The 57,671-nt window shown below is 59.7% G+C and carries 45 protein-coding genes (2 of these 45 cut by a window edge); 22 read left to right on the forward strand and 23 right to left on the reverse strand.

From position 1 onward, the window contains the following. From CRD13_RS05975 to CRD13_RS05995, 5 genes are all read left to right on the forward strand, one after another. Positions 1–880, forward strand: the 3' portion of a protein-coding gene (locus CRD13_RS05975) for a PLP-dependent cysteine synthase family protein (protein WP_076772192.1). It extends 182 nt beyond the left edge of the window; 880 of the gene's 1,062 nt are visible here — the last part of the coding sequence; the start codon falls outside the window, past its left edge; the stop codon is at positions 878–880. After that, positions 862–2,316: an MATE family efflux transporter gene (locus CRD13_RS05980; RefSeq protein WP_187401412.1), complete on the forward strand. Its 1,455-nt coding sequence runs from the start codon at positions 862–864 to the stop codon at positions 2,314–2,316. Before CRD13_RS05975 ends, CRD13_RS05980 begins: the two co-directional genes overlap by 19 nt. Before the next feature lie 74 nt (positions 2,317–2,390). Beyond that, the gene (locus CRD13_RS05985) at positions 2,391–4,424 is read left to right on the forward strand and encodes a galactan 5-O-arabinofuranosyltransferase (RefSeq protein ID WP_187401413.1); all 2,034 of its coding nucleotides are present in this window, start codon (positions 2,391–2,393) and stop codon (positions 4,422–4,424) included. Positions 4,425–4,556: 132 nt separating this feature from the next. Then, on the forward strand, positions 4,557–7,955 hold the full coding sequence (locus tag CRD13_RS05990) for an arabinosyltransferase domain-containing protein (protein WP_088611827.1): 3,399 nt from the start codon (positions 4,557–4,559) through the stop codon (positions 7,953–7,955). A gap of 167 nt (positions 7,956–8,122) precedes the next feature. Next, entirely contained in the window at positions 8,123–9,025 is a 903-nt protein-coding gene (locus CRD13_RS05995; RefSeq protein WP_187401414.1) for a TIGR00730 family Rossman fold protein, read from the forward strand. A 27-nt stretch (positions 9,026–9,052) separates the two neighbouring features. On the opposite strand, the gene CRD13_RS06000 is transcribed toward CRD13_RS05995, so the two are convergent. After that, positions 9,053–10,018 carry a glycoside hydrolase family 25 protein gene (locus tag CRD13_RS06000; protein WP_187401415.1) on the reverse strand — a complete coding sequence of 322 codons (966 nt, stop codon included), beginning with the start codon at positions 10,016–10,018 and terminating at the stop codon, positions 9,053–9,055. Positions 10,019–10,124: 106 nt separating this feature from the next. Between CRD13_RS06000 and CRD13_RS06005 the strand changes: the two genes are divergently transcribed. The 3 genes from CRD13_RS06005 to CRD13_RS06015 all read left to right on the forward strand — a co-directional run bounded on the left by CRD13_RS06005 (position 10,125) and on the right by CRD13_RS06015 (position 14,686). Then, entirely contained in the window at positions 10,125–12,158 is a 2,034-nt protein-coding gene (locus CRD13_RS06005) for a M13 family metallopeptidase (RefSeq protein WP_187401416.1), read from the forward strand. Positions 12,159–12,416: 258 nt separating this feature from the next. Then, entirely contained in the window at positions 12,417–13,445 is a 1,029-nt protein-coding gene (locus tag CRD13_RS06010; RefSeq protein WP_187401428.1) for a sugar-binding transcriptional regulator, read from the forward strand. A 143-nt stretch (positions 13,446–13,588) separates the two neighbouring features. Then, on the forward strand, positions 13,589–14,686 hold the full coding sequence (locus tag CRD13_RS06015) for a YihY/virulence factor BrkB family protein (RefSeq protein ID WP_070851603.1): 1,098 nt from the start codon (positions 13,589–13,591) through the stop codon (positions 14,684–14,686). On the opposite strand, the gene CRD13_RS06020 is transcribed toward CRD13_RS06015, so the two are convergent. Further along, positions 14,681–15,898, reverse strand: coding sequence for a NupC/NupG family nucleoside CNT transporter (locus tag CRD13_RS06020; RefSeq protein WP_049189791.1), 1,218 nt, complete (start codon positions 15,896–15,898; stop codon positions 14,681–14,683). The genes CRD13_RS06015 and CRD13_RS06020 overlap by 6 nt on opposite strands. A 45-nt stretch (positions 15,899–15,943) precedes the next feature. Next, positions 15,944–16,363, reverse strand: coding sequence for a cytidine deaminase (locus CRD13_RS06025; protein WP_049189792.1), 420 nt, complete (start codon positions 16,361–16,363; stop codon positions 15,944–15,946). 169 nt (positions 16,364–16,532) lie between these two features. On the opposite strand from CRD13_RS06025, the gene CRD13_RS06030 reads away from it, so the two are divergent. The 4 genes from CRD13_RS06030 to CRD13_RS06045 all read left to right on the forward strand — a co-directional run bounded on the left by CRD13_RS06030 (position 16,533) and on the right by CRD13_RS06045 (position 21,475). Next, a complete protein-coding gene (locus CRD13_RS06030; RefSeq protein WP_187401417.1) occupies positions 16,533–17,819 on the forward strand; it encodes a thymidine phosphorylase in 1,287 nt (428 codons plus the stop codon). 104 nt (positions 17,820–17,923) lie between these two features. After that, a complete protein-coding gene (gene deoC, locus CRD13_RS06035) occupies positions 17,924–18,574 on the forward strand; it encodes a deoxyribose-phosphate aldolase (RefSeq protein WP_187401418.1) in 651 nt (216 codons plus the stop codon). A 10-nt stretch (positions 18,575–18,584) separates the two neighbouring features. Then, positions 18,585–20,348: a phospho-sugar mutase gene (locus CRD13_RS06040; RefSeq protein ID WP_049172496.1), complete on the forward strand. Its 1,764-nt coding sequence runs from the start codon at positions 18,585–18,587 to the stop codon at positions 20,346–20,348. A 446-nt stretch (positions 20,349–20,794) separates the two neighbouring features. Beyond that, positions 20,795–21,475: a hypothetical protein gene (locus CRD13_RS06045; protein WP_049172498.1), complete on the forward strand. Its 681-nt coding sequence runs from the start codon at positions 20,795–20,797 to the stop codon at positions 21,473–21,475. A 44-nt stretch (positions 21,476–21,519) separates the two neighbouring features. Here the strand turns inward: CRD13_RS06045 and CRD13_RS06050 are convergent, their stop codons facing one another. The 4 genes from CRD13_RS06050 to CRD13_RS06065 are packed head-to-tail and all read right to left on the reverse strand — an operon-like array spanning position 21,520 to position 25,187. Beyond that, positions 21,520–22,206: a heme oxygenase (biliverdin-producing) gene (locus tag CRD13_RS06050; RefSeq protein ID WP_070642739.1), complete on the reverse strand. Its 687-nt coding sequence runs from the start codon at positions 22,204–22,206 to the stop codon at positions 21,520–21,522. Further along, a complete protein-coding gene (locus CRD13_RS06055; protein WP_049172502.1) occupies positions 22,199–23,023 on the reverse strand; it encodes a heme ABC transporter ATP-binding protein in 825 nt (274 codons plus the stop codon). Before CRD13_RS06055 ends, CRD13_RS06050 begins: the two co-directional genes overlap by 8 nt. After that, the gene (locus tag CRD13_RS06060) at positions 23,023–24,102 is read right to left on the reverse strand and encodes an iron ABC transporter permease (RefSeq protein WP_049172506.1); all 1,080 of its coding nucleotides are present in this window, start codon (positions 24,100–24,102) and stop codon (positions 23,023–23,025) included. The genes CRD13_RS06055 and CRD13_RS06060 overlap by 1 nt, the downstream gene beginning before the upstream one ends. A gap of 11 nt (positions 24,103–24,113) precedes the next feature. Next, on the reverse strand, positions 24,114–25,187 hold the full coding sequence (locus tag CRD13_RS06065) for a hemin ABC transporter substrate-binding protein (RefSeq protein ID WP_187401419.1): 1,074 nt from the start codon (positions 25,185–25,187) through the stop codon (positions 24,114–24,116). A gap of 203 nt (positions 25,188–25,390) precedes the next feature. Here CRD13_RS06065 and CRD13_RS06070 point away from each other — a divergent pair, with 203 nt between their 5' ends. The 3 genes from CRD13_RS06070 (at position 25,391) to CRD13_RS06080 (ending at position 27,636) form a co-directional block, all read left to right on the forward strand. Beyond that, positions 25,391–25,939, forward strand: coding sequence for a neocarzinostatin apoprotein domain-containing protein (locus CRD13_RS06070; RefSeq protein WP_049172509.1), 549 nt, complete (start codon positions 25,391–25,393; stop codon positions 25,937–25,939). Between the two features lie 45 nt (positions 25,940–25,984). Next, positions 25,985–27,169 carry an isocitrate/isopropylmalate dehydrogenase family protein gene (locus tag CRD13_RS06075; RefSeq protein ID WP_187401420.1) on the forward strand — a complete coding sequence of 395 codons (1,185 nt, stop codon included), beginning with the start codon at positions 25,985–25,987 and terminating at the stop codon, positions 27,167–27,169. A 119-nt stretch (positions 27,170–27,288) separates the two neighbouring features. Continuing rightward, positions 27,289–27,636, forward strand: a complete 348-nt coding sequence (locus CRD13_RS06080) for a hypothetical protein (RefSeq protein WP_176719133.1) — start codon at positions 27,289–27,291, stop codon at positions 27,634–27,636. Positions 27,637–27,685: 49 nt separating this feature from the next. Here CRD13_RS06080 and CRD13_RS06085 read toward each other — a convergent pair whose 3' ends face one another. Continuing rightward, on the reverse strand, positions 27,686–28,567 hold the full coding sequence (locus CRD13_RS06085; protein ID WP_049172516.1) for a VOC family protein: 882 nt from the start codon (positions 28,565–28,567) through the stop codon (positions 27,686–27,688). 3 nt (positions 28,568–28,570) lie between these two features. Continuing rightward, entirely contained in the window at positions 28,571–28,864 is a 294-nt protein-coding gene (locus tag CRD13_RS06090; protein ID WP_005510922.1) for an RNA-binding S4 domain-containing protein, read from the reverse strand. 164 nt (positions 28,865–29,028) lie between these two features. On the opposite strand from CRD13_RS06090, the gene CRD13_RS06095 reads away from it, so the two are divergent. Both CRD13_RS06095 and CRD13_RS06100 read left to right on the forward strand, forming a co-directional pair. Beyond that, a complete protein-coding gene (locus CRD13_RS06095; RefSeq protein WP_049193366.1) occupies positions 29,029–29,556 on the forward strand; it encodes an HPP family protein in 528 nt (175 codons plus the stop codon). Positions 29,557–29,614: 58 nt separating this feature from the next. Then, the gene (locus CRD13_RS06100; RefSeq protein ID WP_187401421.1) at positions 29,615–30,310 is read left to right on the forward strand and encodes a NeuD/PglB/VioB family sugar acetyltransferase; all 696 of its coding nucleotides are present in this window, start codon (positions 29,615–29,617) and stop codon (positions 30,308–30,310) included. On the opposite strand, the gene CRD13_RS06105 is transcribed toward CRD13_RS06100, so the two are convergent. From CRD13_RS06105 to CRD13_RS06130, 6 genes are read right to left on the reverse strand one after another with little or no spacing between them, the layout of a single operon-like run. Next, complete coding sequence (locus tag CRD13_RS06105; protein WP_222866671.1) at positions 30,294–30,944, reverse strand: sugar transferase; 651 nt, start codon at positions 30,942–30,944, stop codon at positions 30,294–30,296. The two genes, CRD13_RS06100 and CRD13_RS06105, sit on opposite strands and share 17 nt — an antisense overlap. A gap of 10 nt (positions 30,945–30,954) precedes the next feature. Next, complete coding sequence (locus tag CRD13_RS06110; RefSeq protein WP_147719270.1) at positions 30,955–32,517, reverse strand: O-antigen ligase family protein; 1,563 nt, start codon at positions 32,515–32,517, stop codon at positions 30,955–30,957. Then, a complete protein-coding gene (locus tag CRD13_RS06115; protein ID WP_049172526.1) occupies positions 32,514–33,692 on the reverse strand; it encodes a DegT/DnrJ/EryC1/StrS aminotransferase family protein in 1,179 nt (392 codons plus the stop codon). Before CRD13_RS06115 ends, CRD13_RS06110 begins: the two co-directional genes overlap by 4 nt. Beyond that, on the reverse strand, positions 33,692–34,882 hold the full coding sequence (locus CRD13_RS06120) for a glycosyltransferase family 4 protein (RefSeq protein WP_070856942.1): 1,191 nt from the start codon (positions 34,880–34,882) through the stop codon (positions 33,692–33,694). Before CRD13_RS06120 ends, CRD13_RS06115 begins: the two co-directional genes overlap by 1 nt. A 3-nt stretch (positions 34,883–34,885) precedes the next feature. Then, positions 34,886–36,130: a hypothetical protein gene (locus tag CRD13_RS06125; protein WP_187401422.1), complete on the reverse strand. Its 1,245-nt coding sequence runs from the start codon at positions 36,128–36,130 to the stop codon at positions 34,886–34,888. Between the two features lie 18 nt (positions 36,131–36,148). Next, on the reverse strand, positions 36,149–38,026 hold the full coding sequence (locus CRD13_RS06130; protein ID WP_070601367.1) for a polysaccharide biosynthesis protein: 1,878 nt from the start codon (positions 38,024–38,026) through the stop codon (positions 36,149–36,151). Positions 38,027–38,391: 365 nt separating this feature from the next. Between CRD13_RS06130 and CRD13_RS06135 the strand changes: the two genes are divergently transcribed. Next, positions 38,392–38,544: a hypothetical protein gene (locus CRD13_RS06135; protein WP_180802981.1), complete on the forward strand. Its 153-nt coding sequence runs from the start codon at positions 38,392–38,394 to the stop codon at positions 38,542–38,544. Between the two features lie 132 nt (positions 38,545–38,676). Beyond that, the gene (locus CRD13_RS06140; RefSeq protein WP_255467805.1) at positions 38,677–41,244 is read left to right on the forward strand and encodes a multicopper oxidase domain-containing protein; all 2,568 of its coding nucleotides are present in this window, start codon (positions 38,677–38,679) and stop codon (positions 41,242–41,244) included. 8 nt (positions 41,245–41,252) lie between these two features. Here the strand turns inward: CRD13_RS06140 and CRD13_RS06145 are convergent, their stop codons facing one another. Further along, positions 41,253–42,794 (reverse strand): glutamate synthase subunit beta, encoded by a 1,542-nt coding sequence (locus tag CRD13_RS06145; protein ID WP_049172536.1) that lies wholly within the window; start codon positions 42,792–42,794, stop codon positions 41,253–41,255. Continuing rightward, complete coding sequence (gltB, locus tag CRD13_RS06150) at positions 42,787–47,409, reverse strand: glutamate synthase large subunit (RefSeq protein WP_187401430.1); 4,623 nt, start codon at positions 47,407–47,409, stop codon at positions 42,787–42,789. Before gltB ends, CRD13_RS06145 begins: the two co-directional genes overlap by 8 nt. Positions 47,410–47,723: 314 nt before the next feature. Here gltB and CRD13_RS06155 point away from each other — a divergent pair, with 314 nt between their 5' ends. Both CRD13_RS06155 and CRD13_RS06160 read left to right on the forward strand, forming a co-directional pair. Continuing rightward, positions 47,724–48,581, forward strand: a complete 858-nt coding sequence (locus CRD13_RS06155; RefSeq protein WP_187401423.1) for an HNH endonuclease family protein — start codon at positions 47,724–47,726, stop codon at positions 48,579–48,581. 539 nt (positions 48,582–49,120) lie between these two features. Next, positions 49,121–50,818, forward strand: coding sequence for an AMP-binding protein (locus CRD13_RS06160; protein WP_187401424.1), 1,698 nt, complete (start codon positions 49,121–49,123; stop codon positions 50,816–50,818). Between the two features lie 82 nt (positions 50,819–50,900). Here the strand turns inward: CRD13_RS06160 and CRD13_RS06165 are convergent, their stop codons facing one another. Further along, positions 50,901–51,632, reverse strand: a complete 732-nt coding sequence (locus tag CRD13_RS06165; RefSeq protein WP_016421787.1) for an SDR family oxidoreductase — start codon at positions 51,630–51,632, stop codon at positions 50,901–50,903. Positions 51,633–51,656: 24 nt separating this feature from the next. Next, positions 51,657–52,418, reverse strand: a complete 762-nt coding sequence (locus CRD13_RS06170) for an SDR family oxidoreductase (RefSeq protein ID WP_049193380.1) — start codon at positions 52,416–52,418, stop codon at positions 51,657–51,659. 183 nt (positions 52,419–52,601) lie between these two features. Here CRD13_RS06170 and CRD13_RS06175 point away from each other — a divergent pair, with 183 nt between their 5' ends. Further along, a complete protein-coding gene (locus CRD13_RS06175; RefSeq protein ID WP_070767674.1) occupies positions 52,602–54,662 on the forward strand; it encodes an FAD-dependent oxidoreductase in 2,061 nt (686 codons plus the stop codon). 11 nt (positions 54,663–54,673) lie between these two features. On the opposite strand, the gene CRD13_RS06180 is transcribed toward CRD13_RS06175, so the two are convergent. From CRD13_RS06180 to CRD13_RS06195, 4 genes are all read right to left on the reverse strand, one after another. Continuing rightward, the gene (locus CRD13_RS06180; protein ID WP_070767673.1) at positions 54,674–55,336 is read right to left on the reverse strand and encodes a nitroreductase family protein; all 663 of its coding nucleotides are present in this window, start codon (positions 55,334–55,336) and stop codon (positions 54,674–54,676) included. 3 nt (positions 55,337–55,339) lie between these two features. Beyond that, the gene (locus tag CRD13_RS06185; RefSeq protein ID WP_070767672.1) at positions 55,340–55,840 is read right to left on the reverse strand and encodes a methylated-DNA--[protein]-cysteine S-methyltransferase; all 501 of its coding nucleotides are present in this window, start codon (positions 55,838–55,840) and stop codon (positions 55,340–55,342) included. A 12-nt stretch (positions 55,841–55,852) separates the two neighbouring features. Next, entirely contained in the window at positions 55,853–56,800 is a 948-nt protein-coding gene (locus CRD13_RS06190) for an alpha/beta fold hydrolase (RefSeq protein ID WP_076772871.1), read from the reverse strand. Positions 56,801–56,909: 109 nt separating this feature from the next. Next, on the reverse strand, positions 56,910–57,671 hold the 3' portion of the coding sequence (locus CRD13_RS06195; RefSeq protein ID WP_049189821.1) for a cation diffusion facilitator family transporter. It continues 132 nt past the right edge of the window; the window shows 762 of its 894 coding nt (coding positions 133–894); its start codon lies beyond the right edge, outside the window; it ends in the stop codon at positions 56,910–56,912.

Raw genomic sequence — 57,671 nt, forward strand, 5'->3', positions numbered from 1 at the left:
TCAAGAGCATGGCACTATCGTTGAATCGACTTCCGGTAATACTGGACAGGGCTTAGCACTTCTTGCACTTGAGCGCGGATACGACTTCGTAGCAGTCGTCGATAATCATTCTTGTAAAGATAAATTGAACTCCATGCGTGCAATGAATGCACAGATGTGCTTCGTTTCCAATCAAGATGACGATTCGCTCGCCACATCGGCTAGAGAAAACCATGCTGAGGAGCTCGGCAAACAACACGGCTGGGTATTCATGAAGCAGCATGACAATGTCGCAAACTCGATGGGTTATTACCCTGCAGCTGATGAAATTTTGAATGATCTTGGGGAAAGTCCGACTCATATCATTAGTGCCGTAGGCACAGGTGGAAGCCTCTTTGGAGTTACTGAACGTCTCCATCAATTGGGACACCGTCCCACTATTATAGGCGTCGAACCGGAAGGTTCCATTGCATTCGGTGCTCCTGGACACGACTATTGGCAATCTGGAACGGGCACCCCCGAAGGTGCAGTTATCGGCACTTCAGTTCGCTATGACTTACTCGACTACGGAGCAAAGGTATCCGACAAAGCAGCTTTCGCTGCATGCCGAACAATCGGAAAGCACATGGGGCTTCTACTGGGAGGATCTGCTGGCGGAGCCGTAATAGCAGCCCTCGAGCTCCTGCCGGGCTTTCCCGCTGGCTCTACATCGTTGACCATGGTGTGCGATGGAGGGGAAAAGTATCTAGATACCGTATTCAACGATGAGTGGATGTCCGAACGTGGTTTACTCGATGTCGCCCTCGAGGACAAAATTTGGGCACAAATTACGTCATTGCGCGCTGGGAAAAGTTCAATTCCGCTAGGTTCAACACGAATTTCATGGTCGAAGGAAAAGTAGTGCCCGGTACTACCTTACAGAACTTAAATCGTCAGCTTTTGGCGATGTCTCTTCCCCTCGCCGGCACACAGCTTGCGAACATCGCAATCTCAACCACGGACACTCTCATGATGGGTCAACTTAGCCTCGAGGCTCTGGCTGGCGGAGGCTTGGCAGTGGTGTGGTTTAACCAGGTACGCACAATGGCTGTGGGCCTATTAACACCACTGGGCAATAGGATTGCGTCGGCTCATGCGCTGTACGAAAGCAAATCTCGCGAACGAGCGGACTCTGAACTATCTGTTACTACGTTGCAAGGCGAAATTCGCAATCTTTCACGCACCGGCTGGTTCCTAGCAACTGCCAGTGGCCTCGTGGGAGCACTAGTGCTAATCGGGATTGCCTACGCGCTGCCATTTTTCGGCCAGTCCGCTGAGATTAGTTCCGCAGCCACTTCCATGATGTGGTTGCTCGCGCCAGGTCTTGTTCCTTGTTTGTGGTTCCAAGTCTCCCGTCAGTTTTGTGTAGGCCTCGGCAAACCAAAATCGCTACTACACATAACCGTGGCGATGATCGTAGTGAATGCAGCGTTGAACTACGCGCTCGGTTTTGGATTCGGGCCGTTTCCTGCATTGGGTCTGCTAGGCATTGGACTGTCCACCACACTGGTTCATTTATTGTCGGCCCTAATTTATCTGCGAATCACCATCCGAGATCCCGACCTCTCAACTTTTCTTGCCCTCGATTTCTGGAGTGCCGACGGAGACACGATGCACGGAAGGCTCCGTCACCTCGTCCGCACTCAGCTTCGTCTGGGGCTTCCAGTCTCAGCAACCTACGGAGCCGAAGCGGGCATGTTTTCTGTGCTGGCGATGGTCATGGGATCCTTTGGCACAGAAGCACTCGCAGCGCACAACGTCGTCTATCAAATAACCTTTATTGTTTTCCAGATTGGTGTTGGGTTCTCCCACGGCAGCTCTATTCTTGTGAGTCGCGCTTGGGGTCTGAATGACAACTCCCTTGCACGCCAAGTCGGCATTCGAACTCAAACGATGATGGCTGCCATCGTTGCTGTTGCTTCCGTCAGCTTTCTTTGCGCTCCCCGCCTCGTACTTTCCCCATTTATAAGCAGCTCCGAGAAATCCAATGCCACCGAGACATTAAGCATCGCATTGGGGTTGTTGGCTATTGGCGCAGTGATGGAATTTGTCGATACTGCACAAAACATAGCTATCGGTCTCCTGCGCGGGATTAGCGACACCACTACTGGTTTGAAGGCATCCCTCACTGGTTATTGGATTATAGGTTTGCCAGCTGCTTTAATACTTGCTTTTCCCATCGGTCTAGGGCCTCACGGGGTGTGGTGGGGATTGGTCATCGGGCTTGCCAGTTCTTCAATAATCCTTTGGAGAGCTTTCCTTCTCGCGACGCGTAAAGACCTTACCGTGAAACTCTAAAGAACTCGTCCCTCAAAGCGATATCCACGTCGCAGGTATCCGGTCGTTCACGTTCGTGTGCAACACTTAAAAGCATGGTTGACAAGCAGGCCGACACCTCATCATGCAGCGAAGCCCAACAGGCTTCGCCAGCTTTTGACGAAACTACAGAGTTTTCCACAAACCGGCTCGCAGGCGAGTTCACCGACGAAGACCGTTACGAGATTTTCAATGATGACCAGCTCTCCCTCAAGGCTGCCTTCCTCTACCTAGTTGCTGCGCTTGTGGGCGGTTCAGTTATCGCTCTGGCGTCCTGGTTTGTGTTCCACCGCCTGTCGCTGCCGGCCTTTGGCGGCTCGCAGCTGACCAGGGCAGTCGCAACAGCGCTGATTGTCATCACGCTGACGCTCACCACCGTCCTGCTGTATTTCTTCGCCACCAAGGGCAAAGACAATCGCCCCCGGTGGCTAACGTGGTTGACATACCTGATGGCTTACATGTCACCGGCCATTCTGGTGGTCTCTGCCGTCGGCCTGCCGCTTGGCTCGACCAGACTGTGGTTAGACGGTCTGTCTGTCGACCAGGAGTTCCGCACTGAGTACCTCACCAGGATGGCCGCGGAGCCTGGCCTGCATGACATGTCGTACATCGACATCCCGTCTTTCTACCCCGCTGGTTGGTTCTTCCTGGGCGGACGCCTGGCCAATATCCTGGGCATTGCCGGCTGGGAGGTTTTCCAGCCCTGGGCGTTGATGACACTCGCCGCTGCTGGCTGTGTTTTGGTTCCGGTGTGGCAACGCCTGAGTGGCTCCCTGCCAGTAGCCACTGGCATTGCGCTGACAACCACGGCCGTCGCCCTGGCCACTGTCGCCGATGAGCCCTACGCCGCAGTCGTTGCTATGGGTCTTCCGGCGATGACCGTGATGGCCTGGCGCGGTCTCACCGGCGCTTGGTCCGCCATGTTTGGCGTACTCGTCTTCCTGGGTATTTCTGCGACTTTCTACACTCTTTACACTGCCGTAGGCGCGCTTATTGTGGTCGTGTTGGCCGTGGTCGCGTGGACGTCGTCAAGCTCTTGGATGCCTGTAGTGCGTCTGATCATTATGGGCGTGGGATCGATGCTGATTGCGGCGACGGTGTGGGGGCCGTACATGCTGGCGGTTGCGACGGGGGCACCGCGCTCGGGCGCGACAGCGACGCATTACCTGCCCCCGGAGGGCGCGCAGCTGCCTTTGCCGATGCTCGCCGCCAGCGTGATCGGTGTGCTGTGTTTCATCGGTGTCGTGCGCATGCTGGTCAGCGCCACGGAGCCGGATGCCCGCGCGCTCGGCCTGGGCACGCTGGTGCTCTATGGCTGGGTAGTGGCCTCGATGGTGGCGACGCTGCTCGGACGCACGCTGCTGGGGTTCCGCCTCACCGCACCGATTACGTTCATGCTGATCGCGGCTGGTGTGGTCGCGCTTGCCGACGCCCGTCTCAACGGCATCGAGAAGTATTGGCCGCAGGCGGCACCAGCTCACATTGCCAAGCGTGTCTCCGCGGTAATGGCGGCAGTCTTGCTGCTGGCGGGCATTGGCTACGCGCAGTCGATTCCGAATAAGTTGCATGGTGCCATCGACTTGGCGCATACCGACACCGACGGTAACGGCGAGCGCGCGGACCGCTTCCCACCGAATGCCGGGGCGTGGTACTCAGCGGTGGACCAAACGCTGAAGGAGGCCGGGCTCGATCCGGCCCAGACAGTGGTGCTGACGGATGAGAAGAATTTCCAAGCACTCTATCCCTGGTACGGATTCCAGGCACTGACCAGCCACTACGCTAACCCTCTGGGTGAGTTTGACCGCCGTAATCAGGCATTGGAGAAATGGTCGGAAATTCGCGACCCCGATGAGCTCGTGCAGGCCATGGATGCAACGCCGTGGCGCGGACCGGATGCCATTGTGCTGCGGGGCGAGGTTGAGACACCTGATGGCGAGGATGCCGCTCCACTGACGTTGGACATCGCGGATGATATCTATCCGAACAATCCGAATGTGGTCTTCCGGAGCCTGAATTTTGCCCGCTCTGCATTTGAGAAGCACTGGGAGCTAAACCAGGTCGGCCCGTTCGTAGTGGCGGTTCGCAAGTAGGTATTGGCAAGTAGGTATTGGGCGGCCATCCCCTGCTATAAACGTGATTCCTGTTACTAATGTGGAAACTGTGATGTAACTTTCGCGTTGCAAACTCAAAGAAAAACGCCAATTACCGTAGTATCTTTCCTTGTGACTGCCGAAACTAAAGAAATCAAAGAAAGTGTCGACGGCTCACCCGAAGTGACCATCGACCGCGTGGAGAGACCGCCTATGGACGGCCCCTCTCCTACGACGCTGACTCGTTGGACAGCGATTATCGCTGGAATCGTCGGTTTCATTTGCTTTGTCATCACACCGTTCCTCCCGGTCGTGAATACTCAGTCCTCCGTGTCTTGGCCTCAGCGCGACACACTGAATTCAGTGGATGCACCGCTTATGGCGCAGGCACCGTTGGATCTGAGCATCGATCTGCCTCTGTCGCTGACGGATGAGCTTTCCGACAAGCGGACAACCCTGTTGTCGACTATCCCGCCGACCGCGGATAAGCCGACCAAACGGGGCTTGATGGTGCGTTCGGGCAAGGACGGCCTCGATGTCATTCTGCGCGACAGCGTGGTGATGAGCCTGGATAAGAAGGAGCTTGCCAGCAATAAGGGCAAGATCCTGGAGATCCGCTCAAACGAGCATGAAACCACCGTCAACATCGACGGCGCCAAGAACTCAGATGGTGAGAAGCTCACCGCCACCACACAGGGCGATTACCGCCCGCAGGTCACCGGTATCTACACTGATCTGCCCGCTGACGGCGACGTGGCCAAGGCCGTAGCCGATGGACTCGATGTCCACATGAACATCGACTCCCGCTACACCTCACATCCGACAGTGGTGAAGTACATCGTCATGTACTTGGGTCTGCTTCTGACACTGGCGTCCCTGGTCGCGCTGGCTCGCATTGACCGTATCGACGGTTCCTCCTTCACTCCGCTGTTCAAGCGCGGTGCGTTGAAACCAACTCCGCTGGACATCCTGGTCGGCACGATTTTGGTTGTTTGGCACTTCATCGGTGGCAACACCTCCGATGACGGTTACATCTTCACCATGGCGCGCGTCTCCGACGAGTCGGGCTACATGGCGAACTACTACCGTTGGTTCGGCGCTCCTGAGTCACCGTTCGGCAGCCCCTACTACGACCTGCTGTCGCTGATGGTGAAGGTGTCCACCTCGTCTCTGTGGATGCGACTACCGGCGCTGCTGTCCGCACTGCTGGTGTGGTTCATTATCTCCCGAATGGTTATCCCGCGCCTCGGCGACAAGATTGCCCAGCGCCGGGTGGCCTACTGGTCTGCTGCTGGTGTGCTGTTGGCCTTCTGGCTGCCGTACAACAACGGACTGCGCCCGGAGCCGGTCATTGCGCTGGGATCCCTGCTGACCTGGGTATTCATCGAGCGCGCAATTCTGACTCGACGCCTGCTGCCAGCTGCAGTCGCAGTGGTTATCGCCACGCTGGCACTGGGCTCGGGCCCAACGGGCCTAATGGCAGTTGCTGCCCTGCTCGCAGGCATCCCGATGCTGGTGCGCATTGTCGTTGAGCGCCATAAGGCTCTCGGTGGTGGTTGGCAGGCCCCACTGATGCAGATTGCACCGTTCCTGGCTGCGGGCACCGCCATCTTGGTCGGTGTCTTCGGCGACCAGACTTTGGCCACGGTCCGCGAGTCCATTCGCGTCCGCAGCATCATCGGCCCGTCGGAGCCTTGGTACAACGAGTACGTCCGCTACTACTGGCTGGTGCTGCAGTCGGTCGACGGCGCCTTCCCACGTCGTTTCCCGGTTCTGATTGCACTGGCGTGCTTGACCATCACGATTGCCGCGCTGCTTCGTCACCGCACCGTTCCGGGGGCTCTGGCCGGCCCGTCGGCACGCCTGGTGTTCATGTTCATCGGCACCATGTTCTTCCTGACCTTCACGCCGACAAAGTGGACGCACCACTTCGGCGTATACGCGGGCATCGCGGCTTCCCTGGCAGCACTTGCCGCCATGGCCATTAGCCATTGGGTAGCAGGTAACCCGCGCAACCAGCTGTTCTTTGCCGGTGGTATCACCTTCATCCTCGCTTTCTCACTGATGGGCATTAACGGCTGGTGGTATGTGTCGTCCTACGGTGTGCCGTGGTTCGACAAGACCATTCAGTTGCGCGGTCACCAGCTGGGTTCAGCAGTATTGGCTCTGGCCTTGCTACTGCTGCTGGCTGGTGCCGTAATGAACTTCGTCCAGGAGTTCCGCACCAAGCCGAAGTCGCAGGAAAAGTCGGCACGCGCGCGCCGCATCAATGCAGTTGCATCGTCCCCGATTGCGGTGACGACGCTGCTGGTGACGATGTTCATGGTGGCTTCGCTGGGCAAGGGCGCAGTATCGCAGTACCCGGCATACTCGGTCGCCGCTGGTAATATCCGCTCCTTGGCTGGTCAGACATGTAATATGGCGAGCGATGTGCTGATGGAAACCGATCCGAACGATGGCTTCCTGAATACCGTCGATGGCAAGCCGCTAGCGGAATCGCTGCGCGGTGGCGGCAAGAACCGTGGCTTCGACCCGAACGGCGTCCCGTCTAATATGAAGGCCGAAGCTGTGGACACCAGCCAGAGCCAGGCAAGTACTGCCGACACTGATGATCAATCTACTGATCCGGAAGCCACAGTTGAGGGCGGTTCCGCGTCGGGCACCGACGGCGGCAAGCGCGCCGACAAGGGTGTCAACGGCTCGCAGGTCGAGCTGCCATTTGGCTTGGATCCGGATAAGGTGCCGGTGCTTGGCTCCTACTCCGAGGACATTCAGCGTCCTGCAAGCCTGGAAACTTCCTGGTTCCAGCTGCCTGAGATTGACGAGGACCACCCGCTACTCGTCGTATCGGCGGCCGGCCGTATCTTCCACCACGACATCAACGGTGTGGCTCAGCAGGGTCGCAAGCTGGTGGCAGAGTACGGTCGCAAGGGCGGCGACGAGGATGGCTTCGAGGTCCTCTCCGAGTCGGAGCCGATTGATATCGGCCCTGCTCCGACCTGGCGTAACCTGCGCTTCCTGACCGAGGAGATCCCAGAGGGAGCGACCGCTGTGCGACTGGTCGCGGAGGACAATGACGTCTCCGAGGATCAGTGGCTGGCACTGACCCCGCCGCGCCTGGCCGAGCTGCAGTCGATGACTGATGTCATTTCGCCGGAAACTGCGACTATCCCGGACTGGCCGGTTGCCTTCCAGTTCCCGTGCCAGCGTCCGTTCGACCACTACGCAGGTGTCGCAGAGCTTCCGGAATACCGCATCACTCCGGACCGTGGCCTGAAGGTCGTCGGTGCAGATGTCTGGCAGTCGGTCGATGGCGGTGGTCCGCTCGGATTCTCCGACGCTGTGAATGAGGCTACGTCCGTACCGACTTACCTCAAGAACGACTGGCGCCGCGACTGGGGTTCCGTCGAGAAGCTCTCGCCACGTCCGAATAAGGACAAGGTCAAGCCGGATGTCGCCGAAATTGAGTATGAAGATATCACTCGCTCGGGTCTATACTCGCCCGGGAAGATGATTGTGAAGGATCCCTAGGCGAAAGAGCCTCGGTGCCTCCTTCACCTAAGGAGCCCGAGTGACTGCACAAACCCGTTCCATCGTTGTCGCCGCAATGGTTGTGACTGACCCGGTGGGGCGGGTTTTGTGCGTTCGTAAGCGGGGTACGGATACGTTCATGCTGCCCGGCGGCAAGTTCGAGCCGGGTGAGTCCGTCGATAACCCCGGAGGTCACCGCCGCGCGCGAGGTCTCCGAGGAGCTCGGCGTGGACATCGAGCTATCGCTGTTGCGTCCGTGGAATATCGCCCGCGCAGCCGCCGCCAACGAGGCGGGCTTCGAGGTCGTCGGCCACCATGTGCGCTATGTCGGCGAGTTCACCGACGAGTTGGCAAACGTTCAGCCCCATGCCGAGATTGAAGAGGTCCGCTGGCTCGACCCCTGGCTGCCGACCGGGAAAATCGCCCCTATGCTGGCCGAGACTACTCTGCCGAAGCTCCGCGAAGAGCTGCCGCAGCTTGCCGCTGGCCGTGAACAGCCACAGCGCGCACTGTCGTCACTAACTGTTTTCTGCGGCTCCGGCTTCGGCAACGATCCCGCCTGGCGCGTCACCGCCGAACGTCTCGGCCAGACACTCGCGGAAAATCGGGTGGAGCTCGTCTACGGTGGCGCGGCGATTGGTCTTATGGGCACGGTTGCTAACGCAGCGCTTGACGACGGCGGCAGTGTCACAGGTGTCATCCCCGAGGTCTTGGTCAAGAAGGAAATTGCCCATCCGCGGCTGACTCACCTGGAAACTGTTGCGACTATGGCCGATCGAAAGTCGCGCATGTATGAGCTCGGCGATGCTTTTGTTGCACTCCCCGGCGGTGCGGGCACACTGGAAGAGTTCTTCGAGGTGTGGACCCAGCAGCACCTGGGGATTCATGCCAAGCCAGTGGCGTTGCTGGGACCTTCGGGCTTCTGGGAGCCCCTGTTGGCGCTCCTGCGCAAAGTTGTGGATGCGGGGTTTGTGCGACCGGAGCTTCTCGATGCGCTTATCGTCGTCGACGACGTCGACAAGCTCCTGCCTGCGTTGATTGCGTGGCGTGCGGGGCGGACGAAGTTTTAGCCTGCCCCCAGGCCCCACAACACACTGCTAGTGAGCAGCAGCCAGCTGCTGCAGCTCAGCTTCGGTGCCGTTGAAGACATCCTCATCCACGATGGTCGGGATGCCATCGACGCGGCCGGTGGAGGAACGCTGCCAGAAGGCCATGCTCTCCCAACCGCCCGGCAGCGAGGTCGGAGCGCTGTCTTCGTAGGCGGCGAGCCACAGCGGGTAGTCGGTGAAGTCGGTCGAGTTACCCATCGGGTTCTGCCAGAACCAACGGTAGGTGTAAATCATCGGGGTTTCGCCGGTCTTTTCCTCAACGCGCTCGAGGAAGTCCTTGGTCCACTTTTGCAGCTGGGTTGGGTTGAGGCCATTGTCTAGCTCGATGTCAAGCACAGGCGGTAGTGTCTTGTCTGTGGAGATTTGTTCATCGCGCTGCTGCAGTGCTTCTACGTACTGGTCAGCCTGCGCGGTTGCGGAGCGATCCGGGTGTGCCTTGTGGTAGCTGCCCACGTACAGACCGGCCTTCGCGGCGGCGATGGAGTCCTCGAGGAAGTACTTCTGGTCACCTTCGACACCGTCGGTGGCCTTGATGAAAGCGAACTTCTGGCCGCTAGCTGCGACCTCGTTCCATTTCAGCGCGACGCCACCTGGGCGCTGCCACTTGGAGACGTCCACACCAGTCGGCCCCATGTGGAAGCCGGTGCGAGCCGGGTTCGACGATGCGCTGGTAGCCGAACCAGTTGAGGAACCGTTGGCACCAGAGCCCTGCGACTCCTGAACATCCGACGCAAGCGGCGCATCGGTGATGCTCGGTGATTCGGTCAAAAAGTCGAGCGACCCCTTGGAATCAGCAGCGGACGGGTTGGAGTGTGCAGATGCGTCCTGGGGTTGCGCGTCAGCCGGTGCAATAACACCCAAGGTCAGCGGCGCAACGGCCACGATACTTGCCAAAGTGGCGCGGCCCGGGCGTCGCTTCAGCACCGCGGTCGCGGAAAGTGGAAGAAATTTCATGGTTTGCACCTTACCCCCTAAATCACTTTAGCCCCATTCGTAATCCTAAACTTATCCCGCCCCTCCAGTCACAGCTTCAATCCGCCCTTGCCCCTAGACTGGCGGCATGACAAATAGCACTAATACTGAGACCCAGTCCGCAACGTCCCAACTCTCAACGACTCCTCGCCCACAGGATGACCTCTACTTGGCCACCAACGGTGAGTGGGTTAGTAATCACGTCATCCCGGCTGACCGCCCCATCGATGGCGCCTTTTACAAGCTGAGGGATGAGGCGGAGGAAAACGTCCGCGAGCTCATCACCACTGCCGCCGATGCGGATCAGAATTCCCACGTCGCTCGCTTGTACAACTCTTTCATGGACGAAGCCGCTATTAATGGCGCCGGCGCTGCTCCGCTCGCGCAGGATTTAGAAATGATTGCCTCCGCCGAGAACGCGCATGAGCTGGCGTTGGCACTCGGCCGCCTCGACCGCCTCGGTGTCGGCGGTGCGCTCGGGTACTGGGTAGAGAAGGATTCCGGCTCGGACCTGGATGCTCTCTACCTGCTGCAGTCGGGCCTCGGCCTCCCGGATGAGGCTTACTACCGCGAGCCTGGTCACGCCGACACTCTCGCCGCCTATGAGCAGCATGTTGCCGCTATGTTGAAGCTCCTCTCCTCGCATGACGACGGCGCGGGGGACCTCTCCACTGCACTTGCTGCATTCGAGTTGGTGGACCCGGCCGCTGCGGCGGCGCGCATCGTGGCTTTTGAAAAGCGCATTGCCGCTGGTCACTGGAATGTGGTCGATACTCGCGACGCACTGAAGACCTATAACAAGACCGCTATTGCTGACCTCCCCACCGGCTTCCCGGTCGCGGAGTGGCTCGCGGCCACCGGTGTCAATAAGACGAACCAGACTGCCATCGACACCATCGTGGTGATGATGCCGTCGTACTTCGAGCACTTGAGCAAGCTGTGGCAGGACACTGACCTGGCAGATCTGCGCCTGTGGGCGCTGTGGCGCGTTCTCCACCAGCGTGCCGCCTACCTGTCGGATGACTTCTCTGCGGAGAGCTTTAACTTCTACGGCCGCACCTTGCAGGGTTCGACCGAGCAGCGTGCACGCTGGAAGCGTGGTGTTGCCTTTGCCGACGGGGCGGTTGGACATGACGTCGGCAAGCTGTATGTGGAAAAGCACTTCCCGCCGGAGTACAAGGAGCAGGTCTTGGAACTGGTGGACTACCTGCTGGCGGCGTACCGGGAGCGCATTTCGGAGCTGCCGTGGATGACGAAGGCGACGCAGGAGCGGGCGCTGGAGAAGTTGTCGCTATTTAAGGCCAAGATTGGTTACCCAGAGCGTTGGCGTGATTACTCGGCGATGGAGCTCGGGAATTCACTGATGGAGAATGCTCGCGCTGCCAGCGCTTTTGCGCATGATTATGAGGTGGCAAAGCTGGGCACCCCGGCCAATCGTGATGAGTGGCATGGTACTCCGCAGACGGTCAATGCCTTCTACAATCCAGTGGTCAATGACATCACGTTCCCGGCTGCGATTTTGCAGTCGCCGTTCTTCTCACCGGACGCTTCCCCGGCGGAGAACTTCGGTGGCATCGGTGCGGTTATTGGTCACGAGATTGGGCATGGTTTTGATGACCAGGGCTCGCAGTATGACGGTCACGGCAACCTTCACCAGTGGTGGACCGATGAGGATCGTGCAGCTTTTGAGAAGCTGACCTCCGCGCTGGTGGACCAGTACGAGGGCCTGGTTCCGCAGGCTCTGCGCGAGCAGGCCGAGGAGGGCGCTGACCTACCCGGCGTCAATGGCCGCTTCACCCTGGGCGAGAACATCGGTGACTTGGGCGGGCTCGGCATTGCCGTCGTCGCTTTCCGTCGTTTCCTCGCTGCCCGCGGTGAAGAACTTGGACTGGAGGACGCCCCAGAGACCTACCGTGACCTGTTCAAGCAGTGGGCACTGGTCTGGCGTTCTAAGATTCGCCCGGAGTTTGCACGCCAGCTGCTTGCGATTGACCCGCACTCACCAGCGGAGTTCCGCTGCAACGTCATTGCCAGCAACATCGATGAGTTCCATGAGGCCTTCGGCACTTCAGCGGGCGACGGCATGTGGCGTGAGCCGAATGAGCGCGTGAATATCTGGTAATTCTGCGGGAACCCAACCTGCGCTGCGTTCCCCTCCGGCGCCTTCGGGGCCTCCGATGCCCTCCGACACCCTCCGGGAAAGCCAACGCCTCACCGTTTACTACAAATGCAAAAGCTGACTTTTTGTTTTTGCAAACATGGAACTAAAATCACAGGTGAGGCGCACGCTTTCCCGATGATCAAGTCGGGCAGGGCCACAATCAAGCGAGGTTCCTGTTACAAGTGCGCTTGCTAAGTGCTCTTGTTGGAGGAGGCCGCTGTGGACAGTCGCGACATCCAGGCACTCACCGCCGTCAAACTCTATTACGGCGAGGGGCTCACACAGTCTCAGGTTGCAACCGAACTCGGGGTTTCCCGTCCAACGGTCTCTAAACTGCTCAACCTTGGCCGTGAGCGCGGTTACGTGCGCATTGAGATCCATGATCCGCGCGAGGAAGCCTCAGAGACCGCTACGCAGATGCGGGATCGCTACAAGTTGAACGATGTGCGCCTGGCGCAACCGGCACGCGCTGGCAATGCAGTCTTGCTCCGCGAGTTGGGGCGCGTGGGCGCCGAGCTTCTCGACGAGCTGGTGGTAGACGGTACCCTTCTCGGTGTTTCGTGGGGTAAGACCATGTACTCCGTATCCACGCAACTGAAGTCCAAGGATGTCTCGGGCGTGGAAATTGTGCAGCTCAAGGGAGGAATGAGCCACTCCGATAAGTCCACGAACGACATCCGCACTATTGGCGCTTTCTGCCACGCTTTCCACGCCTACGCCCGAACACTGCCGCTGCCGGTGATTTTCGATTCGGTCGAGACCAAGCGCATCGTGGAACAGGATCGGTTCATTGCCAGCGTTTTGGCTCTTGGCCGGACGGTGGACATTGCCGTTTTCACCGTCGGCGCCGTCGACCATGATTCGCTGGCCTTGAACTTGGGACAGCTGTCGACAACCGAAAAAGACTTGCTCGTGGAGCGCGCAGTGGGCGATGCCTGCTCACGCTTCTACCGCGCTGACGGTGGCATTGCGCTGCCAGAGGTCGATGCCCGCACGGTAGGTATCAGCCTCTCTGACCTGCGCCGGATCCCCACTCGGGTACTTGTGGCCGGTGGCGCACACAAGGCCGCGGCCATCGACGTGGCCCTTCGAACAAATTTGGCTACTCACCTGGTCATCGACGATGCCACCGCTGAACGCCTGCTTGCGCTCGACTCACCGGACTCACCAGCTGCACCGGCTTCACCGGCTTCACCGGGCTCACCGGGCTCCCCCGATAGCTCCACCCCTCTTACTGCCACGGAATAACCGTCCCGGAACGCATCAGTACAAAGAACTGACACCCGGGCCCGAGAAGCGTCTTTGTCCTCTTCGACCGATAGACTTAAGCGAGCGCACATGTCCGCATATATGTTGCAGCCGCTGTCCGGTCGGAGAGGACGATTCTTTAGGTGTCACCAGCACAGCAAATCAAGCACACACTCCAGGCCTACGAGTCGGCGGACGCATCATTTGCCCAGTCCGCGAAGAAGTTGCCACCCGTGGGGTGGAAAGGAGCGCTCTACGCCCTCAAGCGTGCGGGTATCGAATTTTTCTTGGAGCTCGGTTTCGACGCTGCCGCGAAGTTGACCTACTACACGGTGTTGACCTTCGCGCCCGCACTGCTTGCGATTTATTCGATTGCCACGCTGATGCTGGCCGGCTATACAGAAGACCTCAACCGACTGACCGAAGATTTCATCCGCAGCTACATTCCGGCTGAGTATGCCGAACCGATCCGCAATGTCATTTCAACGATTATCGGCTCCGCCACGGGCGGTCTTGTCGCACTGACTATCGGTATTGTCTTTGCACTGATTTCGTCCTCGGCCTACACGCGCGCTTTTTCGCGCACGGCGAACTCCATCTACGGTGTTTCCGAAGGTCGCACGCTGATTCGCTACCACCTGCTCATGGTCGCCATTACGCTGCTGCTGTTAATCGGCACTGTGGTACTGCTCATTGCGATTATTGTCAATGACCAGCTAGTTATCACCATTGTCGAACCGGTTGCCCGCCCATTGGGTATTGAATCGACCACGCGCCAAATTATTGACTTCTGCATCTCCGTCTGGAGTTGGGTACGCTGGCCGGTCATTATCTTGATGTCGATGATTCTGATTGGCTCGCTGTACTACTTCACGCCGAACGTGCGCATGCGCAAATTCCGCTGGCTCAGCACAGGTTCGGCACTGGCAATTATTAGCTCGCTGATCATCGGCAAGGCGCTCCAGCTGTACTTATTCAACTTTGCGGCTTCGAATCCCTATGGCGCCATGGGTGCGGTTATCGCGCTGATGACCGCACTCTGGAGCATTAATGTGGTCGTGGTCTTCGGCTTCAAGCTGGATGCCGAGGTTGAGAGGATGCGCCAATTGCGCGCTGGCCTGCCCTCAGAGCGATACATCCAGCTTCCGCCTCGAGCTACCGCTGCCGCCGAGGGCGAGCAGAAAATCCATCAGAATCTAGAAAAGCAGGCGGCCGAATTCCGAACTGAGGAAGAGCTATAGCGCAATCACACCCACGATTGCTGCGTTGAGCAGGTTAGTGCACAGACCCGCGATCAGCGCCAGTGGACCGTTCTTGGCAATCTCACCGCGGCGCTCCGGCGATAGCGCACCGAAGGAACCGATCTGAATCGCAATGGACGACAGGTTAGCGAAGCCGGCCAGGGCGAAGGTCGCCAGCATGATGGACTTCGGATCCAGCGAGTCGACGTGCTCAGAGAACGAGGTGTAGCCGACGAACTCGTTCAGAATCGTCTTCTCACCAATGAAGCTACCGACCAGCCCTGCGTTCTCCCACGGCACACCAATCAGCCATGCAATTGGCGCAAAGATCAGGCCGAACAGTCCTTCCAGAGACCAGTTATCCTGACCGAACCAGCCGCCAATGCCGCCGATCATCGCCGACAGCATCGCAATCACAGCGATGAACGCAATCAACAGACAGGCCACAACCACAGCAATACGACCGCCGGCCAGCGCACCCGATCCAAGCGCATCAATGACGTTCTTCGACTCGGTATCGCGGACATCCTTCACCGACGCATCCAGGTCAGATTCCTCTGTCTCCGGCCAGAAAGTCTTTGCAATCAGCAGCGAGCCCGGCGCGTTCATGACCGATGCCGCCAGCAGGTATTCCAACGGGGCACCGAGCAGGGAGTACCCGATCAAGGTCGATCCGGCCACCGACGCAAAACCGCCCGACATACATGCGAACAGCTCCGACTTGGTCAGTTTCGGAATATACGGCTTAACGACGAGCGGAGCCTCCGACTGCCCGAGGAAAATCACCGTGGAAGCGAAGACGGACTCCACCTTCGAGGTTCCCATAATGAACTTCAGTGCGGACCCGACATATTCAACGAAGTACTGCACTACCCGCAGGTAGTAGAGGGCACCGAGGACTGCGCCCAGGAAGATGATCACTGGCAGCACGTTGAGCACGAAGACGAAGTTTTTACCCGTGTCGTCGAAAAGATTACCGAAGACAAACGAGGTTCCCTCATTTGTAAAATCGATCATCTTCTCAATGGCGCCGGCGACGCTCTTCAGCGCATTAAAACCAGGTTCCCACTTCAGCACTACCAGCGCGAATACCGCTTGCAGCAGCAGGCCAACGCCGAGTGTGCGCCAGTTAATGGCTTTCCTGTTCTTTGAGATAGCAATGGCAAATCCGATGACGAGGATGATGCCCAGTAAGCCTTGCAGTCTATCCATGACTAAGGTCTTCTTTCTTGATAAAAGAGGCTGTGGTGATGATGCCTACAGGTCCTCGGGACCAAAGGCGTAAGGGAGAATTTTTTCGAAGTCAATGCTGGCCGGAGCGCCTAAACCACCATTTTCCGGGCGCTCGGACTCCACTATGACGCGCTTGCACCCAAATTCGTGCAGGACCTGCCGACAGGCGCCACAGGGGTGGCACGGTGCCGCCTTTCGTCCGACGATGGCGCAGGCCGCAATCTTATGGTTGCCACCGTGCTCCGCGACCATGCGGAATACGGCTGTGCGCTCTGCGCAGTTGGTCAACCCATAGGACGCATTTTCCACGTTGCAGCCTGTGACCACCGTGCCGTCGTCAAGCAGAAGTGCGGCACCGACCGGAAAACCTGAATAGGGGACGTACGAGTTTTCCGTGGCTGCGTAGGCCTTAGCCAGTAGTTCTTCGTCTGAAATGTGGGACATTGTGCTCTCCCTCCCCGAGCCTGTTCGAGGTGTTTATGCAAACATACTTATGTGGGTACAAATGGAAAGTTGCCTATTGACATTTGTTCTAGTGCTGATGATAATCGGAATCAGCAGAGTTCACAAGACCAATATCGCTAAGCACGATCGCCTATAAAAGGAGCGAACAATGGCTGAAAAGTTCGATGTAGTTGACGTCATCAAGGTAAAGCGTGATGGCGGTGAGCTCAGTCCGGAAGAGATTTCCTGGGTCATTGACGCCTACACTCGCGGTGTCGTGGGCGATGAACAGATGGCGGCGCTGAACATGGCCATCTTCATCCGCGGCATGAACCGTCGCGAGATTGTGGATTGGACCCAGGCGATGATTGACTCGGGCGAGACCATGAGCTTCGCATCGCTGAGCAAGCCCACCACGGACAAGCACTCCACCGGTGGTGTCGGCGACAAGATTACGCTGCCACTGGGCCCACTGGTGTCCTCCTACGGCGTGGCCGTCCCGCAGCTGTCTGGCCGTGGCCTCGGCCACACCGGCGGCACCCTGGACAAGCTGGAATCCATTCCGGGCTGGCAGGCTGATGTTCCGAATGACCGCTTGATGCAGATCCTGGAGGATTCCGGCGCGGTCGTCGCAGCAGCCGGTGCGGGCCTGGCACCTGCGGATAAGAAGATTTACGCGCTGCGTGACATCACCTCGACGGTGGACTGCATTCCGCTGATTGCCTCGTCGATCATGTCCAAGAAGATTGCGGAGGGCACCTCCAGCTTGGTGCTGGATGTCAAGGTCGGTTCGGGCGCCTTCATGAAGGATCTGAATCAGGCCTGCGAACTGGCCCGCACCATGGTTGACCTGGGCAACGACGCGGGCGTGAACACCCGCGCACTGTTGACGGACATGTCCACTCCGCTGGGCCTGACCATCGGCAACGCCCTCGAGGTCCGCGAATCGGTGGAGGTTCTCGCCGGCGGCGGCCCCGCAGACGTCGTGGAGCTGACCTGTGAACTGGCCCGAAACATGCTCGAGCTGGCCGGCGTGCACGATGCCGACGTGGAGCAGGCTCTGAAGGACGGCCGCGCAATGGATTCGTGGAAGAAGATGATCCGCGCTCAGGGCGGCAATCCGGATGCCGCGTTGCCGGTGGCACCTCACACGCACGATGTGGTTGCGCAGGCTGACGGTTACCTGACCAAGCTGGATGCACTGGCTCTCGGCGTTGGTTCCTGGCGCTTGGGCGCGGGACGTGCTCGTAAGGATGATCCGGTGCAGGCCACTGCCGGTATTGAGATTTTCGCCAAGCCGGGAGACAAGGTGGTCAAGGGCCAGAAGCTGCTCACGCTGCACACTGAAACTCCGGATAAGTTCGAGCGCGCTCTCGAGTCCATCGAGCCGGGCATTGAAATCGGCGACACCGCGCCTACAGCCGAGCGCGAGATTATCCTCGATCGCGTGTCCTAGAAAATTACTGACAGACTCGCGCCGGCGCCACTTCCCGCCCCGAGCCCGCCACCTCCCTACTTTTAAGCTCTCTCCCAAATTTCCGAAAGGACTTGATTTCTCCCATGACTTCCCGCGCTGATGTTGCCAAGATGATTGACCACACCCTGCTCAAGCCAGAAGCCACCTCTGACCAGGTCAAGGCCCTTATCGCTGAGGCCGGCAAGCTCGGCACCTACTCCATCTGCATCTCCCCCTCGCAGCTCCCAGTCGAGGTACCGGAAGGCCTGCACATCACCACTGTCGTCGGCTTCCCCTCCGGCGCGGTAAAGGCCGAGATTAAGGCCGCTGAAGCCGCTCGCGCTGTGGCCGATGGCGCTGAAGAAGTCGACATGGTCATTAACATCGCCTTCGCCAAGGAGCACCGCTTCGACGACCTCGAGGCCGAAATCAAGGCTGTTCGCGATGCCATTCCGGGCAAGGTCCTGAAGGTCATCATCGAGTCGGCCGCCCTGACCGATGAGGAGATCATCGCAGCCTGCAAGGCCTCCGAGTCCGCAGGCGCAGACTTCGTCAAGACCTCCACAGGCTTCCACCCGGCCGGCGGCGCTTCCGCTCACGCCGTGAAGCTCATGCGCGAAACCGTGGGCGACCGCCTGGGCGTCAAGGCTTCTGGCGGTATCCGCGATGCCGCTGCCGCTGAGGAAATGATCGCCGCTGGCGCCTCTCGCCTGGGTCTTTCCTCCTCCGCCGCTGTCCTCGACGGTCTGAAGTAGGCGAACCCCGATGCTCTCCGAACAGCTACAAGCCACCATCACCGATTGGATCGCCCACGATCCGGACGAGGCCACCGCCGCCGAGCTCTCTTCGCTTTACGACGAAGCCAAGGCCGCCAACCCCGATGCGATTGCCGAGCTGGAAAGCCGTTTCGCCGGGCCACTCGAATTCGGCACTGCAGGTCTTCGCGGTGTCGTTGCAGCTGGTCAGTCCCGCATGAACCGTGCCACGGTCATCCGTGCCACCGCTGGCCTGGTTGCGCATCTGAAGAACATTGTGGGCGACGACTTCACCGTGGTCATTGGTTGCGATGCCCGCCACGGCTCCGCCGATTTTCACCGCGATGCCGCCGCGGTTGTCGCCGCAGCCGGTGGCAAGGCCCTGGCTCTGCCACAGCAGCTGCCCACACCGGTGACCGCCTTTGCCGTGCGCCACCTCAATGCCGATGCCGGCATCATGGTCACGGCCAGCCACAATCCACCGAAGGACAACGGCTACAAGGTTTACCTCGGTGGCCGCGCGGTGGAGTCGGATTCCCGCCGAGGCGTCCAAATCATCGCGCCCCATGACAAGCAAATTGCGGACGCCATCGCCGCTGCTCCACCGGCTGATGAGGTCCCGCGTGACTTCGATGCCGTCGAGCAGGTTGGTCCTGAACTGCTGGATGCTTATGTGAAACGGGCGGCAGCGCTCGCAACGACGTCGTCAAGCGAAGAGAAGCAAGCAGCGAAGATTGTCCTCACCCCTATGCATGGCGTCGGTGGCGAGACCATCGTGCGCACACTGAACGCGGCAGGTTTCTCGAATGTCCGCGTGGTCGAGAAGCAGTTCGCGCCGGATCCGGAGTTCCCGACGGTATCGTTCCCGAACCCGGAGGAAGCCGGGGCGCTGGATCTTGCGTTTGAGCTCGCGCGTGCCGAAGACGCGGATGTCATCATCGCGGCTGACCCGGATGCGGACCGCTGCTCGGTGGCTATTCCGGATAGCGGCGTCGACGGCGGCTGGCGACAGCTCTCCGGCGACGACATCGGTGCGTTTCTGGGTGAAGTCATCGCTGCGGATGCCGAGGCCCGTGGGATTGCGACCGTGACCAATGATGAGGGCGCAGAGTTCCCAGCCACAATGGCTAACTCGATTGTGTCCTCACGCCTGCTGAGCAAGATTGCTGCAGGTCACGGACTGAATTATCGCGCTACACTGACCGGCTTTAAGTGGATTGCTGGTGTGGACGGGCTCGTCTTCGGCTACGAGGAGGCCATTGGCTACTGCACTGACCCGGCAGTCGTTCGAGACAAGGACGGCGTATCTGCGGCGGTGCGTGTCGCCGACGCGGTGGCGCGACTGAAGGGCCAGGGTCTTGGCATCCAGGACCTTCTGGATGATGTCGCCCGTGCCCATGGTCTCTACAAGACCGCACCGTTGACCTTCCGTGTCGAGGACCGCTCGCTGATCACCAAGGGCATGGACACTCTGCGCGCCAACCCGCCTGCACAACTGGCTGGTTCGAAGGTCACGCAGGTCACGGACATGAATGATGGCCTAGACATGGTCGACGCCAAGGCCGAGAGCTATCACATCCCGCCTACCGACGGCATTCTCATCCTCACCGAGGCCAACGACCGCGTCATTGCCCGGCCTTCCGGCACGGAACCGAAGCTGAAGTGCTACCTGGAAGTCGTGCTGCCGGTCGCTTCGGCCGCGATTCCGCACGTGGCCGCGGCCGAGCGGCTCGACCAGATTAAGGCCGAGCTCAAGGAAATCCTGGGGATGTAGCGACTAAACAGCTAACCAATAGGCAGCTACCAGCTACACCTCGCAACAAACTGGGGTGCGCATGAACGAAACGGCCGAAAAATGGCCGTGGGGTTTCACGCGCGCCCCAGTTTCACATATGCAGCCCGGAGTCTTGGACCGGCTCATGAGTTACTGACTAGGTTTATGACAAAAACAAGCAGAAATTAGTGCCGAAACTGACATAAACTTAGGCAGTTTCTCGATGGTCACAACCTCATTTGAAGCTCACCACCTCATTTCGGGTCTAGCTAAACCCGTCCTTGCCGCATTTTGCGCAAGACATGCGTCTCCTAACATGCTTTACAGTTTTCCCAGTAATACAATAAAAGCCGTTAACCGTGTCCCCAGGGGATGGAACACCATTCGCTACGCGGGTTGGGCTCATCACAGGGGGAACACTTCCTCCTCGTGATTGGTCGTCCAGCATGTCGCATAACGAGTCCCCCAGCTCAGACCCCAACTACAATTCGAATCCTTCCACCGGTTCTTTCGGCCCCGTGTACCCGAACCAGGCACCTCAACCACAACCACAGCCGCAGCAGCAACCCCAGTTCGCTGCGCAGCCGGCACCAGCGTACGCTTACGCAGCCCCAACAGCGTATCCGCAGCAGAACTCAGGTACTTCCGGCGCAATGATTGCGCTCATTTCAGTGCTGGTCGTGGTGCTGCTGAGTCTGGTTGGCGCAGTTGCTTATGTCAGCCTCGGCAAAGATGACTCGGTGGCTGCTGCCGATACACAGCCAGCTGCCACCACGCAGGTCGCTGCCGATGCTTCGAGCCAGCCCAACCCACCGGTCACACAGACTGAGACCGTGGTTGTTCAAGATTCGAGTGGCTCATCCGGTAATTCGGGCTCGTCTCGCTCATCGGGCCTGGCTGGCGGCAACCTCTCCAGCGCATGGAAGGGCACGTCCTCAACGAGCGATCCGTTCGTTCGAAATGTACACAGCGCCTACGTCCGCTATCGCAATTCCACTGGTGCGGAATCCGGCACCATCACGGCCTACAGCCCAACGACTGGCCTGACCTACAACATGTGGTGCCGTCCTGCTGGCAGCAACATCAAGTGCACGGGCGGCCGTAACGCAGTGGTGTACATCGGCTAACGCATACCGCCCACCGCCACGGTCACAGCACTCCAGTCCGCGACCTACGCCACTGCGTCGTCTAGGCCGCCAGCTAGGTCGTGGAAAATGGCCCGGTTGAGACGAAATGCCTTTTTCGCCTCGTCAACCACGGCATCTTTGTCGGCATCCGAAATGCCCAGCTCAGACAGACTCTGTCGGTAGCCGTCGCGGTAGGGCTTAATTTTTCCGATCGCGGAGAAGTCATAGAATCGGGTTCCCTCCGCACCGATGCCGTAGTGCTTGGCCAGCATGGACGCAATCACCTGGCCACCAGAAAGATCGCCCAGGTAGCGAACGTAATGGTGTGCCAATGCGGCGTTGGCGTTGCCGTTGCTTTCGATTTCACGAAGCTCGGCCACGTAGTTCTTTGTCGCCTCCACTGGCGAGATCTTTTCCCGCCAGTCAGGCCCCACCAAATGTTCAAGGTCGGCCGCCAGAGCCTCCAGGCGCTCCAGCTGCGCATCGTAGACCGCGCTGACCTGCGGCGACTCCGCAGTGGACCGCACGGCCTGCTCCAACGCTTCGTACACAAAGTACAGCTGACCAGTTAGATCGATGGCCGCCTGCGCATTCAGTTCACCCGCAAGCAGCCTCGACATGAAGTCGGAGTTCTCCGCTTCACTGTGGACACCCGCAGTCTCCACTTTGAGTCGTTCTGCCAGGGGCTGAGCAGCCTGCTTGTCACCTTCTTTAATCGTGTTTTCAACCATGGTTTTCTTCTTTCTCTGTGAGGTTCGGAGACTGGGGTGAGAGATTGTGGCTCGCGCGCTGAGGCACCAGCACGGGGTTGCCCGCGGAGTCCTGAAGCACTTCCACACCGATGCCGTAGACTTCGCTGACGGTCTGTGCATCCAGGGTTTCCGCAGGCGGTCCTTGCTTTACGACGCGCCCCTGCGCCACCACCACAACGTGATCGGCATACGCCGCTGCGGCGGACAAATCGTGCAGGACCACGACCACGGCTTTGCCCGCCGCCGCGCGGGCGCGCATCATTCCCATGATTTTTTCGGCATGGTGGAGGTCCAGGGCTGCAGTCGGTTCGTCGAGAAGCACGACAGGAGTGTCCTGGTAGAACACGCGCGCGCTGTGGACGCGGGCGCGCTCGCCGCCGGAGAGGGTCGGGACTTCCCGGTCAAGGAGGTGCGCGACGTCGCATTCAGTGATGACTTCCGCGAGCAGCTCTTCGTTCGGGCAGCCCCAGGGGTTGCGTCCGAAGTCGATGACTTCACGGCTGGTGAATGGCACGGACAGTTCTTGGCTCTGCACCAGGACGGCGCGGTAGCGGGCCAGGTCGGCGATGGAGAGCTCGGTAATGGAGTGCTCGCCGATCCGGACGTCGCCGCCACTGAGCTCATGGTCGCCGGAAAGCGCTGCAAGGAGTGTCGACTTTCCGGCACCATTCGGGCCGACCAGCGCGGTGACTTTTCCGGGCTCGGCGACCACGGAAATATCGTTGAGGATGCGGTGACCGTCCAGGGTGATGCTGACATTTTCGGCAGAAATACCCAGGCCAGAGTGAATTTCCATTAGTGCACCGCCCTCTTCGAACGCAGGAGCAGCCAGAAGAACAGTGGGCCACCGACAATCGAGGTGAGCATTCCCAGCGGCAGGTCCGCACCGGTGATCATGGTGCGGGCCGCGAGGTCGGCCAGCGTTGTGGCCAGCGCGCCGCCGAGGATGCATGCGGGAATCAGCGTGCGATGCGCTGGTCCCAGCAGCAGTCGTGCAGCGTGCGGCACGACCAGGCCGATGAAGACGATGATGCCGGAAAATGCCACTCCAGCCGCCACGACCAGGGACGTGCCAAAAATGATGGCGCGACGCAGCGTGACGACGTTAATACCCAGGTGGCGGGCTTGCGCTTCACCAAGACTCAGAATGTCCAGCTTGCGGTAGCTGACCCACATGGCAATCACGGCCGGAACTGTCACCAACGTAATAATGACAACCTGCGTCCAGGTGGCACTGGCAAACGAGCCCATCTGCCAGAACACAATGCGGTCGCGGGCAGCCGTGGAGGCTACGAATGTCAGGAGCGAAACCAGACCACCACAGATGGAGTTCACAGCCACACCGACCAGAATGATTCGAGCGATATCGCGGCCACCGTGCGCATTGGCGGCCACAATAGCCGTGGCTACCGCGCCACCAATAAAAGCTGAGACCGCAATGGCCCAGCTGCTGGCGAAGACACTCAACACTCCGCCGAGCACTCCGGAAAGCCCGGCGGCGGTGCCCAAAACTGTGGCGGTGGCAGCGCCGACCGCGGCGCCGGAGGAAACGCCGATGAGGCCGGGTTCGGCAAGCGGGTTGCCGAACACCGCTTGCAGCGCCACACCTGCGAGGGCGAGCCCCGCGCCAACGAGGCAGGCCAGCGCGATGCGCGGCAGTCGCACTTGCCACAGCACGGTGTCGATGGGCTCTGGCGCGTCACCGAGACCGCCATTGAACACTAGCCTCACCATTGAGCTCAGTGATTCGCCGATGGTAGCGCCGAACTGCCCCACGGAGGCCGACCAACCTATTGCCAGCACCAGCGCTAGGGCGAGTCCAATGAAAACGGCCACCTGTCTGAACGGACTAGTTTTGTTCGCGGTTGTCTGCATTGCTCAGCCAGTCACTTTCCCGCAGTCTTGTCAGCGCCATCACCAGCACCGCCACCGTAGAGAGCATCCGCAATGGCGCGAATCGCACGCGGCGACTGCGAGTCAAAGGACAGCAGCTGCGAATCGGGCACGTCCACAACGGACTCATTCTGGCCCGCCGGGGTCTGTGCGATGCCCGGGATTTCCTTCAAGCCTTCAATCCCGCCGACGGACTCCAGGCCACCAGACATAACCAGGATGGTGTCTGGAGCCGCAGCAATCAGGGACTCCGGAGTAATAGGCGTGAACGCACCCTCAATACCCACGCCCTCACCGGCATCGACACCGCCGAGACGAGTGATCAGAGAACGCCCACCAGAATCCGGTCCCGCAATCATGGCCACACCGGTTCCGCGCACATACAGGATCATCATCTTGCGGCCATCGGCCTTGGCCTGCGCGTACTCGGTCGCAGCCGCCAGCTCCTTGTCCAGGTGCTCCTTCACCGGGCGAACTTGGTCAGCCAGGCCGACTGCGCCCGCAACCTCGTCGATAAGCGTGTTGATGGTCTCGGGAGTGCGCTCGTCCGACACATGGACGACAGTGATTCCCGCCTTTTCAAACGTGTCGAAGACACGGCTAGGGCCAATCGTGCCATCGGTAATGATGAGCTCCGGCTTCAGCTTCATCACCGACTCAGCATTGACTGCATGTCCGCCAATGGTGAGGTTCGGCAGATCCTTTACCGCCGGGAAATCGGAGGTGGCGTCGCGCCCCACCAGACGGTCTCCGAGGCCAAGCGTGTAGACCGCTCGGCTGAGTGCTCCCGCCCGGTCAAGCGTGAGAATACGCTGGTAGTCCTTGTCCGCCGCCGGTTTCGGGTCTTTCAGCAGCACTTCGGGGTTTTCCGAAGGTAGGTTCGCATGCGCGGCATCGTGAGCGGAAATGTTGTCGGCGCGCGGTACCGTCGTCACGCCAGCGCTTGACGACGATGCCCCCTCCCTCGCGGCATCATCGGAACCACAGGCGACTAGTCCTGCGACCAGGACAACACTCAGCAGTGTTCCGGCAAGGCTGCGAACGCGACAGGCAGGCACGGTGAACATATTCCCCCTCTGTGAGCTGACGCTGCACGGAGATAGACGACAAAAAGAATGACTAAATAACGACTAACACTAGTAACAAAGAGCTTAGAAAGGACTTTGCTCTACTCACCCAAAGAATCTTAGGCTATCTTTTAGTTCTAGGTTAGCCTACCCTTAAGTAAAGATAGTAATCTCTACAGTTTTTCGGAAGGACGTTACCTCCTATGACTACTCGTACACTCCAGCGTCGCGCGGCTTTCCTGGCTGTTCCGGCCGTCGCCGCACTTCCACTTCTCGCCGCCTGTGGCACAGATGACGCGGACGATGCCGCACAGGATGCTACCAACGCCTCGGAAACCACCAGCTCGGCTGCAGATCAAGAAACCGACGCCAGCGCCGGCGAAGTAACCATGGAGGCCGAGCCGGTCAACGACCTCTCCGAGGGCGATGTCATCTCCGTCGACCTGTCTGGTCTCGACCCCGACTACGGCTACTACGCCGCACTCTGCGCCGCCGAGAAGGCTCCAGGCAACCCCGTCCCGGACTGCACCGGTGACCGCAGTGCCGGCACCCAGTCGCAGCAGTGGATTACCAAGAAGTCCGGCGGCACCACCACCATCGCCGACGACAACACCGCACACTTCGAGCTCAGCGTTGTGCCCACCGGCGAGGCCGTGGACTGCACCCAGCAGGACTGCGTGCTGAAGCTCTTCGGTGACCACAGCGAGGGCTTCGAGGACATCACCGAGATCCCGGTTACTTTCGCTAAGTAGGCCAAACCACACACGCGCAGGCGTCGCAGTCCTAGGCTAAGAGCCATGGAAACCGACCAGCCTGCGACTGCTTTAGAAGCGGCACCGCGCCGCATCACACTCCTGCCCGGCGACGGCATCGGCCCTGAAATCACCGATGCCTGCCGAGGACTCATCGCCGATGTCTTCCCGCACTGGGAGCTGACAGAGGCACAAATTGGCTGGTCCCAGTGGTGCGCGCACGGCAATCCCGTCCCGCAGGAAACTTGGGAAACACTCGGACGCAGCGACGCCGCTCTGCTCGCGGCGATTACCTCCAAGCCCGCTCGCGAGGCTGAGGAAGAACTAGCACCGCATCTGCGCGATACCGGCCTGACCTACCGCTCCCCTGTTCTCCAGCTGCGCCAGCGCCTCGACCTCTTCGCCAACATCCGCCCGGTCACCCTGCCCGGCGTGGCTGTCGACTTCACCATTGTCCGCGAAAACACCGAGGGTCTCTACAGTCACGACTATCTCCTCCCGCCTTACGACACCCCGACCGACTCCCCGCACCACCACCTGTGGGCAGAGGTGGCGGAGGACTCGACGGTGGCTCGCGCCGTCGATAAGCGTGGCGACGTTGCGATTTCTTTGCGCGTGACGACGTCCTTTGCGTGGCACCGCCTTGCGCGACAGGCGGCCAAGTTGGCTCTCGCGCGCCAGGCGGCAAACCCCGATTCGGAGGCCACGCCGACGGTGACGGTGGCGGACAAGCCGAATATCCTGCGGGACTCTGCGCGTGTGATTCGCGGGGCAGTTGAAGAAGTGGCGGAGGAGTATTCGCAGGTCGCATTCGATTTTGCCAATGCGGATGCCGTGGCAATGCAGCTGGTGACCGACCCGGCGCGCTTTGATGTCATCATCGCGGAAAACCTCATCGGCGACATTCTCAGTGACATCGGTGCCGGTTTGATTGGCGGGCTGGGGCTGGCGGCATCGGCGAATGTTGGCGACGACTTTGCGGTTTTCGAGCCGGTGCACGGTTCGGCACCGGACATTGCCGGGCGCGGCATCGCCAACCCGGCTGCGTTTTTGCTCTCTGCGGCAATGTGCGCGGAGCACCTTGGGCATCCGACCTCGGAACTTGCGCCCGCAGCCAAGCTGCGCGAGGCCGTCTACGCCGCCAAGTGCACCGCGCCGACGCCAGACCTCGGCGGCACCGCGACTACCAGCGAGTTTGTGACTGCAGTGCGGGGGGAGCTGGGGTTGTAGGCATTGACTCGATTACGAAGCGCAATTAAAGTGGTTGCTATCAATCCCAGCCGTTGACCCTCCGCCGATAAGGAGAGCGCCGATGACTGGGATTACTCATAGGGGGAGGGCCAAGAAATATGAGTAGAAACAGATATAGTGCTGCGCGAGCTGTGCCTTTACGCGAGATCACTACAGCAGTGCTTGTTGATGGTGGCTTTTACCGCAAACGTGCGGCAACACTGTTTGGTCATAAGACCGCAGAGGATCGCGCTGATGAACTGGTCAAGTACTGCCATCGCCATATACGTGAATCGCGCGCTGGACTGTACCGAATCTTTTACTACGACTGCCCACCGTCACAGCGGGTTGTTTATCACCCATTGCTCCAGCAGCAAGTCAACCTTGGTAAAAGTGAACTTTTTACCTGGACCAATGACTTCTTCGCTGCATTGGCTAAAAAACGAAGACGATCCTTTACACGTTAACTACACCGGAAAACAGGACCCTGAGGACGACGAAGAAGAGCTCTAGCGCCTACTGGAACTGGCTGAGGTCAATGCCTTCCAGCGGGTCGGACTCGCGGATGTCCTCCTCCGGTGGCAGCGGCACCTCGCAGAGTACAACTGCCGCACCACACGGATCCTGCACAGTTGCCAGCGGACCGAACTCGGTAGCCTGCGGGGCAACGAGCACGGAACCGCCCAGTTCCTCAGCCTTGGCGACAGCGGTGTCGATGTTCTCCACGCCAAGGTAGGCCAGCCAGCCAACGAAGCTCTTATCTGCCGCATCGGTCTGTGCAGCAACCGAGCTGGCTACCAAGCCAGCGAACGGCGCCCCGTCTTCCATCGCAACTGCGAAAGTGCCGTGCTCATTCTTGTTGCGCACTGCGATTTCCCAGCCAAAGAAGTTGTGGTAGAAGTCCGCGACCTGCTCAAAGGTCTCCTCCGGGCCTGCGACCAGCTCGAACCACACCGGGGTGCCGGGCTCGCCCGCTGCGATAAAGGCCTGCTCACCCGGCTGTTCCAGCAGCCCAATGAGGCCACCGGCGGGGTCGGAAACGACGGCCATCGTGGATCCGTCGACAAGCGGGGTCGGTTCCTGGAAGACCTCAGCGCCGAGCTCGCGCGCCTTCTCGACGGCACCAGCGGCGGAGCCGACATGGAAATTCACGCGCCACTGATTGACGAAGGCATCCTCAGCGTCCTTATCGGCCTCAAGCAGCACCGACACCGGCATTCCGGACAGCATGGCAACGCGGCGACCAGCGGATGCCTCGCGGGCATCCTCATGGATTGGCGCGGTATTGCGATAAGCCCACCCGAGAACGCCGCGGTAGAAGCGCTCGGTCTTACGCGGTGCGGCGGAAAGCAGATCTACGCGCAGGGGCATGCCAAATTCGGCGGGAAATGCGGGCATGAGTTACAAGTTCCTCCACTTTTCAGGATCAAAGTCATCGTCGGCGGTGGCCTCATCAAAGTAGTCATCATCGACTTCATCGGCGGTGGCCACGCGTGCCGACATACCGGCAACAGAGACGACGTCCCCTGGACGCAGCACCTTGCCACGGCGAGTGTCGACCTCACCGTTCACGCTGACCTGGCCCTCGGCAATGAGTTCCTTGGCCAGACCGCCCGTTTCCACCAGGTTTGCCAACTTCAGGAATTGCCCGAGACGGATAGACTCGTCCCGGATTGCGACATCGATAGGCTCCATGTCCTTAAGTGTGTCATACCCGGTGAAAATGGTCGGAGTTTGGTTCGGGTCTGGTTCGGGTTTGGAGGCTTGGGAGACCTGGGCGCCACCCCATTTAAACTTCTATTTCAATAAAAACCTCGAACCGCGACGCAGATGAGGCTGCACACCCTAACATCGTTCTCATGTCTAATTCACGGTCTCCGAAGTGGCCCCGAATCGCCAGCGAAGCGCCACCCCGCCCGCCGCTGCGCCATGTTATCGCCGCCTCGGTAGCCGTGAGCCTGCCGCTGATGACCCTGGCACTCATCTCAACTTCTGTCTCTGACCTGCTATTTTTGCCTCCTATTGGCGCTGCCATGGCACTTATCGTCGGCGCACCGAACTTACCCCTGGCTCAGCCACGAAATGTCGTGGTCGGACACCTCATCGGCTGCACGACTGGCATCGCAACTCTGCACATGTTGGGTTCGACCATCATTGCTGCAGCGGTTGCCGCCGGCGTTGCCTTCGCGCTCATGCTTCTTGCTCGCGCGGCTCACTCCCCTGCCACCGCTACCGCTATGGTCACCGTGCTGATGCCACACGGCCATGGGCTTGCCAACGACTTCCGCTTCATAGGCTTCATTTTCGCTTCGTCAATCATGATCGTGGTGCTTGGCATCCTCGCAAATCGACTGCGCGGCCTTCGGTATCCCACCTACTGGTGGTAGGTGAATTCGCAGTCACGCACTCCGGCTAAATACGGCTATCAGTGGGATAATGACACTCATGCCAAAGCAGTGGATTAACAACACGACGACCGAAAAGATTGTCATCGTCGGCGCTGGTGGTTTTGGCCGAAACGTGGTCAGCTTCATCAAGGACATCAACGACTACGCAGCAGCCAACGGCCTACCACCGCAGTGGGAAATCCTAGGCATTATTGATGATGGCACCCCAGATATGACCTTTTTCCACAAAATGGGCGTGCAACTCTTGGGCAAAACCGAAATCCTCGCGGACTTGCCCGAGGGGGTCTACTACACAGTCGCAATCGGCAGCGGCGCAGCTCGACGTTCGATTGCGCAACGCGCAGATACCGAAGGGCTCGTGCCTGCGACTCTGGTCCACCCAGACACCAGCATCGGCGCGCTGGTCACGCTCCGCGAGGGCACCGTCATCTGCCCCGGAGCGCGCCTGACCTGCAATATTGAGGTAGGCAAGCACGCCCAAATCAATATGAATGTCACGATTGGCCACGATGCGGTGCTGCGGGACTACTGCACAATCTTCCCGCTCAATGCCGTGTCGGGCTTTGTCACGCTTGGCGAAGCCTGCACCCTAGGCGCCAACTCCGTAATCAACCCCGGCCTCACCGTTGGCGAGGGAGCGTACATCGGATCCGGAGCCGCAGTTACTAGCGATGTCGATGACTACACCGTTGTCGCCGGTGTTCCTGCAAGTGTGATTAAGAACCTGCGCTAGCCGAGACGTCCTTCTCCGACGAACCGGTGAACTCGGTCATAGTCACTTGCCCCTCTTCCGAGATCCCTTCACGCTTGAGCACCACCAAGATCGTGTCAAGCAGAATCTTTGCATCGAGCAGTAGCGACCAATTATCCACGTACTGCACGTCGTACTCGAAACGTTCTTCCCAGGTGATGCCATTGCGGCCCGAGACCTGGGCAAGCCCCGTAATCCCCGGTGGCACCTCATGGCGGCGTGCTTGGCGCGGCGAATAGCGCTCTAGGTACTTCATTCGCAGCGGACGCGGGCCAACGAGGCTCATATCGCCACGCAGAACGTTAAAGAGCTCCGGGAGCTCATCCAAGCTTGTGGACCGAAGGAATTTTCCCACCTCGGTGAGGCGGGACGCATCGTCGACAAGCCCCTTTTCCGGATTGACGTGGTGCATCGTCCGAAACTTGAGGATATTAAACGGCTCACCATCCTGGCCCGGGCGTTCCTGGCGGAATAGGACTGGCTTTCCCATGGAAAGTCGCACTGCCAGAACCGTAGCGCCCATAACTGGCGACAGCACAATCAGACCCGCTGCAGATGCCGCGATGTCGACGCCACGCTTAATTACCCGTTGCGCGCGGATGCTCAGTGAATCCATTGGTCATCTCCTACTTTTCGTTGAACATTTCGCGCAGAAGCTTTTCGGCACGCGCATCGACTTCCGCATTGGAACGGTTCCTGACCAGCCATCCGATTGCACCCACTGCACCGGCCGCGGCAAACGACGCTGCCGCAACGCGCAGTTTCTTGTGGTCATTCTGGTTGTCAGGCGCACTTTGCTTGACGACGGCCACCGCTGGCTCCAGCTCCGGCACAACCGGCTCCGCGGTATCGGTGACCATGACTGGTTCGGGCTCGACTGCGGGTTCTGGTTGCGGCTGCTCATCCAGCTCTGGTTCTGCCGATGCTGCGGCCTTGCGCCGTAGGCTCAGCATTGTAAATGCTGCTGCAAAGCCAAATAGCCATAGCGAACGGGAATCGTAGTAGTAGCCGGAAAAAACCTGTGCCACAAGAACCGCTAACGCCACAGCTGCGGTCAGACCAGCTTGAAGAAACTTGAATAGGTGGCGACAGGCGATTGCCAGCACAACCAGCACAATCACAAACAGGCCGATACCTATGACACCCGCTTCAGATCCGACTGTGTAGAAGATATTGTGCGGATGCTCCAGTGGACGTGAAGACCTCGGTGTCGACAGCACAACGAAGCTATGCAGGCCTCCACCAAAGATGCGGTGTTCACTCATGATTCGGAAAGCTTCATCATGGAGATAACCGCGTCCGGAATCATGTTCTTTTTCGAAGGTCAATTGGATAAAGCGCGTCTTAAAGTATTCTTCAATCTCGGTACCTGCGATGAACCGCGAGTATCCATACGCGACCGCTGCGGCGACTGCGACGTAAAAAACAGTCGCCCACTTCCAACCCCAGTGAAAAAACACAGCTATTGCGGTAAAGAGGACTACCACGGTGGTAGCAACCAGTACACCGCGGCTTCCCGACGCAACGAGACCGTAAGCAAATGGTGCAGCAAACAAGAGAACTGCCCACATGAACTTACGCCACAGCATGAAAAACACAGCTGCCGCGATGCCGTACAGCATGAAACGGGCAAAGACATTCGGTCCACCGCCGAACGCCGTCATGCGCCCGACATATTTCGGACCAGTAATGCCACCGTAGAGAAAAATAAGCGAGCAAATGGCTACTGCTAACCACAGCCATACCAGTGCCTGAGGATGCAAATAGAACAGTATTGCTGACATCGTGGCGATGAGCCCAAGCGTTATCAACGCAGTAACGACAGGAGCAACTTCGGCAGCTTCGGGGGCCCACAGTCCGGACAGCATCATCCAGAACAACCAGGCATAGAAAGCCACTAATGCCCACACGGCCATCGGCCACTGCTTTACATTGCCAGCGCCTTTCATCGCATTCAGCCAACTCTGGCGCTGCGCTTCTGGGGTGCCGATGGCTGTAAGGATTGCAACGATTACCAAAATCGGCAATGCAAGAGAGAGATTAGGAAGCGCCGAAGAGACGTCCTTCATCGTCGTGTCGCCAACGTAGAGGACACCAGCAAACATTCCCGCGGCCACCACAATAAACAGCGACTGCAGTATTGGTTTTCGCTGTTTTACAGTTTCTCCTGCTACCTCTGTAGAAGTCATCCCAGCACTTCCTTCAAAACACCTATCACCCGCGCGACGTCGTCATCGTCCAGCGCCGGACCACTAGGAAGAGTAATGCCACGGGAGAAAAGATTCTCAGCGGTGCCGTTGATGCTGGCTCGTGCGTCCTCGTATACCGGCTGCAGGTGCATCGGCTTCCACAGGTGACGAGCCTCAATGCTGGCCTCACCAAGTGCTGCAATCACGCTGTCCGGGGTCAGCACGCCCTTATCGACGGCCTCCTGCGGCAGCACAATTGAGGTCAGCCAGCAGTTCTCGGTGAAACGCTCGTCGGAGTCAGAGAGCAAGCGGGTACCTTTACCAGGGGCATCGTCGTCAAGCGAGGCGAGCAGATCGATGTACGCATCGCGAATCTGGCGGCGGCGAGCAATCATGCCGTCCAGACGCGAGTGCTGCGCCCGCCCCAGTGCGGCAAGGAGATTGGAAAGTCGGTAGTTGTAGCCGATTTCGGTGTGTTCGTACCAAGCGACGGGCTGACGCGCCTGGGTGGACAGGTAGCGCGCGCGAGCGATGAGATCGGCATCATCGGACAGCAGCATGCCACCGCCGGAGGTGGTCATGATTTTGTTGCCGTTGAAAGACAGCGCGGCGGCACGGCCGAAACTGCCGGCCGGCTGACCATCGACACTGGCACCGAGCGCCTCGGCGGCGTCCTCGATGAGCGCGATGCCGAGTTCTTCCAGGCGTGGCGCGAAGGCCGGGTAATCGGCGCAGCGGCCAAAGAGGTCCACAATCATCACGGCGGGAACGCTCTTGCCCTCGGTGAGCAGCTCATCGACGGTGCGGAGCAGCAGCTCAGGGTCGATGTTTCCGTCCTCTGCCGCATCGACAAACACCGGCGTAGCGCCAACGTAAGCGATGGCGTTGGTCGTGGCCGCGAAGGTCATGGTGGAAACCGGAATGTAGTCACCTTCACCGATCCCCAGCGCGAGCAGCGCCAAGTGCAGGCCAGCGGTGCCGGAAGACAGCGCGAGCGCGTGCTCAACACCGCAGCGCTTGGCAATCTCCGCTTCAAACGCGTCTACCTCGGGTCCCAACGGAGCCACCCAACCAGAGTGGAGTGCGCGAACGACAGCCTGTTCTTCTGCTTCGGTGACTGTCGCGAGCGAAAGAAAGATCCGCTCATTGGGCTTGTTAGCGTCAGCGTTAGTCATTACTTCTGCACCTTTCGGACGCGGTTGAGTACCTCGATGAGCTGGGAGTACAGGCTGTCACGGGCAAAACGCTTCTCACCCAGTTCGCGATTTCGCTGTCCCGCTGCGCGCATCTCATCGCGGTCGGAGATGATCTCAGCGAATCGCTTGGCCGCGGTCGGAATATCGCGCGAGAGACGCCAACCGGCATCGTGCTCGGTTGCGGCTTCCTCCAGCCAGCCACCATGGTTGAACACCACCGGACGCGATGCGGCCATGGCATCGAAGACCTTGTTCAGGGAGTTGCCCTCCAGGCAGGGGTCATCACGCAGCGGCGATAGCGCGATATCGGCGGCAGACACGTACTTGGCGACATCTTCCTTCGGCTGACGGCCGAGGAACATCGCATCGGCATCGAGGCCAGCGTCCTTGGCGCGCTGGTACAACGCATCCGAGTCGCTTCCCTGTCCCAGCAGGACAAAACGCACATTCTCCACGCCATCACGACGCAGCTGCGCCGCCAAATCCACAAGCCACTCCAGCTGGTAGGACATGCCAAAACCACCGGCATAGACAGCTACCACGTCATCGCCCCAGCCCTGCTCCTTTCGGAAAGCTGTACGCTGCTCGGCCGGGACATCAAAGCGCTCAAAGTCCGACGCATTCGGAATGACGGTCACGCGCTTCTTCGGAGCGACCTCTTTGACGCCATCGGCCATCGACGGCGACAGCGCCACGACCTCGCTCGATGCCGCATAAAATGCCTTCTCCAGCTGCTTGGCCAAGAAAATTGCCACCGGATTATTGAGGTAGCCCAACTTGATCGGCACCTCTGGCCACAGGTCACGGATCTCCGCCACCAACGGCGCACGCTGGGTAAACTTCGCCACGATTCCCGGAACCGCCACAGTCAGCGGGGTCGAGGACGCGTAGATCACGTCGGCAGGCACACGGGCAGCGACCGCGGAGGCGCGCACCAGGAAGTTCAAGAAACTGACGATACGCTCGCGCTTCGACATTTCATTGCGGTACGGAATCGCTAGACGACGCACGTGGATACCATCAACCGTTTTATCCATGGCCTCATCGCGACCACAGATCATTGTCACCTCGTGGCCTGCGGCGGCCATTCGTCGGGCAAACTCGTAGGGTCGGGAACCACCCGGCTCACCGGGGAGAACAAAGTGCTGGTGGATATAAGTGATTCGCATTGTTTAGGCTTCCTCGATTACGTCGACGGGGAGTTCTTCGGTGGTAGTTGATGGATTCTTCTGGCCTCCGCTTGGCTGCATCAACGCCACTGCGGCAACAACGGCTGCTGCAAAGTAGACAATTGCGCTGGTCCACGCGAGACCGAGGGCGTCTCCGAGAAGAATGCCAATCGGGTAACAAATGACAGCGATAACGGCGGAAATGAGCTCCACTCGGCCAATTCGACGGGGGTTGTCGCTGCCGAGAATTTCACCGCACAGGTGTCGGTAGCAGCCGAGCACCACGGCCGCGATAGTCAGTGGCAGCACCAACTCCCGAGCAGGCTCAAACTCATGGCCGAATACCGGCACGATGAGGAAGTAGAGTGCCATACCACCGAGCGCACCAAGCGCGCCGTACGCTGCAGTGACTATGCCAAGGTGTCGGAGCACACGAGACGGGGTGAGTTCGCGCCCCCTCTGGTCGCTGGTGCGCTGATCGGCGACTGACTGCGCGATCCAATACAGCGGTTCCGTCGCCGTCGCCACGACTACGAAAAGACCTAACGACGCCGGTGAGGCCAGCGCCGGCAGCAAAACGCGACCCAAGCGTGTGGTCGTCAACGGCCCCAGACCCGATGCGATGAATGGGGCATTTGTTCGTGCCGTCTCTACCACTCCGCCAACACGGGAATCGGTGTGTTTGCGTGACTTCGCTAGCGACCAGATTGCCAGTGGCAGTGCCGGGAAGATATAGGCCGCAGCCCACCAGCGCCAGTCTTCGACTCCGGCGAAATAGAGCGCAGCGCTTATTAGCAGTACTGAACCCTGAAAACCGACGAATACTGCGACGAAGAAGGACACTCGATGGCGGCTGATAGCCATGGCACGGACCATGGAAAATGACACGGTAACCAAGGCGACGACGCCGGCCATTGCCGTCCACGGTCCGTAGACGACTCCTGCGATGGCGCAGGCAATCAGAGCGACCACGGTCATGGCGTAACCACTCGGAATGAGACCGTGGTCGTAATCATCGCGGCGCAGCAAAAGCCGATCGGCCCCAAAGCCGACGAATGGCGCCACAATATAGGCGAACTGCAAAACGGTAGCGACCTCGCCTCGACCGGCGGGCCCCAGCACTCGCGCGGAAAGAATACTGACCACAAAGGCGACGACTGCGGCGAGCGCTGAAGCTGCCGAAATCGTCGCAACTGTTCGAACTCTTTGCGCCAGCTGCCCGGAGTTAGAGGAGCTGGTGGTTGTCACGGTGGGGAGTCATCCTAACTATTTTGCTTTCGAGCTAGCGGTTGCAAGTGATTGTGCACCGGTGGGATGCGCCTCAATACTGCTTTGCGCCCCACCGTGCTCTGCAAGCCAACGACGTGCAGCATCGTGATTATGTGTGCACGGGAGAATCCGCGAATTCAGCCGTTCCGGCTCAACACGTACCTCAGTGATTAGCGGATGACGATCACCGATCTTGGGAACCTCGCGGTCATCAACCAAGTCCTCGGAGATTTTCTCACCGTCACGAAGACCCGTGTAGACAATCTCTACGTCTGCGTCATGGAGCCTAATGAGGTTCTCCGCCAGCTCAGCAATCTTGACCGGCTTACCCATCTCCAGCACCAGAGTCTCACCGGACTCTGCAATAACGGTAGCCTGCAGCACCAGCTGCGATGCCTCCGGAATGGTCATGAAGTAGCGCTGAACGTCAGGATGCGTCACCGTCACCGGGCCGCCCTCTTCAATCTGACGCTGGAAAGTCGTAATAACCGAACCGCGCGAGCCAAACACGTTACCGAAGCGGACAGATGCCCAGACACCTTCGTGAGTTTTCCCCATGTGCGCAGTCAGACGTTCCGCAGCGCGCTTGGATTCACCCAGAATCGAGGCCGGGTTCGCAGCCTTGTCCGTGGAAATATTAATAACGGTTGAAACGTTAGCCGCAGCCGCTGCATCCAGGACGTTCTGGGTGCCGATGACATTGGTTTGCACTGCTTCTGCAGGGTAGCTCTCCAGCAGTGGCAGGTGCTTGAGAGCTGCAGCATGGTAGACAACATCGGGCTTGCGCTCGGTGAAGATTTGCGTCAGCATCTCCGCGTCACGGATATCAGCCAGGACGGTATCGGAGCCGTCGAGAAGCGCCGAACCCGTCAGCGACAGCTGCGTGGCATGCAAGCCGCCCTCATCGCGATCCAGCATGATCAGTTCTGCCGGCTCAAAGCGGTGAACCTGTCGGCAGATTTCCGAACCGATAGAACCTCCAGCGCCGGTGACCAGCACCTTCTTACCGCGGATTATGGAAGCGACCTTGGATTCATCCAGGTGCAGAGGCTGACGGCCAATGAGGTCGGCGATGTTAATTTCGCGCACCTGCGAGGTAGCGACAGCACCACGGTGGCGCGAGTACTCTTCCACCGGCGGCAGAATGAGCAGGCGCAGCGACGATTCCTCACAAATGTGGTTGAGGACGTTGATGCACTCAGTGGACAGTGGCTCATCAGTCGCAATGATGACCGACTGCGCCGAAGTGCGCGATGCGAGCTCACCCAGCTGATCAATTCCACGAACCACGCGGAGACCATGGATACGAGAAATATGGTTCTCGCCGCTTTCTTTGGGATCGACGATTCCAACCAAGTGGAAGCGGTTCTCACGGGAGATACCGGAATCCGTAAGGCTGTTAATAAAGAATTTGGCTCGACGGCCTGCACCGAGAACAATCAAGCGATCATCCGTCTGACGGGAGCCAAAGTTGTTGGTAATCCAGCGAGCGAGAGTTCGGGTATAGATACTTGCCAAAGTTGCGACACAGCCGCCTGCGAACGGAACGTACCACGCAATTTCCGGGAAGGTCTTCAGGATTTGAGCTAACCCAGTGGCTGCGGTAGCGCCGCCCATGCTGATGCTCAGCAGAACAATATCTTCAGTTCGACTGCCGGGCCATACGCGTTGTGGGTTGGTGTACTCCCCGAGCAGCAGGCCGAGCAGGACGATGACGGCCACGGCGACAGCGACAACCAAAAAATTAGTGCCTGATATTTCAGAGAAAGATACCAATTCACCGCGGACGATTCCGTTAGCGGCGGACAGCGCAATCAGCCAGGCGAGTACGTCAAATACGCACCAGGCGAGCTGCTTCCAGTCTCGGATAAACATTCTTATGCCTTTTACTGCTGGTTAAATTTTCTTACGCACAATGCGTTCCACAGGCTTGGCATACTAAGCGATATGAACTACATTTACAGCCCCCTACTACAAAGGGCTACCCCATCGTTCGGGTAGCCAAAAAGCCACCTTTACCACTCACCATTCTCCCTGGTAAAACAACGTTTCACCAACTGTTTACTGAAGCTTCAATCTGTTTACATTCATCTAACTAGCTGTACAAACTAGCTTCTAACGTAGCCACTTCCTGACGATTGCAATTAATGCAAAATCACCTCTTTATTGAGATATTTATTCAAGGAAGTATTTGCGTGAATGCTCAAACAATCGCTTTTGACAAAAGGGTTACACCCCCCGTGAGCACATCATCAACGCGTCGGGCACGCGCTTTCATCACCCGGAAGCCCTTCCTTACTACCCTGATGCTGATTCAAAACCGGATGCGTCAGACACAGAAGACCACACAGTCCTGGCAGGCCCACAAAAACGGCGAAGACCCGACCAAATAAAAGCACTCTTACATGCGCCCATATTAAATGCGCACCCAGTATGCGTATTATTGATATATGTCGTCGCACGCCACACCAGAACCCCAATCCCCCACAACCAAACCGCCTACTAAGCCTGGCAAGAAGCGCCGCATGTCCTGGCATCGCAAGGCCGGTATGCCAGTGCGCTGGTGGTTCGCCTCCATCATTGTGGCAGCACTCATTCACCCTTTCGTCGCCGATGGCCGTTGGCTGTTGGTGCATCTCTTTACCCTCGGCGCCGTCACCAACTCCATCCTCATCTGGGGCCGCCACTTCACCGAAAAGCTACTGAAAATCGACGTGCCCGTTGGCAATCGGAAGATTCAGTTGGCAAATATTTACCTGCTCAACGTAGGTATTGTCGCGACGGTCGTCGGCAAGCTCGGTGACTGGTGGCCAGTGACCACCGTCGGCGCGGCGGTCGTCGGCGTCGCCGTCGCATGGCATGCGTTTTCCCTCGGACGCGACCTGGTAGCGAAGCGCGATCGGCCATTCGCCATCTCCGTTGCACACTACGTCGCGTCGGCATGCCTACTGCCCATCGGCGCTGCACTCGGCGCCATCCTCGCATCTCCTAAGGGCAAAGCGCTTCACGACGATCTCCTATTGGCACACGAAACCGTCAACCTCATTGGCTTCCTCGGGCTCGCGGCCTGCGGCACGCTCATCACCATGTTCCCAGCGCTGTGGCGAACCCGGATGTCGCCGCATTCCCGCCCGAAGCTGGCACTAGCAGTACAGCTCATAGGTATCGCAATTACCGCGATCGGTGCACTGACCAGCTTCAACTGGTTGGACTCCGTCGGCCTTGGCATTATCACTATCGGCTGGGTCATAGCCGCCATCCCGTGGGCACACAACGTCATGACTGTCGCTAAAGACCCGCGCGACCGCCTCAGCTACCCGGCGTTGTCTGCTGCAGCTGCAGTCGTCTGGCTAATCGGCACACTCGCAGTCGCCACAGTCAAGGCGCTTGACGACGGCTTCGTAATCTCATCCCTCACGCTGCCGCTGGTAATCGGTTTCGGCGCCCAGTTGCTTATCGGCATGATGAGCCAACTCTTGCCCGCCACCATCGGCGGAGGTGCTGGCCCAGTCTCTGCCGGTATGAAGGAACTTGACCGCGCGGGCGCATTTCGCTGGTCGACCATCAATATTGGTCTGGCACTGTGGCTGATGCCGCTGCCTTCCTGGACCAAAGTGGCGGTCTCCGCAATGGTCTCCCTTGCCTTGGTGTCTTATCTGCCACTTGTCGGCCGTGCCGCGAAGGCTCAGATTGGTGCGTTAAGAGAGAGTCAGAAGGCACGGGCCAACAAGGAAGCAACGCGGAACCCGGTCGAACTGCACGCAACTGCACGTCGACTCGGTGCTCAAACTACCGCTGCTCTGGCTGTATTGGGCCTGGTAGTAACCGTCGGCGTTGCGCTGAGCGGTGGCGGTGGCGGTACGGGAAGCATTGAAACCACCAGCGATGTTGCGCCCACCGGAGAAACCGTCGAGGTGACGGTTACTGCCAACGATATGACCTATACCCCGAACGTTATAGAGGCGAACCCCGGCGACCGACTGGTCATCACCATGGTCAACGCTGATTCCCAGGTCCACGATCTGCGCTTGGCCACCGGCGAGGACACCGGACGTGTCGCCCCTGGCAACTCCGCCACCATTGAAGTGCCGGTTGTTCCCGGTGACATTGACGGCTGGTGCACCATTGCTGGTCACCGCCAGATGGGCATGACGCTCACGGTCAATGCAGGTGGCTCGAATCATTCACACCGCACCGGGAACAGCGGCCACTCCGACCACGCAACGCCAGGCGCACTCGGGAATGTCGGCGAACAGCCCGGTCCGGACTCCCCCACCATCAATCCAATGTTGACGCCCGCCGAGGACGCCACGGTTCACCACGTCACGCTGCGAGCCAGCGAGTTCACCGGCTACGCTGCCCCTGGCGTCGAGCAGCAGCATTGGGTATTCAACGGCAAACCGCTGGGGCCAACTTTGCGCGGCAAGGTGGGCGACGAGTTCGTCGTCACGCTCATTAATGACGGCACCATGAGTCACTCCATCGACTTTCACGCCGGCATTGTTTCGCCGGACGAGCCAATGCGCGACATCGCCCCTGGTGAGAAGCTTGAGTACCGCTTCCGTGCTGACCGCGCGGGCATCTGGATGTACCACTGCGCAACCATGCCCATGTCCATGCACATCGCTGCCGGTATGCACGGTGCCGTCATCATCGACCCACCGAATCTCACTGATGTTGACCACGAGGTTCTTCTGGTGCAGTCGGAAAGCTACTGGGGCGAGGACGGCCCCGACGCCGACAAGACCATGGCCGAGGACCCCGATATCTACAAGTTCAACGGCTACCCCGACCAGTATCTCACCCACCCAATTCGCATTCGCGCAGGTGAGACGGTACGTTTCTGGGTACTTGCCGCCGGCCCCAACAAGGGCACGAGCTTCCATATCGTCGGCACGCAGTTCCATCGCGTGTACAAGGAGGGCGCGCTTTTGCTTGACGACGGCGTGGGCGGTGCCCAAGCCCTTGACCTCGGTGCCGCGCAGGGTGGTTATGTTGAGGCCGAATTCCCGGAGCCTGGCACGTACCGCTTTGTCGACCACCAGATGGTGCATGCCGAAATGGGGGCACGCGGCAACATAGTGGTGAACTAAACCAAGGTTTACAACTTAATTGGAGCATCCTCCGGCTCGACAGCGCGCGGCAGATTGGACTCGCCCATCAAGTACTGGTCCACGGCCTCGGCGCAGGCGCGACCTTCGGCGATAGCCCACACAATCAAACTGGCCCCGCGGCCATTGTCACCGGCCACGAACACCGGACCGTCGAAGTTCTGCTCGATGTCGCTGCGCACGGCGAGGTAGTCGTCGTCACGCATCATCACACCGCGATCGTTGAACTGAATCCCCAGCTCATGGGGCAGACCGCCGCGCTCCGGACCGGAGAAGCCCAGCGCGATGAGAACTAGGTCGGCATCGAGTTCGAAATCCGTGTCCTCCATGGGCACGCGCTTGCCATCGATGACCTCGACCTCGTTGGCGGACAGGCCGGTCACGTGACCGTCCTCGCCGTGGAAGGAGACGGTGTTGACGTTGAAGACGCGCTTGCCCAGGGTCTCGCCGGTGACGCGAGCGTTAAGGCCGAGCGCCTCGGTAACCTCTGGCGGTTCGGAACCGGTGATGGTGTACTCACCTTCTTCGTGAGCAGTCGCCACGCGCCAGACCAGCGGGTACATCGGCCACGGAGTCGACGCCGCACGGGACTTCGGTGCACGGGGGCGAATATCGAACTGCGTGACGGACGCCGCTCCCTGGCGCAGCGCGGTACCGAAGCAGTCAATGCCGGTGTCACCGCCGCCAATGACAACGACCTTCTTGCCCTTCGCATCAATCGGCGGGGTGTCGAGCTCGCCTGCGGCAACGCGGTTGGCACCCGGCAGGTACTCCATAGCCTGGTGAATACCCTCCAAATCACGGCCATCGACAGGCAGGTCGCGGGCCAGTGACGCGCCGGTAGCTAGGACCACTGCATCGAATTCGGCCAGGTCAGCAGCCGTCGGTGAGATGTTGGTGCGGAACTCAGTGCCCTCGATTTCCATCTGCTCGAGACGACGGTCGAGGAAACGCTGCTCCATCTTGTAGTCCGGCACGCCGTAGCGCATCAGACCACCAATCTTGTCGTCGCGCTCGAAGACCGTGACATCATGCCCGGCGCGAGTCAGCTGCTGTGCTGCAGCAAGGCCCGCCGGCCCGGAGCCGATGACAGCGATGTGTTGGCCGGTGTCGAAAGTCGGCACAATCGGCTGCACCCAGCCCTCATCGAAGCCGCGTTCAACGATGGCCAGCTCGATGTTCTTAATGGTCACGGCATCATCATTGATGCCGAGCACACAACCGCCCTCACACGGTGCCGGGCACAGGCGGCCCGTCCACTCCGGGAAGTTGTTGGTGGCGTGCAAGCGCTCGAAAGCCTCGTGCCAGCGGTTCTGACGAACCAGGTCATTCCACTCCGGAATGATGTTGCCCAGCGGGCAGGCCGAGTGACAAAACGGCACGCCACAGTCCATACAGCGGGTCGCCTGCTGTTGCACCTGCTCGTTGCTAGCCTCCTCATAGACCTCTTTCCAGTCCATCAGACGCAGCGGAACCGGGCGATGAGCAGGCTCTTCGCGCTGGAATTTCATGAAACCCTTCGGATCAGCCATTGGTTACTGCCTCCATGATTGCCTCGTTGATGTCAGCGTCGTTGTCCTTTGCCTTCGCGACTACGTCGAGAATTCGGGCGTAATCACGCGGCATGATTTTGATGAACTGTGCAGCCGGGAACCGAGTCTTAGAACCCGTGAGCTTGCGGTGCTTCGACAGCGTGGCCTCCAACCAGCTGATGTCCTCATCATCGAGCGGCACAATATCGACCAACTCGGTGTTGATGTTCGCCCGCGTCGCCTCGTTATCCAGCAGGTAAGCGATACCGCCACTCATACCGGCGCCGAAGTTGTGACCGACCGGGCCCGCCACTACGACGCGGCCACCGGTCATGTACTCACAACCGTGATTACCGATGCCCTCGACCACGGCCGTAGCACCGGAGTTACGCACGCAGAAGCGCTCACCGACAGTGCCGCGAACGAAGATTTCACCGCTGGTGGCACCAAAACCAATGACATTGCCGGCAATGGTGTCGGTAGCCACATCCGCGGTCGGCGGGGCCGAACGTGAAGGTCGGACCACAATCTTGCCGCCGCACAGGCCCTTGCCGACGAAGTCGTTGGCATCGCCCTCCAGCATGATGGTCACACCGGCCGGCAGGAACGCGCCCAGCGAGTTACCGGCGGAACCGAGCAGGTTGACGACGATGGAGTCGTCGGCAAGCCCCTGCTTACCTGCGACTTTGGTGACTTCATACCCCAGGCGCGTGCCCACGGAACGGTTCACATTGCTGATGGCGTGGTGCAGCGATACCGGTGTCGGCGCCAGCCCATTCGCGCGCGCCGTACGCAGCGCGGGCTGCGCTTCGTCGATGAGGCGCTCGTCCAACGCGCCCTCAAGGCCGTGGTCCTGCGCCTTAGTGCAGTAGGAATCCTGGTCCGCAAAGAAGGGGCTTTCGGCAACGTGCAGGATTCGCTCCAGGTCAAGCTTTGCGACGCGCGGAAGGTTGCCCAGATCCTTGCGCGGACGCAGGCACTCGGCATGTCCGACCGCTTCGTCGATGGTGCGGAACCCCAGCTCAGCGAGGTATTCACGGACCTGCTGGGCGATGAAGGTGAAGAAGTTGACCACGTGCTCGGCACGGCCGGTGAACTTGCTCCGCAACTTCGGATTCTGGGTGGCAATACCAACTGGACAGGTGTCCAGGTGGCAGACGCGCATCATGACGCAGCCCTCAACCACCAGCGGAGCGGTGGCAAAACCAAACTCTTCAGCGCCCAGCAACATCGCGACCACGACATCACGACCGGTCTTGAGCTGGCCATCGCACTGCACGCGGATGCGGTCGCGCAGCCCGTTGAGCATCAGGGTCTGCTGGGTTTCAGCGAGCCCCAGCTCCCACGGACCGCCAGCGTGCTTGAGGCTGGTCAGTGGCGAGGCACCAGTGCCGCCATCGTGGCCGGAGATCAGCACGACGTCGGCATGCGCCTTCGACACGCCAGCGGCGACAGTACCCACACCCTGCTCGGAGACGAGCTTGACGTGAATGCGGGCGCGCGGATTGGCGTTCTTGAGGTCGTAAATGAGCTGCGCCAAATCCTCGATTGAGTAAATGTCGTGGTGGGGTGGCGGCGAGATCAGACCCACGCCCGGGGTAGTGATGCGGACTTCCGCGATCCACGGGTAGACCTTGTTCGGTGGCAGCTGGCCACCTTCGCCGGGCTTTGCGCCCTGGGCCATCTTGATCTGGATGTCGGTGCAGTTGGACAGGTAGTGGCTGGTCACACCGAAGCGGCCCGATGCGACCTGCTTGATGGCAGAGCGTTTCCAGTCGCCATTGGCCTCCATCTCGAAACGGTCCGGATCCTCGCCGCCCTCGCCGGAGTTGGACATGGCGCCCAGGCGATTCATGGCGATGGCCAGCGTCTCGTGAGCCTCCGCGGAGATGGAGCCGTAGCTCATCGCACCGGTGGAGAAACGCTTGACAATGCTGGAGACCGGTTCGACCTCATCAATGTCGATAGGCTCGCGGTCGGAGGCGAACTCGAGCATGCCGCGCAGGGTTGCCAGCTGCTTGGTCTGCTCATCGACCTTGTTGGTGTAGTCGCGGAAGACCGCGTACTGACCAGTGCGGGTGGCATGCTGCAGCGTGTAGATGGTCTCCGGGTTGAACAGGTGGTACTCGCCTTCGCGGCGCCACTTGTACTCGCCGCCGAGATCCAGCTCGCGGTGGGCCTGCTCTTCCGGACGCGGCAGGAATGCGCTGCGGTGACGAGCCGCAACATCTTCTGCGACCTCGTCGAGACCGGTACCTTCCAGCGGAGAAACAGCTCCGGTGAAGTACTCGTCCAGGAACTCCTGCGACAGACCGACGGTGTCGGCCAGCTGAGCGCCACGGTAGGACTGCAGTGAGGCGATACCCATCTTGGACATGACCTTCAGCACGCCCTTAGAGGCGGCCTTGCAGTAGTTCGAGCAGGCCTGATCCAGCGTCAGATCACCAAGCTGATCCTTCATGCGCAGCTCATCGATGGTTTCGAAAGCCATGTACGGATTAATGGCATCGGCGCCAAAGCCCAGCAGCATGGCCATGTGGTGCACCTCGCGGGCGTCGCCAGCCTCAATGATGAGGCTGGCGCGCGTGCGAGTGCGCTCCTCCACCAGGTGGTGGTGGACCGCAGAGGTCAGCAGCAGCGACGGGATGGGGGCAAAGCGCTCATTGGACTCGCGGTCAGACAGCACAATCAGTCGGGCACCACGGTCGATGGCCTCAGAGACCTCACGGCGGACACGACGGATAGCGTTGCGCAGGCCGCGGCCACCGCGGGCGACCGGGTACAGGCCGGAGATGACCTCGGCACGGAACTCGGAATACTCCTCGTTCTTGCCCGCCTGGCACAGGGTGACAAAGTCGTGGTTGTCCAGGATTGGATGCTCAAGCCGTATGCGACGGGCGGCATCGGCGGTGGGCTCCAGGATGTTGGTCTCTGCACCCAGCAACGTATTCATGCTGGTGATGGACTTTTCGCGCAGCGAGTCCAACGGCGGGTTGGTCACCTGCGCGAACCGCTGCGAGAAGAAGTCGAACAGCATGCGAGGGCGGTTGGACAGTGCCGCAATCGGCGTGTCTGCGCCCATCGAACCCAGGCCCTCCGCGCCGGTGAGTGCCATCGGGCGGATGATTAGGTCAACGTCTTCCTCGGTGATGCCGAAGACGCGCTGCCGCAACACCGCGCGGGCATGCGGCATGTACTGGTAGCGCTCTCGTGGCAGGTCGGTGATGTCGACCAGGCCCTCTTTGATCCATTCCTCGTATGGACCGGTGGCGGCCAGCGTGGACTTAATCTCCTTGTCCTCAATAATGCGACCGGCCTTCATGTCCACCAGGAACATGCGCCCCGGCTGCACGCGCGTGCGCTGCACAATCTGCTCCGGCGGGATATCCAGGACACCAGCTTCGGAGGCCATCACCACCAGGCCCTCGTCGGTCACCCAGATGCGCCCCGGGCGCAGACCATTGCGATCCAGGGTGGCACCGATGACCTGGCCGTCGGTAAAGCAGATGGCAGCGGGGCCGTCCCACGGCTCCATCAGGCAGGCGTGGTACTCGTAGAACGCGCGAACCTGCGGGCTGAGGTTGTCGTCGTGCTCCCAGGCCTGCGGAACCATCATCATGACCGCATGCGGGAGACTACGACCACCGAGATGCAGTAACTCCAGGGCCTCGTCGAAACGCGCAGTGTCAGAACCGTTGGGGTCGCACACCGGCAGCGCGCGGTCGATGTTGCCCAGCTTGCCAGAGCGAATCAGCGACTCGCGGGCGCGCATCCAGTTCTCGTTGCCGCGCACGGTGTTGATTTCGCCATTGTGAGCGACGTAGCGGTACGGGTGTGCCAGCGGCCAGGACGGGAAAGTGTTCGTGGAAAAGCGCGAGTGCACGATGGCGAGCGCGGAAGTGACTTCCTTCTGCTGCAGGTCAAGGTAGAAATCCTTCAGCTGCGGAGTAGTCAGCATGCCCTTGTAGACGATCGTGCGGCTGGACAGCGACGGGAAATACACGGTGTCGCCCCCAGAGCCCTCACCGGCACCCTGTTCACCCAGCTCTCGCTCGCAGCGCTTACGCAGGAAGAACATCTTGCGGTCGAGATCGATATCGCTTAGCTGGCGCCCCTCGTAGTTCTTCGCGGTAACGAAGAGCTGACGCAGCACCGGCATAGCCTGGCGAGCCATCTGACCAAGCCCGTCAGCGTTAATCGGCACATCGCGCCATGCCAAGATCTCGATGCCCTCTTCGGCGCAGATATCTTCAATAGCCCGGATGGCATCGAGGGTGGCCATGCGCGACTGCGGCAGGAATGCAATACCGGTGGCATAGGTGCCAGCCGGCGGCAAAATAACGCCTTCCTTGCTCAGCTCAGCACGGTAGTAGGCATCCGGAACCTGAATGAGAATGCCGGCACCGTCGCCGGTGGTCTTCTCAGCGCCGGCGGCACCGCGGTGGTCGAGGTTGACCAGTGCCTGAATGCCCTTTTCCACAATGTCATGGGTCTGGCGACCGTAAATGTCGGCAACAAAGGCCACGCCACACGCATCATGTTCGTTCGACGGGTGGTAGAGACCTTCCCTCTGAGGACCACGAGGCAATGTGGTCGCTGCTTCGGTCAGAGTCATGGCTGTCTTAGCTGTCATGGCTGTTTTCCCCTTGTAGGTGCAATGTGCCAATTGGGGGACACGGGTTATCTATATTTCCAACTGTTTTAACAATGCACTTTCATCTAGGCGTATTGCAATACGTATTTAGGGAACTAGCTATATTTACCCACCCCCGAAGGAGCTAGAACACCCTTCCCGTTCGACTAAAACCGGGCTTTTACTACCCGCTTTAACGCCATAACCCCCTAATCGAGCTACCACCCCCACTAACTACGCACAATTGTTCGATTCTTTAGCAAACCTCCCTCCATACCCAATCCGCCCCCACCGCTATGGTTAGCTCCATGCTCGCCAACCGTCGTTTCCGCTCGCCACTGCAGGGCCTCGCCCTCCTTATCAGCGCAGCGATAATCCTCAGCGGCTGCACGGCTCCCACAGCCCCCACTCCAGAGAGCCAGTCATACAGTCCGGCACCGGCACCCGCATTTACGCCCGAGCCAGAGGAACCCGCGCCCGAGATTCCCGAAGCGCCCCACGCCCCCGCCGCCCCGGACACCCCAGCGCCCGGCACATCGCCTATCGACGGCATCCGTAGCGCCCTCAACCAGCTGGAGGTAAAAGGGCGCGCACCGAAAACCGGCTATGCGCGCGATGAGTTCGGGCAACGTTGGAGCGATGACGTCTCTGCCGAGTTTGGGCACAACGGATGCGACACGCGAAACGATGTTTTGAATCGTGACCTTATTAATAAGGAGTACAAACCAAATAGCCACGATTGCGTCGTGCTTTCAGGGCAATTACTGGATCCCTATACCGGCACGATGATTGAGTTCCAGCGTGGCCGCGATACTTCTTCTGCCGTTCAAATCGACCATGTCGTAGCCTTAAGCGACGCCTGGCAAAAGGGGGCACAGCAACTCCCGCCCGAGGTTCGGCAGGACTTTGCCAATGACCCCCTCAACCTCTTGGCCGTCGATGGCCCCGCCAATCAACAGAAGCGGGATAGCGATGCCGCATCCTGGGTACCCGCCAATAAGCCATTTCGCTGCCAGTATGTCGCTCGCCAGGTGGCAGTAAAACAGAAATACCACCTGTGGCTCACACAGGCGGAGTACGATGCCATCGACCGTTGGCTCTCCACCTGCACACCAGAGGATGAGCCCGCACTTGCCGCCCTAACCCTGAATTAGGGCAACTTCCTCCGGCGCTCACCGATGCCACACACCGAGGCTCAAGCCGGCGAATATGCCACCTATTCAGCTACGCGCTCGCAACCTCCCTCCCCTCTCAGTCGCGAGCATTTCATTTTTCCTGAAGATTCTTAGCCCCTAATTTCTGGGGGCGACCGCCATTCACTTACGGCCCACCCCCTTCAAACAAACCAACCGAAAACCCCTGGATTCATAGAGTTATATACGTCAGTACCAGAATTGAATTCGTTACCACAGTGTTATCATTTCGTTATATTCACTGCTTCCTGTCGGTTTATAACCGTTTGATAACACTGTATCCTCGAGCCCGTACGCGAAAAGGTATCCGTCGTAAAGCATTGCGCACGCCGACTGCGTATTTTTACTTTTCTTCGTGGAAACTACTTTTTGACGCGGCACAGGTTTGTTAAAGTCTGGTTGTTACAAAAACGCACTATCGTGACTGATGGTGTCAATGTGACTGAAGAGTCGCTTGGCGCTATTAGCCGCTTGTCCATCACCTTGGAGGATTCTCACCCATGGCAGCTGAAATGAAGGCTCCGCAAGTACCACTTGGGCTGCAAATCAAGGCTTTTGCCCAGTCGATTCCACCGCTCCTGCGTACCGGCGCCCTGTACATGACTCCGAAGACGGCGCCGAAGGTCCTCGATTACCTGCGTCGCCTGAAGTTCTCCGTCGCCAGCCTGATTTCCATGGGTGCGCTGCGCTACCCGGATCGCCTCGCCCTTGTCGATGATGACGGCGAACTGACCTATTCTCAGCTGCTGGACAACGCCCACGCCCTGGCTCGTGCCTTGATGGACCGTGGCATGACTCAGAAGTCCAGCTTCGGTGTTATCGCACGTAACGGCCGCGGCATTATTCTGCCGATGGCTATCAAGGGCTTCATCGGCTCCGAAATTATGCTGATGAACATCGGCTCCGGCCCGACTCAGATTCGCGGCGTCGTTGACCAGAATAAGGCCAAGTTCCTGTTCGTCGATGACGAGTTCCTGGGCAACCTGCCAGAAGACCTCGACGATGTCACCGTCGTTATTACCTCCGTGACCAAGCCGGAGACCCGCAAGAACGCGGGCAAGAACTTCGTGTTCATGGAAGACCTCATTGAAGAAGGTCGTACATCGAACGCCAAGCTAGATCCGAAGCCGGAGCAGGGACGCATCATCATCATGTCCTCCGGCACCACCGGCATCCCGAAGGGTGTCCTGCGCAATGAGCCCAAGACACCGGCAACCGTGGGTGCAATCGCCGATCGTATTCCGTGGCGCCGCAACATGGTCATTCACCAGTCCGCATCCATGTTCCACGCCTGGGGCTGGGCAAATGTGCTGATTGGCATGGCTACCGGCTCCACCATTGTCACCATGCGTGTCTTCGACCCGAAGAAGGCTGTTGACCAGTGTGAACAGTACGGCTGTAACGGCATGATTTCCGCGGCCTTCTTCCTGCGCCAGATCAAGGATGTTCTGGATGAGGAGCCGAACCGCAAGATTGGCCCGTTCCGCTTCATTGTCTCCTCTGGTAACGCCATCCCGGGCTGGCTCGTCTCCGCGCTGACTCACCGCTTCGGTCCGGTTATCTGTAACTTCTACGGCTCCACCGAGGCCGGCCTGTGCTCCATCGCATCCGGCGCGGACCTCGCAGCCCGCCCGGACTCCGCAGGTCGCCCGGCAATTGGCGCCAAGGTTCGCATCCTGGGTGACGACGGCAAGGAAGTCGAGCCGGGTGAGGTTGGCATGATCCACACCGCTCAGGAGCTCTCCTTCATCGGTTACCTGAACAAGAAGGACAAGTTCACCACCGTCGATGGCCTGTTCCAGATTGGTGACCTCGGCCGTATCGACCAGGACGGCTACCTGTACATCTGTGGTCGCTCCGACGACATGGTGATCAAGGGCGGCGAGAACGTCTTCCCACGCGAGGTCGAAGAAATTCTGGGCCCGGTGCCGGGCATCGCCGATGTCTTCTGCCACGGCAGCAACGAAAACGACGAGATTTTCGCTGACCTGTTCCTCTACGTTGTCCGCGAGGACAATGAGGCCGGCAAGAACCTCACCGAGGACATGCTGCGCGAGTACGTCCGCGAAACTCTGGCCGAGCACTCCACTCCGGACCGCGTCTTCTTCGTCGACTCCCTGCCGCGCAACGCCATCGGCAAGGTTGTCCCGCGCGAGGTCAAAGCAATGCACGAGCGCCTGAACCTGGACGCTCAGTAAGAAGCCTGCACACGAAAGTGTGCCCACCGGCTATCCGCCTGGTGGGCACACTTTTTGCTTATCTTCGCTACCTTTTACACGGCTATCCGCGCGGGCGCACCTGGATTTCATCCACGTTGGCATCCGCTCCGGTATCAACGGCCAGACGTACTGCGGCTGCGATCGATTCAGGCCGCATGAACTTCGTTCCGTCGTAACGCCAATCCGCATCATCGCGGTGCCAATTCGACTGCAGCTGAACCTGCATATCGGTATCGACGCGCCCAGGGTGCACGGAGCTGACTCGTACCGCGCCACGCTCTTCCTCGCGCAGCGCATCGGTGAAGGCCCGCAGCGCGAACTTCGACGCTGCATACGGTGAAGTACCAGCTGAAGCGCGGAATCCCGAGCCCGAGTTGATGGTTACCAGCGTGCCCTCCGCCTTGCGCAGCGCTGGCAGCAGCTGGCGTGTCAGGTCGGCGACGGCGACGACGTTGATGTCCATAATTCGCGACCAGTCCGCACGCGAAACCTCCGCCACGTCCCCATCGACGTACACGCCCGCCGAGTGCACGAGCACATCCAGCCCGCGCCCACCGAGCGCCTCCAACAGCTTTGCCACTTCCGCGTTTACGGCGTCGGTATCACCCAGATCAGCAACGAATACGCTTGCCGACGGCAACTGCGACGCCACCTTCTCGGCAGACTCAGCACTGGTAGCGCCCACAATGACATGGTGGTCACGGGAGAGATCCTTGGCGACCGCCAGGCCAATACCACGGCTTGCACCCGTGACCAGGGCAATCTTGGTGTCAGCGGCAATATCGATGCTCATGTACGGCTCCTCTATGTAGTCGGTTTACTTCTTCGGCTTCGCGCCGCCCACCTGGTCGATGGGGGTCACCTGCAGGAAGTCAATGTTGACGCGCTTCGGACGGGTGGCCGCGAACACAATGATGTCGGCAACATCATCGGCGGTCAGCGACTCAACGCCATCGTAGACCGCTGCGGCCTTGGTCTCGTCGCCGTCGAAACGCACGAGTGAGAAGTCGGTATGGACGCGCCCCGGATCGATTTCGGTGACGCGCACGCCATCGGCAGCAACCTCTTGACGCAGGACTTCCACCAGCGCGCGCTCAGCGTGCTTGGCTGCGTTGTAACCGGCGCCGCCGGTGTAGACCTGACGGCCGGCAATCGAGCCGACGGTGAGCACAATGCCGCTAGTGGACTTCAATGCGGGCAGCAGCGCGCGGGTGACGCGCAGGGTGCCCAGCACGTTGACCTCGTACATCCAGCGCCACTTTTCCTCGACAGCGCCTTCAACCGATTCCATGCCCCAGGCGCCACCGGCGTTGTTAACCAGCACGTCGACGCGCGGTTCGGCCTTAGCCAGCGCCGCCACATCGGCGTCAGAGGTGACGTCAACCTTGTAGACCGTCGCTTCACCACCGGCAGCGCGAATCTCCTCCGCGACAGCCTCCAGCTTGTCCTCGCGGCGGGCTCCCAGCACAACGCGGAAACCTTCAGCTGCGAACTGCTTGGCAGTGGCTGCACCAATACCGGAAGAAGCACCGGTAACTACAGCTACTTTCTTGCCATTAGTTGAAGTTTCAGAGGTCATGGGGGCTCAACTCCTTGCTACATGCGTCTACTAATATTCCCGACTGTAGTCATACGACACCCTCCTGCGCCGAAGACTGCGCGTGCTTTACACCTGATGTTCCACGTGAAACGTATATAAAACTGTGCCGGAATTTTTCCGATTCACCTCATACACAGCCGCTAAAACCGCGATACTGGTTGCATGTCTGACCAGCCTCACTTCCCACATCTTCTCTCCCCTCTCGACGTCGGTCCTCTAACTCTGCGCAATCGCATCATCATGGGCTCAATGCACTCCGGCCTGGAAGATCGCACCCGTGATATCCCCAAGCTGGCTGCCTACCTTGGTCGACGCGCCGAAGGTGGCGTGGGGCTCATCGTCACCGGCGGTTATGCTCCCAACATCGAAGGTTGGCTGACTCCGGCCGGTTCGATGATGGCGTCGAAGCGCATGGCGGACAATCACCGCCGCGTTACTGACCTCGTGCACTCCCACGGCAGCCACATCGTGCTGCAGGTGCTGCACGCCGGTCGTTACAGCTACAGCCCGCTGGCCCGCTCCGCCAATACCGGTCAGTCGCCGATTAGCCCGTTTAAGGCTCATCGCCTCACCGGCTTTGATGTCTCGCGCACTATCGGCGCTTATGTCCGCGCCGCGAAGCTCGCGAAACGTGCTGGTTACGACGGCATCGAGGTTATGGGCTCCGAGGGTTACCTGCTCAACCAGTTCCTGGCCGAGCGCACTAACCACCGCTCGGACAACTGGGGCGGCAGCGCCGAGGCTCGCATGCGCCTGCCCATCGAAATTGTCCGTCGCATTCGCGCCGAGGTGGGCGAGGACTTCCTGCTGCAGTACCGCATTTCGCTGCTTGACCTGGTGGAAGACGGCCAGACTTGGTCAGAGACCACTGAACTCGCGCAGCGTCTGGTCGAGGCTGGCGTCGATGTCTTCAACACCGGTATCGGCTGGCACGAAGCACGCGTCCCCACCATCGTTACGTCCGTGCCGCGCGCCGCATTCACGGACCTGACGGGTCGTCTCCGTTCGCTTGTCGACGTCCCGGTGGCAGCCTCCAACCGAATCAACCGCCCCGAGGTTGCGGAGAAGATCCTCGCTGACGGCAATGCGGACCTGATTTCCATGGCCCGCCCACTGCTGGCTGACCCAGACTTCGCCATCAAGGCGGGCGATGGTCGAGCTGACCAGATCAACACCTGTATCGCCTGTAACCAGGCCTGCTTGGACCACACCTTCGCGGCCAAGCGCTCCACCTGTTTGGTCAACCCAAAGGCGGCTTACGAAACCGAGCTGGTATCCGTGCCGGTGTCAAAGGACAAGGCCAAGCGCGTCGCCGTCATCGGCGCTGGTGTGGCTGGACTCGCTTTCGCGGAAGCCGCAGCTCAGCGCGGTCACCACCCGGAGATCTTCGAAGCCGCCGACCAGATTGGTGGCCAGTTCAACCTCGCCGCAAAGATTCCGGGCAAGGAGGACTATGGCGAGACGCTGAAGTACTTCTCCCGTCGCCTGGAGGTGCTCGAAGTTCCGGTTCACCTGAACACGCGTGCCGACGTCGACGAGCTCAAGGCCAAGTTTGACCACGTGATTGTGGCCACGGGTGTCACCCCGCGTATCCCGGGCATTGACGGTATCGACCACGAGAAGGTCATTCGTTACGACGAACTGCTCTCGGGTGCGAAGCAGGCCGGCAACAAGGTGGCCGTCATCGGTGCTGGTGGTATCGGTGTGGACGTGTGTGAATACCTCACCCGCAAGCCGAACCAGACCATCGAAGCCTGGAAGGACGCCTGGGGCGTCGGTGACCCTGCGGAGTTCCGCGCGGGTCTGACCAAGCCGGGCACGGTCTCTGGCGCGGCTGAGGAGTTTGAGGTTGAGCGCGAGGTGCACCTGCTGCAGCGCAAGACCTCCCGCATCGGTAAGGGCCTGGGCAAGACCACTGGTTGGGTTCACCGTGCGGAGATCAAGAAGGCCGGTGTCAAGCAGTACACCGGCGTCACCTACAACCGTATCGATGACGAGGGCCTACACATCACCATCGATGAAAAGCCACAGGTCATCGCGGTTGACAACGTGATTGTCTGTACTGGTCAGGTATCCAATCTGGACTGCCTGGGCGGAAAGAATCGCGAGAGCGTCACCGGCGATAACTCCAATGTCACCATCATCGGCGGCGCGGACGTGGCCGCTGAGCTGGACGCAAAGCGTGCCATCCGCCAGGCCGTTGAGGTAGCGCTCGCGCTGTAGGGCTAGGGCTGCTACGCCTCGTAGCGGTCGGTGTAGGCGCGCTGCTCGAACTCGAAACGGCCCGGGTGAGCCGGGAACTCACCCGGGACACCGATGGCCAGCAACAGCGCTACCGCCACATCGGTGTCACCGGCACCGATAGCTTCCTTGACCTTCTGCTCACTAAAGCCCGTCATCGGGGAGCTAGCCCAACCAAAGGCGCTGGCAGTGACCATAGCGAAAGAAGCGGCAATCATGGCGTCGCGGATTGCGAACTCGCGGGAGAGCCCCTTTTCCTCGCGGGCCTCATGGAAGGAGGTCATCGAGGCCTCCCGCTCAGCAGCGGCGACTTCGTCCCACAGGCCAGTGGCCTTGTTGGCCTCAACCAGGCGCGGAATACCGCGCTTCCAGCCGGTCGGCTCACCAATGAAGGCGAGCAGCAGCGGCGCATTGGCAACCTGCTTCTGGCCACCGGCAGCTTCCACTACCTGCTTGCGCACCTCAGGGTCCTCGATGCGCACAATCGCGCGGGACTGAATGTTAAAGGCGCTGGGAGCTTCCAGAGATAGCTCCAGGAGGCGGCGCACGTCAGCGTCGTCAAGCGGTTCGTCAGCGTAAACGCGCGTGGCACGGCGGTTGCGGATAATGTTCTCAAATTCGGTGGCGAACTGGTCGCGCGGAGAATGCGAAGTCATGCATTAAAGAATAACTGTTTGCCAACCTTCGAGTTCGAGCAGCCAGCGCTTCATTTCGCGGCCGCCGGCATAGGATCCGAAAGACCCCGCTCCCCCACTGGCGGGCACCACGCGGTGACAGGGAATCAGAATGCCCAGCGGATTGGTGGCACAGGCCGATCCGGCAGCTCTGGCGGCACGGGGTGACCCGGCCATTTCAGCGAGCTCACCGTAGGTCACAACCTGGCCATACGGCACGTCGCGCAGTGCGGTCAGCGCACGAGCGCGGAAAGAATCCTGGGTGAATATGTCGCAGTCCAGCGGCAGCGCAAACTCGCGGCGCTGCCCGGCAAAGTACTCGCGGAACTGCTGCGCTGCCTGTTCCGCCACCGCCTGCGCTTCGGGGTCGGCGGCGCTGGGGTCGTCGTCAAGCACGGGACCTAAGAGATTGACTTCGACGACCCCGCGAGCGGAGGTGGCGATTCCAAGCGCGCCGAAAGGCGTTTCTACCTGGGAAATCGCCATAAAACCTCCTACTTAGTCCTTGTTGGTCTGGAACCAGTCCAGCAGCTCGTCCCACTCCTTCTCGTGACCGGAGCGGAAGTAACCACCGTACCCCACACCCTTGCCGCCAGCCGGCTGAGCCTGACGCTTTTCAATCTTTTCAGCAGAGCTCATCACATTGGTAATCAGGTCTGCCGAGGACTCCTCAGTCCAGTAATCATCCGGAACGCGGATGGACAGGAACGGCTGCGGAGCCTTGGAGAAGCGATTAGCGAAGTCGAACTCGGAATCGTCGAAGAAGTAGCCTTCCTTGCGAGCCCAGCGCGCCCACTGACGCATGACACCGTTCGGTGGCTCAACAGCCAGACGCCACGCCGACGCCGGAATGTGGCCAGTAATGAAACCGCTTATCGGGCCCAGAATGTTAAAGATGAAGAATGCGCGGACCTTGCCCGCCACGGACGGCACCTTGGAAATACGCATACCGCGGCAGTTGACCAACGCCGCTGCGTCATAGGTGCCCTCGGAGCCGGCGTAGACGATGCCGTGACCACCAACCGCGTGGCCGACAGCGAAGTGCGGCACGTCCGGGTAGGTCTCCTTGGCCCACTCAATCACACCCGGAATATCCTTGGTGATCCAGTCCGACATCCGGATGTCTTCATTGTTCTGGTCAGTCTTCAGAGCGGACTGGCCAATTCCGCGGTAGTCATAGGTGATAACGCCGTAGCCCTTTTCTGCCACGGTCTCAGCGAAACGGTGGTAGAAACCCTGCGGCACACCGGTACCGGAGTGAACGGTGATGATGCCGTTGGGAATGTTCTCTGGGTTCTCCTTCGGGCGGAACATGGTTCCGCGCAGCAGGACGCGGTCATTAGCCGGAATAATGATGTCCTGCCGAGGGCACGGCTCCGGCAACTTCGGGCTCTTCGCGGAAAAACGGCTATCCCCAGTGGAAGTGGTTGAGGCTTCGGAGGTCATTTATGCAGTTCCTTCGAGTGGACTTAAACAGTGCATGATTTTGTATACACAATCTTAAAGTGTAAGGCTCATCACTTTCAGCGCTTTCGTGGAATTTGCCTCACACGCGTTACAACTGCACATCCCCATAGGCGCGTTCGTCCTCAATTGGCTCCAGATGCGAGGAGATATGCACACCTGGGAAACGCTCCCGCAGCTCATCTTCCATCGCGGTAAGCACATCGTGACCGCGCTCCACGCTCCACGCGCCCGGCACCAGCACATGAAACTCAATGAACTTCTGATACCCCGACTCGCGAGTGCGGATTTCGTGGACGTCGATGCCACGACTCCGGTCACGGTGCGAGGCCAAAATCTCATCCACCGCCACGCGGTCGTCGCCCTCCATGGCCTTGTCCATCAGGCCGTTACCGGAATCGCGCAGCAGCTTGTAGCCGGTGACCAGGATGTTTACGGCCACGGCCAGCGCGATAATCGGGTCGAGCCACCACAGGCCGGTAGCCCACACCAGAGCCACACCCGCCAGAACGCCGGCGGAGGTCCACACGTCGGTCATCAGATGCTTACCGTCGGCGGTCAGCGCCAGGGAGTTGTGGTGGCGCCCGGCCTTAAGCAGAACCAGCGCCACCGCACCATTGATCACCGAGGCAATTACGGTCACGACGAGGCCCAGGCCAATCTGCTCAATCGGCTGCGGGTTCACCAACCGCTCGATGGAGACATAAATAATGGCCGCCGCCGCCACGAAGATCATGGCACCTTCCAGCCCGGCCGAGAAGTACTCTGCCTTGGAATGGCCGAACTCATGATCGCGGTCCGCGGGCCGCGCGATAACCTTGAGCACGATAATTGCGACAACTGCCGCAACCAG

The organism is Corynebacterium sp. LK26, assembly GCF_014335085.1.
GTDB classification, from domain to species: domain Bacteria; phylum Actinomycetota; class Actinomycetes; order Mycobacteriales; family Mycobacteriaceae; genus Corynebacterium; species Corynebacterium jeikeium_D.

Excerpts from the sequence above, each read along its gene's own strand:
- CRD13_RS06030 (WP_187401417.1), top strand. The coding sequence starts at position 16,533 with ATGGCTGAAAAGTTCGATGTAGTTGACGTCATCAAGGTAAAGCGTGAT.
- CRD13_RS06120 (WP_070856942.1), bottom strand. The coding sequence starts at position 34,882 with ATGCGAATCACTTATATCCACCAGCACTTTGTTCTCCCCGGTGAGCCG.
- CRD13_RS06045 (WP_049172498.1), top strand. The coding sequence starts at position 20,795 with ATGTCGCATAACGAGTCCCCCAGCTCAGACCCCAACTACAATTCGAAT.
- gltB (WP_187401430.1), bottom strand. The coding sequence starts at position 47,409 with ATGACTCTGACCGAAGCAGCGACCACATTGCCTCGTGGTCCTCAGAGG.
- CRD13_RS06000 (WP_187401415.1), bottom strand. The coding sequence starts at position 10,018 with ATGAAATTTCTTCCACTTTCCGCGACCGCGGTGCTGAAGCGACGCCCG.
- CRD13_RS06040 (WP_049172496.1), top strand. The coding sequence starts at position 18,585 with ATGCTCTCCGAACAGCTACAAGCCACCATCACCGATTGGATCGCCCAC.
- CRD13_RS06170 (WP_049193380.1), bottom strand. The coding sequence starts at position 52,418 with ATGACCTCTGAAACTTCAACTAATGGCAAGAAAGTAGCTGTAGTTACC.
- CRD13_RS06085 (WP_049172516.1), bottom strand. The coding sequence starts at position 28,567 with ATGCCCGCATTTCCCGCCGAATTTGGCATGCCCCTGCGCGTAGATCTG.
- CRD13_RS06005 (WP_187401416.1), top strand. The coding sequence starts at position 10,125 with ATGACAAATAGCACTAATACTGAGACCCAGTCCGCAACGTCCCAACTC.
- CRD13_RS06165 (WP_016421787.1), bottom strand. The coding sequence starts at position 51,632 with ATGAGCATCGATATTGCCGCTGACACCAAGATTGCCCTGGTCACGGGT.
- CRD13_RS06020 (WP_049189791.1), bottom strand. The coding sequence starts at position 15,898 with ATGGATAGACTGCAAGGCTTACTGGGCATCATCCTCGTCATCGGATTT.
- CRD13_RS06050 (WP_070642739.1), bottom strand. The coding sequence starts at position 22,206 with ATGGTTGAAAACACGATTAAAGAAGGTGACAAGCAGGCTGCTCAGCCC.
- CRD13_RS06115 (WP_049172526.1), bottom strand. The coding sequence starts at position 33,692 with ATGACTAACGCTGACGCTAACAAGCCCAATGAGCGGATCTTTCTTTCG.
- CRD13_RS06185 (WP_070767672.1), bottom strand. The coding sequence starts at position 55,840 with ATGGCGATTTCCCAGGTAGAAACGCCTTTCGGCGCGCTTGGAATCGCC.
- CRD13_RS06055 (WP_049172502.1), bottom strand. The coding sequence starts at position 23,023 with ATGGAAATTCACTCTGGCCTGGGTATTTCTGCCGAAAATGTCAGCATC.
- CRD13_RS06095 (WP_049193366.1), top strand. The coding sequence starts at position 29,029 with ATGTCTAATTCACGGTCTCCGAAGTGGCCCCGAATCGCCAGCGAAGCG.
- deoC (WP_187401418.1), top strand. The coding sequence starts at position 17,924 with ATGACTTCCCGCGCTGATGTTGCCAAGATGATTGACCACACCCTGCTC.
- CRD13_RS06060 (WP_049172506.1), bottom strand. The coding sequence starts at position 24,102 with ATGCAGACAACCGCGAACAAAACTAGTCCGTTCAGACAGGTGGCCGTT.
- CRD13_RS06075 (WP_187401420.1), top strand. The coding sequence starts at position 25,985 with ATGGAAACCGACCAGCCTGCGACTGCTTTAGAAGCGGCACCGCGCCGC.
- CRD13_RS06070 (WP_049172509.1), top strand. The coding sequence starts at position 25,391 with ATGACTACTCGTACACTCCAGCGTCGCGCGGCTTTCCTGGCTGTTCCG.
- CRD13_RS06080 (WP_176719133.1), top strand. The coding sequence starts at position 27,289 with ATGAGTAGAAACAGATATAGTGCTGCGCGAGCTGTGCCTTTACGCGAG.
- CRD13_RS06100 (WP_187401421.1), top strand. The coding sequence starts at position 29,615 with ATGCCAAAGCAGTGGATTAACAACACGACGACCGAAAAGATTGTCATC.
- CRD13_RS06065 (WP_187401419.1), bottom strand. The coding sequence starts at position 25,187 with ATGTTCACCGTGCCTGCCTGTCGCGTTCGCAGCCTTGCCGGAACACTG.
- CRD13_RS06130 (WP_070601367.1), bottom strand. The coding sequence starts at position 38,026 with ATGTTTATCCGAGACTGGAAGCAGCTCGCCTGGTGCGTATTTGACGTA.
- CRD13_RS06105 (WP_222866671.1), bottom strand. The coding sequence starts at position 30,944 with ATGGATTCACTGAGCATCCGCGCGCAACGGGTAATTAAGCGTGGCGTC.
- CRD13_RS06175 (WP_070767674.1), top strand. The coding sequence starts at position 52,602 with ATGTCTGACCAGCCTCACTTCCCACATCTTCTCTCCCCTCTCGACGTC.
- CRD13_RS06110 (WP_147719270.1), bottom strand. The coding sequence starts at position 32,517 with ATGACTTCTACAGAGGTAGCAGGAGAAACTGTAAAACAGCGAAAACCA.
- CRD13_RS05985 (WP_187401413.1), top strand. The coding sequence starts at position 2,391 with ATGGTTGACAAGCAGGCCGACACCTCATCATGCAGCGAAGCCCAACAG.
- CRD13_RS05980 (WP_187401412.1), top strand. The coding sequence starts at position 862 with ATGGTCGAAGGAAAAGTAGTGCCCGGTACTACCTTACAGAACTTAAAT.
- CRD13_RS06140 (WP_255467805.1), top strand. The coding sequence starts at position 38,677 with ATGTCCTGGCATCGCAAGGCCGGTATGCCAGTGCGCTGGTGGTTCGCC.
- CRD13_RS06025 (WP_049189792.1), bottom strand. The coding sequence starts at position 16,363 with ATGTCCCACATTTCAGACGAAGAACTACTGGCTAAGGCCTACGCAGCC.
- CRD13_RS06180 (WP_070767673.1), bottom strand. The coding sequence starts at position 55,336 with ATGACTTCGCATTCTCCGCGCGACCAGTTCGCCACCGAATTTGAGAAC.
- CRD13_RS06160 (WP_187401424.1), top strand. The coding sequence starts at position 49,121 with ATGGCAGCTGAAATGAAGGCTCCGCAAGTACCACTTGGGCTGCAAATC.
- CRD13_RS06155 (WP_187401423.1), top strand. The coding sequence starts at position 47,724 with ATGGTTAGCTCCATGCTCGCCAACCGTCGTTTCCGCTCGCCACTGCAG.
- CRD13_RS06190 (WP_076772871.1), bottom strand. The coding sequence starts at position 56,800 with ATGACCTCCGAAGCCTCAACCACTTCCACTGGGGATAGCCGTTTTTCC.
- CRD13_RS06145 (WP_049172536.1), bottom strand. The coding sequence starts at position 42,794 with ATGGCTGATCCGAAGGGTTTCATGAAATTCCAGCGCGAAGAGCCTGCT.
- CRD13_RS06090 (WP_005510922.1), bottom strand. The coding sequence starts at position 28,864 with ATGGAGCCTATCGATGTCGCAATCCGGGACGAGTCTATCCGTCTCGGG.